The following is a 57671-nucleotide window of genomic DNA, read 5'->3' on the forward strand; positions in this document are numbered from 1 at the left end:
GCAACATCTTCAACGACGGCGCCTTCGAAGTCCTCAAGGACAGACAGCAGGCCGAGGAAGCCGTCATCCGCCTCGAACACGGCCGGCCCATCCGCCTCGGCACCGACGGCGCCCGCGGCGTGGTCCGCGACCAGCACACCGGCGACCTGAAGGTCGTCACCATCACACCCGAGAACGAGGCCGACATCCTGGTCCACGACGCCCACACCACGTCCCCGACCACCGCGTTCGCCCTCTCCCGGCTCGCCGACCCCGACACCCTGCACCACACACCCATCGGAGTCTTCCGCTCAATCGACCGGCCCGTCTACGACACCCAGATGGCCGACCAACTCGACACCGCCATCGAACAGAACGGCAAAGGCGACCTCGCCGCACTCCTCGCCGGCGGCGACACCTGGACCGTCGTCGGCTGACTCCGCGCACACGCGGTTTTCGGTCCGCACGCGGTTTGGGTCCGCACGCCGTTTCCGTCCGCACGCGGTTTTCGGTCCTCGGACAGTTCTCAGGAGGCCCGGGCCTTGAGCGCCCGGGCCTCGTCGTAGGCCCCCCGGGCCCGCTCGACGTCCGCCATGCGCTCATTGGTCCACAGCGCCAGCGACCGCACCTGCTCGGCGGCCTCGCGGCCCAGGTCGGTGAGGGAGTAGTCGACGCGCGGCGGGATGACCGGCTTGGCGTCACGATGGACGAGGCCGTCGCGTTCCAGCGTCTGCAGGGTCTGGGTGAGCATCTTCTCGCTGACCCCTTTCCCGACCCTGCCGATCGCCCGGCGCAGCTCGCTGAAGCGGTACGAACGCTCCAGGAGCTCGATCAGGACGAGGACGCCCCAGCGGCTGGTGACATGTTCCAGGACCAGGCGGTAGGGGCACATCGCCTCGCCGGCGTCGGCCCCGTCCGCTGCCTTGATACTTACGGCCATGCCAACACCTTAAATGAAGGTGGGTACCTTACTTCTAGGTTGGCACCTTACTTCAAGGTGGGTACTTTCCAACAGTTAGTGCAGCTCCTAGGGTGAGTGACATCCGCACCCCACAAGGAGATGTACGCCATGAGCATCGTCGTCACCGGAGCCACCGGACACCTCGGCCGTCACGTGGTCGAGCAGCTGCTGGAGAAGGTCCCCGCCGAGCGGATCACCGCCGTCGTGCGGGACGAGTCCAAGGCCGCCGACCTCGCGGCCCGCGGCGTTCGGCTCGCGGTCGCCGACTACAACACGCCTCAGACGTTCGACGGCCTGTTCGCGGCCGGTGACAAGGTGCTGCTGATCTCGGGCAACGAGTTCGACAAGGGCCGCGTCCAGCAGCACCGGGTCGTCATCGACGCGGCCAGGGCGGCCGGAGTCTCCCTGCTCGCCTACACCAGCGCTCCCGGCAGCCTGACGGCCGCTCTCGCCGACGACCACCGCGCCACCGAGGAGGTCCTGCTCGCCTCCGGACTGCCCTACACGCTGCTGCGCAACGGCTGGTACCACGAGAACTACACCGAGAACCTCGCCCCCGTGCTGGCACACGACGCCGTAGTCCAGGCCGCAGGCGAGGGCCGGATCGCCTCCGCCTCGCGCGCCGACTACGCGGCCGCCGCGGTCGCGGTGCTGACCGGCGAGGGGCACGAGAACAAGACGTACGAGCTGAGCGGCGACGAGGCGTGGAGCTTCGCCGAGTACGCCGCCGAGCTGAGCCGGCAGACCGGCAAGGAGATCGTCTACAACCCCGTCTCCCCCGAGGCATTCGCCGGCATCCTGACCGGGGCCGGGCTGCCCGAGGTCTTCGCCGGCATCCTCGCGGGCGTCGACGCCTCCATCGAGAAGGGCGAGCTGGCCGTCACCACCGGCGACCTGTCCCGCCTGGCCGGCCGGCCGACCACGCCGATCGCCGAGTCCGTCGCGGCGGCTCTGAAGGGCTGACGTCCCGGCAGGCGCCGGGCGGGGTGCCGGACACCCCCGCCTGTCATGACCGTATAGCGATACGGGCATGACAGGCGGGGGTGTCCGGCGCTACCTTCTTTCATGCTGCACGGAAGTTCCCCGACCGCACGGGAGCTCCGGAGCGCGGGGGGCGCGCCAGGCGTCCTCGATCGTGGGAGAAGGAGACGCCGGTGGCCGGGAAGCCGAGGGGCGAACACCGCACAGGTCTGCTGAACGGCTTCGCGGCGTACGGGATGTGGGGGCTCGTCCCCCTCTTCTGGCCGCTGCTGAAGCCCGCCGGAGCGGTCGAGATCCTCGCCCACCGGATGGTGTGGTCGCTGGGAGTGGTCGGGATCGTGCTGCTCGTGATGCGGCGCTGGGCCTGGGCGGGCGAGTTGCTGCGACAGCCGCGCAAACTGGGGCTGATCACGGTCGCGGCGGCGGTCATCACCGTCAACTGGGGCGTCTACATCTGGGCGGTCAACTCCGAGCACGTGGTCGAGGCCTCGCTCGGCTACTTCATAAACCCCCTGGTCACCATCGCGATGGGCGTGCTGCTCCTCAAGGAGCGGCTGCGGCCGGTGCAGTGGGCCGCCGTGGGCGTCGGCCTCACGGCCGTCCTCGTGCTCACGATCGGCTCCGGCCGTCCGCCGTGGATCTCCCTCTGCCTCGCCTTCTCCTTCGCCACGTACGGCCTGGTGAAGAAGAAGGTCAACCTCGGCGGCCTGGAGTCGCTCGCCGCCGAGACCGCGATCCAGTTCCTGCCGGCGCTGGCGTATCTCCTGTGGCTGAGCTCGCGCGGCGACGCGACGTTCGCCGCGCAGGGGCCGGGACACGCCGCGCTGCTCGCGGCGACCGGCGTGGTGACGGCTATCCCCCTGATCTGCTTCGGCGCCGCCGCGATCCGGGTGCCGCTGTCCACCCTCGGCCTGCTCCAGTACATGGCGCCCGTGTTCCAGTTCCTCCTCGGCATCTTCTACTTCCACGAGGCCATGCCGGCCGAGCGGTGGGCCGGGTTCGGGCTGGTGTGGCTCGCGCTGTCGCTCCTGACGTTCGACGCGCTGCGCGCCGCGCGGCGGGGTGTGCGGGCCATGAGGGAGTCGGCCCGCACGGCCGATTCCGCGACAGGGTCCACGGCCGGGTCCGCGACCACCGCTGAGGCCGTGGGCACCACCGCCGCGGTCGCGGGGGTCGCCGCCGAGGTCCCGGTGGCCGCCGCCATCGCCGCGGGTACCGCCGGGTCTGCCGGTTCGGCGGCCCGTCCGGCCGGCTCGCGCGCCACCTCGTGACCCGCGGACGGAAGTCACCCGGGTCGTAGCGGCAGGGCCGGCCTGCCCTCGTACGACACGAGGGCGGGTCCCGGCGATTCCGTTGCCCACCCGGTCGTGGAACGACTATGAGTGGCTGCATGACGCCGACTCCTGGGCCCACACCCGTCCCCGCACCGGTTCCCGCGCCCGTCCACTGGAAACTCGTCATCGACGCCGCCGATCCGCACGCGCAGGCCGACTTCTGGTCCGCCGCACTCGGTTACGCGGTCGAGGACAACAGCGCCTTCATCGAGCAGCTGCTGAGCCTCGGCGCCCTGCCGGCCGAGGCCACGGTCGACTTCCACGGCCGCCCGGCCTTCCGGGACCTGATCGCCGTACGGCATCCCGACGACCCGTACGACAAGGAACGCGGCACCGGCCTCGGGCGGCGCCTGCTCTTCCAACGGGTTCCCGAGCCCAAGACCGGCAAGAACCGGCTCCACCTCGACCTGCACCCCGGCGAGGGGCGGCGCGCCGAGGAGGTCGGCCGTCTGATCTCGCTGGGGGCGAGCGTGCTGCGGGAGATGAAGGAACCGGCGGGCGAGTGGGTCGTGATGACGGACCCCGAGGGAAACGAATTCTGCGTCCACTGACGCCCGGGCCGACGCTCGCCGACGCTCGCCCGGTTCCTCAGGTTCCGCTCGTCACTCGCCTTGGGCGCGGGGCGTCCAGGTATAAGGGTTGTCCAGCACGACATGGGCGCGTTCGGCGAGGCGGCCCATGCGAGTGCGGGCCGATTCGAGTTGTCCGAGGTCGTCGGCGGCGGGACCGTCGTCGGCCATGAGTTCGGTCCACACGCCGATCAGATCGCGCCCGAGGTGCAGGCCCTGGAGGGGGTCGCGAACGGCACGCCACGCGGTGGCCGCGCTCTGGACGTTGCCGTAGGCGGCCCGCGTGTCCCGGTGCCGTCGACGGACCCTCGCGAGATCCAGCGACAGGTGGAACGACCTGAGCGCGTCACCGGCCAGATAGGCGATGTAAGCGGTCAGCTCGCGCAGTCTCAGCACCTCGGGGTGTTCCTGGCCGAGCGAGTGCGCGGCCTCGGCGACGGCACGCTCCGCCATCCCCGCGGCCGCCTCGATACGGCCCGTCTTCACGGCCTCGTTGATCCGGGCGACGGGCTCCGCGAGGAACGCCGACGCGGCGTCCCGTTCCGGGGCCTGCTCCTGCGGACTCGGCGCGAGCACCGCCTCGGCGACGGCGTCGAAGCCGCGTACGGGAGCGGGCTTCGGCTCCGGTTCCGGCTCCGGAGGCAGCAGCGACAAGGCCTCCATCGCGGACGCCGGCTTCCGTTCGGAAGCGGCGGCCCTGTGCTCGGGGGCGGGCTGCGGCTCGGGGACGGGGACGGCCAGCGGGGCCGGCCCGAACTCCCCCGTCGGGGCGGGCGTCGCGGCGGCCGCCGACTCCGGCACCGCCCGCAGCACGTGCGTCGACGCGGCCCCGGGCAACGGCCTCGGTTCCGGTACCGCCCGCAGCACGAAGGTGGATGGCATGGGAGTACCGGGCACGGCGGGCTCAGCCATGGGCACCGGCTCCGGGCCGGAGGCGGGGGGCGCGGACTCGGGTGACGCTGCGGGCGGCGGGAACGCAGGTGCGGGCGCGGTCTCGGGTCTCGTCGCCGGGGTCGGCGGTGTCCCGCTCTCCGGTCCCGGAGTCGGCTGCGCATTCGGTTCCGTCACCGCCCGCAGGACGTAAGTCGACTTGTCACGGCGCGGAGCACCCGGTGTCTCCGCAGCCCGCGCCGACCCCTCGGCGGACACCGGGGCAGGCGGAAGCGGTGGAGCCGGCGGCTCCGGACGCCGCCGCTCCGGAGGCTGCGGGACCTCCCCGGCCGGGGGCTGGGGACGCTCCTGAACCGGGAAGTACGGGCGCTCCTCGACCCCGGAGCGCGGGTGCTCCTGAGCCGACCGCCTCGGGTCTTCCCCGCCCGGGTGCTGCGGGCGCTCCTGAACCGGGGGCTGCGGGCGGCGCTCCTGAGCCGGGGGCTCGGAGAAGTTGTGGGCCGGAGGCCGGAGGCGGTCCTCGGCCGGGGCGTGCCGGTGCTCCTGGGCCGGAAGGCGCGGGGGTCGGTCGGCTCGGTGCCCGTGCGGCTGCACGGGCGGCGCCACGTGTACCGGCTCCCCCGTGTAGCGGCTGGAGCCGTCGACGTGCACCTGGAGCGGTACGACGAAGCCGATGCGTTCGTCGTGGATGGTGGCGAGAACCGCGTGACCGGAGCCGAGGGCGAGGCGGTGGAGGTGGCTCAGGATCGCGCCCTGGACCGTCTCACCGGGCGCGGGCACGACCGGCACCCCGCCGACCGTGGCACCGCTCGGGGCCCCCGCGGCACCACGGACCGCAGGGCCAGCCGCGCCCGCCGACGCCGGTACGTGGACCTCGATCGGCGTCATCCCGGTGGTCGGCTGCCCCCCGGTACCGGCCGCCGAGCGCTGCCGCTTGAGTTCCCGCTTCTGTTCGCGGCTGAGTCGAGACATCGGTTCCCTCACGAAGGGGTGGTGGAGGACGGGGACGGGGACGAAGAGGGGGGCGGGGTCGAGGACATCAACCGAGCGCGGCACGGCATCGTGCGGACGGTAGTCGCACTTCGGGTCATGTCCGTACGCCACCTCCGCCCACACCTCCGATGCTTCCGTCCCGTCGAAGCCCGACGGGCTCGGCACCTGTGCGTCCGCGCCCAGCGGCCCCGCCCGACGGGAGGGGGTGCCTGGGTGCCTTCGGTGCCACGGGCGGCCCCGCGGAAGGAGACGAACTGCGCGCCCACCGCATCACGATGGTCCCGCAAGCCACGGCCCGTCAACGCCAGTACCCCGGTCACGGACACGACCGCCGACGCGGCGACCGCCCTGTCGCGCATTCCCACGAACTCCCGTGCGCATGCCCGTACAGACGCTCGTACGCGGCCCCGTACGAATTCCCGTACGGGCCTCCCGCCTGTTCCCGTACGCACCTCCGTGCCGGTACCCGTACCCGTCCGTGCCGTCCTCATCCTCTCCTCCCTCCTCACTTCAGTCCCGGCCAGGGTGCCGGGTCCACGTGCGTGCGGAGCGGCGTCACATTCCGGTCGTGTACACGTAGTCGAGTCTCTCGGCTCCCACCCGATTCCCGCGTCACCGCGGCGTCACAGGCTCGTCCCAGGAACCCACGTCCCGTTACCCGACCCGTCCCGGCGCCGGGAGGATCGGTGGACCGACGAGGGAAGAGAGCACCCAGCGACCCCGCTCGGTCTGCCCGACCCCGGCCCGCCCTCGGCGCCACCCTGGACGATTACATGCGCATGCATATACTGTTCACGTGTGTAATCGACGTCGTTCGTGGCGCGCATCCCAGGGGGAACCATGACCCGCCAATTCCTGTTCGTGCTCGGCAGCAGCCGCACCGGTGGCAACACCGAGCTGCTGGCCCGCAAGGCCGCCGAGCAGTTGCCCGCCGGTGTCGAGCAGCGCTGGCTGTCCCTGGCCGAGCATCCGCTCCCCGACTTCGTGGACCTGCGGCGGGACGGCGACCATGTACGTCCTCCCGCCACGGGCACCACCGCCATGCTGCTCGACGCCACGCTCGCGGCCACCGACATCGTGATCGCCTCGCCGCTGTACTGGTACTCGGTGTCCGGACCGACCAAGCGCTATCTGGACCACTGGTCGGGCTGGCTGCGCACGCCCGGTGTCGACTTCAAGGCCGCCCTGGCCGGGCGCACGCTCTGGGGCGTCACCGCGCTCGCGCACGAGGAGCCGGAGGTCGCCGACCCGCTGATCGGCACGCTGAACCACACGGCGGCGTACATGAAGATGCGCTTCGGCGGAGTCCTGCTCGGTAACGGCAGCGGGCGCGGCGATGTGCTGAACGACGCCGGTGCACTGACACGCGCGAAGACCTTCTTCGCGCAGGAACCACCGCTGGCCCGCTTCCCGTACGAGGTGTGAGGCGCTCGGCGTGCCGACGGTGATGTCACCGCCCGGGCGAACGCCTAGGCGGTGATGTCCTTCGCCGTGAACCGCGCCCAGGCCGCCGAGCCGAACACGGCGGCGTACAGCCCCTGGAGGCCGAGATCGCGGACCAGGTCGTCCCAGTAGACGGGGTCGCGCATGAGGTCGGCGAAGGACAGCCAGTAGTGGGAGAAGAAGTACGGCTGGAACGCGTGCAGCTGGGGGATCTGGTCGAGGATCTGGACGGTGATGACGAGGCCGACCGTGGTCGCCATGGCCGCGATGCCGCTGTTGGTGAGGGTGGAGACGAACAGGCCGAGCGCGGCGACACCGGTCAGTGAGGCGGCGACTACAAGCGCGATGAGCAGCGCACGGCCGAGCCCCTCGGCGAAACCGATGCGGGTCCCGGAGATGGTGGTCAACTCGCCCAGCGGGAACAGCAGGGCGCCCACCGCGAACGCCGAGACCGCCACCACCAGGGTTGCCACCAGGCAGAACGTCATCGTCGTCGCGTATTTGGTGAGCAGCAGCCGGGTGCGGCCGGCCGGCGCGACGAGGAGATAGCGCAGGGTGCCCGCGTTGGCCTCGCCGGCGATCGCGTCGCCCGCGATGACACCGATCGCCATCGGCAGGAAGAAGGGGAGCGTCACAGCCAGCGCGGTGAACACCAGGAACAGACCGTTGTTGGTGATCTGCGCGATGAACGCGGGTCCCTCACCCCCGCCACCGCCGGCGGTCGAGCCGCCTCTCGTCTCGACCCTGATGGCGATGCCGATGAGGATCGGCACGGCCGCGAGCACACCGAGCAGCGCGATCGTCCGCCAGCGCCGGAACGTGGTGACGAGTTCGTTGCGGAAGAGTCCGAGTGTCCACAGCGGGCTCGGCGTCCGTCCGGCCTTCGACTCCGCCGGCGCTCCCGCACGCGTCGTCGTCCGGCTCGGTCCTCGGTCTCCCGACCCCGCTGACGGTTTCGCGTTTGCCGCCGCCCCCGTCTCCGCCACCGTCCCGGTCTCCCCCTCCGTCTCGGTCGCGGTCCCTGTCTCCGTCTCCGCCACCGTCCCGGTCTCCCCCTCCGTCTCGGTCGCGGTCCCTGTCTCCGTCTCCGTCACCGTCTCGGTCCCTGTCGCCGTCGCCGTCTCCGACTTCGACGGACTCTCAGCCCGCGACATCGAAACCCTCCCCGGTCAGCGCCACGAAGGCGTCCTCCAGCGAGGCCCGTTCGACTCCGAAGCCGCGGACCCGGACGCCTGCCATGACCAACGCGGCGTTCAGTTCGGCGAGTTCGCGGTCCGGTTGCTCCGCCGTCACTCCCGTCTCGGTCACGGTGAGGTCGGCGACACCCTGCTCCTTGAGGATCCGCGCCGCGTCACCCGCGTCCGGGGTCGTCACCACCAGCCGACCCCGCGCTCCCGCCGCCAGGTCGGCCACCGGGCCCTGGGTGATGAGCCGCCCCTGGGCCATCACGGCCGCGTGTGTGCAGACCTGCTCGATCTCGTCGAGGAGGTGCGAGGAGAGGAAGACGGTCGTGCCGTCGGAGGCCAACTCCCTCACCAGCGAGCGGATCTCGCGCATGCCCTGAGGGTCGAGGCCGTTGGTCGGCTCGTCCAGGACGAGCAGCCGGCGGGGCTGGAGCAGCGCGGCCGCGAGTCCGAGCCGCTGCTTCATGCCCAGGGAGTACGCCTTCGCCTTCTTGCCCGCGGCGGCGGTCAGTCCGACCCGGTCGAGGGCGATCCCGACGCGTGTCCGCCGGGTGCGGGGATCGGCGGCCGGGTCGGCGGCGTCGTACCGGAGGAGGTTGTCCCGCCCGGAGAGGAAGCCGTAGAGAGCGGGGCCCTCGATCAGGGCCCCGACGTGCGGGAGCACGGCCCGCGTGGACCGGGGCATGCGCTGCCCCAGTACGCGTGCGGTGCCCGAGGTCGGCTCGATCAGGCCCATCAGCATGCGGATGGTGGTGGTCTTGCCCGAGCCGTTCGGACCGAGGAAGCCGAAGACGCTGCCCGCTGGGACGCTCAGGTCGAGGCCGTCGACGGCGAGCTGTCCGCCGCGGTACCGCTTGCTCAGCGCGCGGGTGGCGATCACCGCGTCCTCGACGGACACGGCATAGCCGCCGCCTCCCCGCGCGGACACGACACCGGTATCTCCCGGCTCCCCGGCGGGCGCCGTGCGGGCGCTCCCCGCCTGCTCGGCGGGGGCGCCCGCGGCCTGCGCCGGATCGGGCTCGACGGCGGACAGCTCCTCCATGGGCTCCCTCGGTTCGACTCGCCCGGGACCTACTGGGCCGCGTTGGCCGCCTTCATCAGAGCGGCCTTGGTGACGGCACCGGCGTACACCTTGCCGTCGTCGGTGATCAGCGCGTTGACCAGGCGGGTCGAGAAGACCGTGCCCGAGCCGAACTTGCCGGTGACGTGGTCGCCGAGGGAGTTCAGGAACCCGTCGACGTTGCTGTTGCCGGTCGAGCCCTTCGAGCCGGACGCGCCGGACGGCATGCCCTTGCCACCGGTGTTGAACACGACGATGGAGCTCCAGCCCTTGCCGATGGTCTTCGGACCGTCGAGACCCCGGGCCGTTCCCTCCTGACCCTTGGGCAGGGTCTTCTCCATGCGCTTCGGCTCGTCGCCCTTGGCGCCCTTCGACTCGTCGCCCTTCGCGCCCTTCCGTCCGTCGCCCTCGGTGACCTTCGCACCCTTGGGCGGGGTGAAGGCGAACGTCGACGCGGCCGGGCGGGAGAAGTCGACCTGGGTGAAGCCCGCGTCCACCACGGCGGCGCCACCGCTCGCCGGGGTCAGCGTGAACTTCAGCGGCAGCCCGGTCTTCGCGTCCACCGCGATGCTGATCGCGCCGACCGTGGAGCCGGACTGCCTGGGCTTGACGACCAGCTTGTAGGCGTCGCGGCCCGCCACCTGCGCGGTGCCGTCGACGGTCACGGAGGTCGTGTCGTCCACGGACTTGAGCGCCTCGTCGGCGAAGTCCTTGGGAGTGGCCGGGACATCCCGCGGCGCCTTCCCCTTGGCGCCCTCGTCGGCGCGCCCGGACTCGGCGGACGTCGTGTGGTAGACCTCGTTCGACTTGCTGTCGTACCCCCACACGTCCTTGCCGTTGTGGATGACGCTGTACTCGGCGGCGTTGTCCAGCAGGGAGACCTTGCCCTTGTCCGGGCCGTCGGCCGCGACGCGCAGCGTGTGCGTGCCCGAGGCCAGTTCGAGGAGCTTGGACTGCGGGTCGGCGGAGGAGCCGCCGTGGCCCCCGACGGCGCCGGACATGAGGCCGCTCTCCAGACCGCCCAGGTTGGGCAGTCCGAGATCGGTGCTGATCTTCACCGTGCCGGACAGCTGCTGGACGTCCGACTTGGCGATCTTCTCGATGAGTTGCTGTGCGGTGATCTTCGGCAGGTTGGGGTCCCCGGAGTCGGCGAGCGCCGGGACGAGCCCGATCGTCGCCGCCGCCACTCCCACCACCGCGACCGGAACGACGTACCGCGTGGCCTTGCGTCGTCCGGCGCGCAGGTCGTCGGCGTCGTCGGCCCCTGCGGCCCTCGCGCTGTCGTCGGATTCGTACGGTGCCATGTGTGCCTTACCTCCGTCGTCGGCGGCGGCCCTGCCCTCGTTCCGTGCTCCACCCCTAAGCCGCCATTCTCACCCGAACCGGTGAGGAGTGGTGTTCTCCATCTGACCAAATACACCGGATGGATGCGTCAACCCCCGGGCTCAACTCCGCGTAGTCCTGCGGTATGACGTGAGAGGGCGGCGCTTCCCCCGACCCGTAGGGGTCGTGCCGGGGAGGCACCGCCCTGGCCGCGCACCGGGCTGGATCCCTACCGCACCGGTCGCTCGTCTCAGCGCTGCACGAACACGTAGTCCGCCCGGTAGGGGACGCTCACGACCGCGCCCGGCGAGCAGGAACCGGCCGGGGCCACACCGCCCACGGTGTTCAGGCGCAGGATCTCCTGTGTGCCTGCGAGCAGGCCGTGATGCCTGCCGGACCGCGTGGCCCCGAGGTCGAGTTCGGGAATGTTCGTCGCGCCGTTCGGAGTCTTGGCGATCAGCGTGCCGGTGACCGCGCTGCGGTCGGGCGCGATCCACTGCGGGGTACCGGAGTCGGGCTTCACGAACGAGTGGGCGATGTGACCGCCGAGCAGGGCCGCGACGTCGCGCTGGGCGAAGGCGTAGCCACCGCCGTCGGTCGGCTTGCACTCGTAGATCTGCTCGCCCTTGACCACGGACGCCTGGAAGTTGTGCAGCGCGTTCCGGAAGTCGAAGGTGCCCGTGACCTTGTGGAGCTGACCGCGGACGGCCCCGCCCGGGAACTCGGTGGTGTGCAGGTTGGCGTAGAACGAACCGGGGTCGGTCTTCAGCGTGTCGAGCAGGGCGGCGTCATCGACCTCGACGGTCCCGACGACGCTGTGGCCCTTGATCCCGTCGAGCAGCCCGCCGAAGTCGATCTTGACGCCGCCGTTGGTGCCCTTGGCACCCTGGTGAATGTGGAGCGAGGTGGGCCTGCCGGTACCGCGCCAGGTCACGGCGACGGACACCTTGTTCCCCTTGACCTTGATGAACTCCAGCGCCGCACCGTCCTTGTCACCGACGGCGGGGCCGCCCTGGACAGGCACTTCACCGGCACCGCGCAGGCTCGCGGCGAGGATGGTGCCACCGCTGCCGCCCATGACTCCGTGCTGCGTGACGACGGTCCGGCCGTCGTGCCCGGAGTGGTCCGTGCCGGTGCTCCGGCTCGCGCCGGTGCTCCCACCGTGAGCGCCGCGGTCGGCGGCGACCGCCGGGATGACGGCGGCGGCGACACCGGCCGCGGCGGCCACCGCGACACCGGTCAGGATCAGGCTCTTGCGACGCGTCGTGAACGTGGCGTTCGATCCCATGATTCCGTTTTCTCCCCGTAACTCGGCCGACGCCCCCTGCGTCAGCTTCTGCGCAGGAGTACGGACCCGATCCGACCCTGGACTCATTCCAAGAGTGTGGCGCCGGTCACACAGCGCCATGTTGTCGGAACCGCTCAAATCCGGCGGAGATTCGAGTGAAAACCGGTGCGAATCCGTACTTACGGTTGGCAGCGATCGGGATCGCCCAGAACTCCAGGGCCAAAGGATCGAGGGATCACCATGCTCGCCATCAAGCACGTCACGGGATACGCCGCCACGGGCGCCGCCGTCCTGGCACTCACGCTCGCCGGATGCGGAGGGGGAGGCGGCGGAAGCGGCGGCGGGACCAGTTCGACACCGAGCGGCGGCTCCTCACAGAGCAGCGGCTCGGCTCAGAGCGGCACCACGGGATCGGCGACATCGACGCTGACCACCGCCAATGTCGCGAAACTGGGCACGGTCGTGACCGACGGCAAGGGATACGTCCTGTACCGCTTCGACGCGGACTCGGCCAATCCGACGAAGGTCAGCTGCTACAACACCTGCGCCACGGTCTGGCCGGCGGCCACGACCCAGGGGAGCGTGACCACGAAGGGCATCGACAAGAGCCTGGTCTCCACGGTGAAACGCACCGACGGCGGCACCCAGATCACTCTCGCCGGCTGGCCCCTCTACCGCTACTCCAAGGACGCCGAGCCGAAGGAGGCCTACGGCCAGGGCGTGGACGGAACGTGGTTCGCCGTGACGCCCAGCGGAGCGAAAATCACCACGCCCGCGTCGACAACTCCGACACCGACACCGACCTCCACGAACACGGGAGGAGGCGGAGGCTACTGACAGCCGCTTCGGCCGCACCGGTGCACCACCCGGCCGGTCCCAGACGGCCCGGCGCACCACCGACCGGTCTCAGACAACCGGGCGCACCACCGACCGGTCTCAGACGGCCGGGCGCACCACCGACCGTCTCAACCGGCCCGGTGCACCACGGCGTCCACGAGCTCGACCAGCGCCGCCTTCGCGTCGCACTCGCGCAGCGGGACCAGCGCGGCGCGCGCTTCCTCCGCGTAGCGAACGGTGTCCCGGCGCGCCTGCTCCAGCGCGGGGTGCTCCCGCAGCCGGGCCAGCGCCTCCGCGTGCCGCGCGTCGTCCGTCAGGTCGGAGTCCAGCAGCTCGCACAGCGCGATGTCCTCTGCGAGCCCCAGCCGCTCAGCGCGCTCACGCAGCCGCAGCACCGGCAGCGTGGCGATTCCCTCGCGCAGATCGGTGCCCGGCGTCTTTCCGGACTCGTGCGAGTCGGACGCGATGTCGAGGACGTCGTCCGCGAGCTGGAAGGCGACGCCCAGCCGCTCGCCGTACTGCGTCAGGACGTCCACGACCGTCTCGTCGGCCCCTGACATCATCGCGCCGAACCGGCACGCGACGGCGACCAGCGAACCGGTCTTGCCGCCGAGTACATCGAGGTAGTGATCGACCGGGTCGCGGCCGTCGCGCGGCCCCGCGGTCTCCAGGATCTGTCCGGTCACGAGCCGCTCGAACGCCTCGGCCTGGATCCGGACGGCCTCGGGCCCGAGGTCGGCCAGGATGTAGGAGGCGCGGGCGAAGAGGAAGTCGCCGGTGAGGACGGCCAGCGAGTTGCCCCAGCGGGCGTTGGCGCTGGCCACCCCGCGCCGGACCTCGGCCTCGTCCATCACGTCGTCGTGGTACAGCGTGGCCAGATGGGTCAGTTCGACGACGACGGCCGAGGGCACGACACCCGGCGCGTAGGGGTCACCGAACTGCGCGGCGAGCATCACGAGCAGCGGCCTGAACCGCTTCCCGCCGGCCCGCACGAGGTGCTGGGCGGCTTCGGTGATGAAGGGGACCTCGCTCTTGGTGGCTTCGAGCAAGCCCTCCTCGACAGCCGCCAATCCGGCCTGGACATCGGCTTCGAGAGCCTGGTCCCGCACGCTCAGCCCGAACGGCCCGACGACGGTCACGAGAGGTTCTCCTGTCTGCTGACGATCACATGGCGAACTCGGTCGATCATTCGGTCGATGACACGGTTTGTCGATGTGTCGCTGCCATCACTCAAGTCAGCGTATCCGGTCACGTTTCGATCACCACGAGCGCCCACCGTCCCCCGGCCGACTTCGCTCCGCCAGCAGGTATGCGGGAGTACACCCGGAAGGCACACGGGAAGCACCTGCGTGCCCCAATGGCGGGTACCCCGACTCACGGGCGCCACCCGATCACCGGCGCTATGTTCATGATCAGATGATGTGACCCTATATGTGCCGACGTGCGGCGAAACACCCGTCAGTAGTGACCTTGCCCCATAGTTCCGCCCGAGCCGCGCGCGTCCGGTTCCGCCCGACCCGCGTCCGTCCCGGACGTGCCGCTCCTTGACTCCCGGCCGCGCCGCACGACGCACACCGTCCACCGAGGTGACACTCATGCACATCCGTACGCCCTTCCCCTACGAGACCACTCATGAGGACGTCCTCGTCCCTCTCTCGGACGGCACCCGTCCGTACGCCCGGATCTGGCGTCCGCTGACCGAGGAGCCCGTCCCGGCGCTCCTGGAGTACCTCCCCTACCGCCTGACCGACTGGACCGCCCCGCGCGACCGGCAGCGCCATCCCTGGTACTCCGGCCACGGCTACGCCTCCGTCCGCGTGGACGTGCGCGGCCACGGCAACTCGGAGGGCACCCCGGGGGACGAGCACTCCGGGACCGAGCCGGCCGACGGGGTGGAGGTGGTCTCCTGGCTGGCTGGCCGCCCAGCCCTGGTGCACCGGCCGCGTCGGCATGTTCGGGATCTCGTGGGGCGGCTTCAGCTCCCTCCGCATCGCGGCCCGCGCGCCCGAGCCGCTCAAGGCGATCGTCACGGTCTGCTCGACCGACGACCGCTATGACAACGACGTGCACTACGCGGGAGGTTCCGTTCTCGCCGTCGACATGCACGCCTGGGCGGCCACCACGCTCGCCTTCGCCGCCCGCCCACCGGACCCGGTGCATGTGGGCGAGGTGATGTGGCGCGACATGTGGGTGAAGCGACTGGAGGCGGTCGCCCCCTCCGTACACACCTGGCTGACGCACCAGAACCGGGACGCGTACTGGCGCGACGACAGCGTCCGCGAGGACCACGGCGCCGTCCGCGCGGCGGTGCTCGCGGTCGGCGGCTGGCACGACCCGTACCGCGACACGGTGCTGCGCCTGGTGGAGAACCTGCCACCGGATCGCGTACGAGGTCCCATCGGTCCCTGGTCGCACCAGTACCCGGACCGGGGCCGGCCGCCCGGCCCGGCGATCGGCTTCCTCCAGGAGACGCTGCGCTGGTGGAACCACTGGCTCCGGGACGAGGAGACGGACGCGCTCTCCGTCCCCCTTCTGCGCTCGTACGTGATGGACGCGCACCCTCCGGCGACCGTCTACGGGGAGATTCCCGGCCGCTGGGTGGGCGACCCGGCCTGGCCCTCCCCCTCGGTGACCCCGGTCGCGTACGCGCTCCAGGGCGCCCCGGTGCCGGTACGGTCCCCGCAGCACACGGGGGTCGACGCGGGCCGCTTCTTCCCCTTCGGCAACGACGCCGACCTGCCGCCGGACCAGCGGGAGGAGGACGCCCGGTCGGCGTGCTTCGAGTTCGAGGTGGCGGAGGAGACCTGGGTGCTGGGCCGCCCTCGGGTCAATCTGCGGCTGACGTCCGCGTCACCCAGGGGCCAGGTGATCGCCCGGCTCTGCGACGTGGCCCCGGACGGAGCGTCCACGCTCGTCACCCGAGGTGTCCTGAACCTGTCGGCACGCCACGGCCGCGACCAGGCCGTTCCCTGGAAACCGGGCACTACGGAGAACGTGGTGTTCGACCTGAACAGCATCGGGTACGCGTTCCCCGCGGGCCACCGCCTCCGCCTGGGCGTCTCCTCCGCGTGCTGGCCCTGGGTCTGGCCCCAGCCGTGTTCCGAGGCGGGCTTCACCCTGGACCCCATCGGCAGCACCCTGGAACTCCCCGTACGGGCAAGGGAGTCGGACCCCTCGATCACCTTCGGGGAGCCGGAGGAGTCCGAACCCCTCGGCGTGACCGTCTCCGCGACCCTGGACGAGCCACCCCGCCCGGAACGCCTGGTCCTGCGTGACGTGGCGGCGGGCACCTGGCGCCTGGAGGTGGACCCTGGCCACGGCGGCACCCGTGTGTATCCCGACGGCCTCGAATGCACGGAGGACGGGCGGGAGACGTACACGATCGACGAGTCGGACCCACTGTCCGCCCGCACCCGCTCCACCTGGTCGATCCGCCCGCACCGCCCGGACCTGCCGTGGGACGCCCGCGTCGAGACGGTCTCCGCCATCAGCTGCGACGCGCGGGACTTCATCACGACCGACGAGGTCGTCTGCAAGGACGGCGACGAGGTCGTCTTCCACCGGACCTGGGAGAAGAGAATCCCGCGCACAGCCGGCTGACCGGACTGACCGGGCTCAAGGGGCTAACCGGACTGACCGGACTCACGGGGTTAACCGAACCGACCGGACCGGCGGGGCCGGCGGGGCTGGCGGGTTTGGCCGACAGGGGCTGCGGGGGCGGGAGTTCACCCCCGCACGGGCCCTCTGGGCACCGCGTGCCCCGGCGCCGATCCGCCCGGCGCCCGACACCGGCATATCGCCTGAGCGCCGAACACCGCTGCCACAGAAGGCACTTCACCCTGCCCACCCGGACTCGATCCGCACCCCGGACTCGGCCCCGCACCCGCCGCAGCTCGCCCCGATCACCCGGCCCGGCCCGCGTCCGGCCGGCGCCCCCGGCAGACACTCCAGCCTCCGACGGGCCGCGCCCCCGCCCTCGACGCGCCGCGCGCCCTGCCCCGGACGGGCCACGCGCCCCACGTGTCCCGCGCCACACATCTCGCCGCGCAAGGGGCCGCTCGGCGGCCGCCGAGGCTCGGCAACCCCCCTGCCACCGGAAGCGCAATGCCCGAATTACCCGTCATGCCGCCTTGATGACCCTTGGTCTCGTGAATTGAGTCACCAGCGAGCCGGTGTGCCGCCTCGCGTCGCCACCCGACCAACCCCTTCGCCAAAGGCAAGTTGAGGATCGAATTCCGGCACAATCGGACTTTTCCCCCTCGCCCTAACCAGGCTAAATCGATCTTCGCAGCCAAATCTGGCCTTGTTCCGGACATGTGCTCTCGCATACGTTCTCGTCGATCCCGGGCGGATTCGCCGAATCCTGCCGCCGCCCGGAAACCCACCCACCCACGCACGGCAGGAGCGGGGGAACCACAGGTAAGCCGCCGATCCGGACACACCGGACCGGCTAGGGGTGAAGCCGCGCTCACGACGCGGCCGGGCATCTCCCGCCCGAACCCGACAGCTCACCTCGCAGGCGTCGGAGAGGACATTTCGTCATGCCCGTAGGCAAGCACCGCCGTACGAAGACCAACGTCATCACTCGCGGCATGATCGCCGCCGGAACCGGTGGCATCGCCCTCGCCCTCCCGCTCGTGAGCGCGACCGGCGCCCAGGCCGCGACCCCGGCCCAGGCTCCCCAGCTCGCGAAGGCCGCCCACACCGCGGTGATCCCCAACGTGCAGCTCATCACCTACAAGGTGATCGCGGGCGACACCCTGTCCAAGGTGGCGCAGAAGCACCCCGAGAGCGGCGGCTGGAAGAAGCTGTACACGGCGAACCGCGCGGTCATCGGCGGCAACCCCGCCGTGATCCGTCCGGGCCTGAAGCTGACCGTGGGCACGAAGAAGCTCAAGTCGACGGTCGTGAGCACCACGGCGAAGGCGACCCCGGCCGTCGCCAAGTCCACGGTGGCCACCGCCACCCAGGCCTCCCTCACGACGTACGCCAACAACCTCGACGGCTGGATCAAGCAGTCCCTGGACGTCATGGGCAAGGCGGGCATTCCGGGCAGCTACAACGGCATCTACCGCAACGTGATGCGCGAGTCCTCCGGCAACCCCAACGCCATCAACAACTGGGACTCCAACGCCGCCGCGGGCATCCCCTCCAAGGGTCTGCTCCAGGTCATCGACCCCACGTTCCGGGCCTTCCACGTCCCCGGCACCTCGATGAACATCTACGACCCGGTCGCGAACATCACCGCTGCCTGCAACTACGCGGCCAAGACCTACGGCTCCATCGACAACGTCAACGGCGCCTACTGATCACACCCCGGTCCTCTCGGCTTCGCCCGCACCCGCCGGCGGCACCTTCTCGGTGCCGCCGGCGGGTGCGTCGCCGCTCCTAGAAGCCGAAGAGGCGCTCCAGGACCACCGCGATTCCGTCGTCCTCGTTCGACAGGGTGACCTCGTCGGCCACCGCCTTCAGTTCCGGGTGGGCGTTGGCCATCGCCACACCGCGCGCGGCCCAGTCGAACATCGGGATGTCGTTGGGCATGTCACCGAAGGCGAGAGTCGTGGCCGCGGTGAGTCCGAGGTGCGCGGCCGCGAGAGCGAGTCCAGTCGCCTTGGTCACCCCGCATGGCTGGAGTTCGACGGTGCCGGGCCCGGACATGGTGACCGTCGCCAGCGAACCGACCACTCCGCGTGCCGCACATGCCAACTCGTCGTCGGACAACGACGGGTGACGGAGCAGCACCTTGCTGATCGGCTCCGTCCAGAGGTCGTCCCGGCGTGGCACCCGCACCGCCGGCAGGGTCGGATGCGGCATCACATACCCCGGCTCGATGAGCGTCAGCCCGTCCACGCCGTCCTGGTCGACCGCCGCGTACAGCAGCCCGACCTCCGCCTCGATCTTGCCGAGCGCCGTCTCCGCCAGTTCCCTGTCCAGGGTCACCGACCACAGCATGCGGTCCGCCCCGGCGTCGTACAGCTGCGCCCCCTGCCCGCACACCGCCAGTCCCTCACCGCCGAGTTCATCGAGGAGCGGTCGCACGCGCGGTGCGGGGCGGCCCGTCACCACGAGATGCCGCGCACCTGCCTGGATCACCTTCGCCAACGCGGCGCGTGACCTGTCGGAGAGTGTGTCGTCGCCGCGCAGCAGCGTTCCGTCCAGGTCAGTGGCGATGAGTGAATATGCAGTCGGAGCGGCCATGATCCGAAGAATACGGATCGAACGACTCATCGGCCCGGCGTGAACCGGACGACGTCCGGTATCCCGTCAGCAACGCCGTTCACCGTACGGTGGTAAGCGCGTTACGACCGCTTCGGATCACGCAAGGTCAGCTTCCGCCCACACCGACTTTCCCGCACACGACCGACCACAACACCCCAACACAGCCTGGCGACAAGCCAACTCGGTGACGGACCAACTCGGTGACAGGCCGCCCCGATGGCAGGCCGGCCCACCGGCCGACTCGGTGACGGCACACACCGCTGCGGGAATCACCGAGGAGCATCGACAAGTCCGAGGAGAGACATGCCTGTTGAGTCCGCGGCCCGGCTTCCCGGCCCATCCGGCGCGGTGACCCCGTTCCGGCAACATCTGCGCACCGCCGCCGAAGCCGTGATCCGGCGCTTCCCCGACTCCCTGCGGTCCGAGATCTACGCCCTCTCCTTCCGGATCTGGCGGATCGACGGCGACGAGCGCCACCCGTACGTGGCCATCGGCTACAACACCGAAACCCAGTACGGGCAGGAGACCTATCCGGAGGACCCGGGCGAGGCCCGTTGGAACTACGCCCTGTGGCTGCTGGACGGTTTCGAGATGCTGGGCAACATCCCCGAAGACCCCGTCGGCAGCCCGTTGTACGTGGACGAGGTCAGCGAGCTGGGGATCTGGTTCGACGGCGACTACGGCTTCCTCGCGATGGATCTGCCGGAGGAACTGGAGGACGAACTGGACGCAAAGTCCGACCTTCTCCGGCTCCACTTCCACGACGCCGCCATCGACCTCGCCCGCCGCCTCCACGCGGATGGCGTCCTCACGGAGATCTTCGGACGCGCTCTCCCCGTCGTCGTCTTCGACATGGACGACCCCGGGTGGGAGATCGAGGCCACCGAAGCCGCCAACCCACCCGGGATCATCGCGGACTTCATGGCCTGGCAGCGGGGCGCCATCGACGAAAGCGAACCGACGGCCGGGGAGTTCTTCGCGGAGAAACCCTGAGGCCCGTAACGCCCGTCCTGGCGGCGGGACGGGCGCCCCGAGCCGTTCCCGCCCCGGCGGCCAGGCCCGAACCGCCCCCACCTCGACGGTCAGGCCCCGAACCCGACGCCCGAAGGCAACCAGCCCTCCGAGGGCCGGACCGCCCCGCCCACACCCATGCCCCACGCCGACGCCTATGCCCCATACCGACGCCTATGCCCCATGTCCATGCCGCACGGGGAGGGCCAAGCCGGAATTGCCGCGCCCGACGAGGTCAATTCGGACATTGCAAACTCTTTAGGCCCTGCCACAGCAGGTCACTGCCCCGTAACGTGTGCCCTGACCACATGAAACGCGTGGAACGCATGGATCACATGGCGAGTACGAATCCGAAAGCGAGGCACCAACCGATGCCCCCCTTCGATGTCCCCGAGGGCGATCCCTTCGGCCCGCACAACCTTCCGTACGGCGTGTTCTCCCTGGTGGGCGCGACCGGTGCCGCCGAGCGGCGCGTCGGCGTACGGCTCGGGGACCACGTCCTCGACGCGGGCGCCGCGGCCCGCGCGCTCGGCTCCCCGTACGCCGGGCTGCTCGCGCAGCCGACCCTCGACCCGCTGCTCGCCGCGGGCCGCACCGCCTGGTCCGATGTCCGGCGCGCGCTGACGGCCTGGGTGACCGTCCCGGCCCACCGGGAGACCCTCGCTCCCCATTTCCACCCGCTCTCCGACGTGACGCTGCACCTCCCGTTCACCGTCGCGGACTACGTCGACTTCTACGCCTCCGAGAACCACGCCCGGAACGTCGGCCAGATCTTCCGCCCCGACGCGGCCGACTCCCTCACGCCCAACTGGAAGCACCTGCCGATCGGCTATCACGGCCGCTCCGGCACGGTCGTGGTCTCCGGCACGGACGTCGTACGCCCGTCGGGCCAGCGCAAGGCCCCGGCGGACGCCGCCCCCGTCTTCGGCCCCTCGATCCGCCTGGACATCGAGGCGGAGGTCGGCTTCGTGGTCGGCACCCCTTCGGAACAGGGCCGGCCGGTGCGGCTTGGCGACTACCGAGACCACGTCTTCGGCGTCTGCCTCCTCAACGACTGGTCGGCGCGGGACATCCAGGCCTGGGAGTACGTTCCCCTGGGCCCCTTCCTCGGCAAGTCCTTCGCCACATCCGTGTCGGCGTGGATCACCCCGCTCGACGCCCTCGACGAGGCCCGCGTCGCTCCTCCCGCCCGCACGCACCCCCTTCTCCCGTATCTCGACGACGCCTCCGAGGACCCGGGCGGCTACGACCTCCGGATCTCCGTCGCCATCAACGGCCACGTCGTCTCCGAACCGCCCTTCTCCACCATGTACTGGACGGCCGCGCAGCAACTGGCCCACATGACGGTCAACGGCGCCTCCCTGCGCACCGGTGACCTCTACGGCTCCGGAACCGTCAGCGGCCCCTCCGAGGGCGAACGCGGCTCCCTGCTCGAACTCACCTGGAACGGGCGCGACGCGCTCGAACTCCCCGACGGCAAGCGCACGTTCCTGGAGGACGGCGACGAGGTCACTCTGACGGCCTGGGCCCCCGGGCCGGGCGGGACCCGGGTGGGCCTCGGCGAGGTCCGGGGCCGCATCACGCAGGCCGTCCCCCAGTAGTGATCCCCGGCAGGGGGCACCAGCGGTAACGAGGTCCGTGTCACGGTGGCCAGGTTCCTGGCCACCGTGCCCCCGGTGAGCGGAGCGGGGAGACCCCGACGGCTCGACCGCCTGGCGCCCTTGCCCGAACCGATCGGCCGGTGGCGGTACCGCCACTGCCGATCAGCCGCCCGCCGTCCCGCCCGGTACGAATCGGCCGCCCGCCGTCCCGCCCGGTACGAATCGGCCGCCCGCCGTCCCGCCCGGTACGAATCGGCCGCCCGCCGTCCGACCCGGTGCCGCTACATCCAGTCCTCGGGTTCCGGCTCCTGGTCCAGCTCGGGCCAGTCCGGGTCCGGTCCCGCGGCGACCGCCGGAACCGGTGCGGCCACGGGTCTGCCGACGGCCGGCGGCGCCGTGGGTGTGCCTGCGGCCGGCTGGGCCGCCGGTGTACCGCCGCCCAGCGAGGCGAGCACCCCGATGACCCCCTCCCCGTACGTCGCCAGCTTCTTCTCGCCCACCCCGCTGATGCCGCCGAGGTCCTTCACCGAGGTGGGCCACACCGTGGCGATCTCCCGCAGCGTGGCGTCGTGGAAGATCACGTACGCCGGGACGCCCTGCTCACGCGCCTGCTCGCCCCGCCAGGAACGCAACGCTTCGAACGCGGGGACGAGCTCGGCGGGCAGTTCGGCGGCCGCGGCCTTGGCCTTGCGTTCGCCCTTGGGTGCCGACGACCGGGACGCGGCCGGCTTCGGCGCCTCCTTGCGCATCGGCACATCTCGCTCCCGCCGCAGCACCGTTCCACTGGCGTCGGTCAGCACCAGGGTGCCGTATTCGCCCTCGACCGCGATCAGCCCCTGGGCCAGCATCTGCCGTACGACACCCCGCCATTCGGCCTCCGCCAGCTCCTCGCCGATACCGAAGACGGACAGCTGGTCGTGGTCGAACTGGATCACCTTGGCGGTCTTGCGCCCCAGCAGGATGTCGACGATCTGGCCCGCGCCGAACTTCTGCCCCCGCTCGCGCTGGAGCCGTACCACCGTGGACAGCAGCTTCTGTGCCGCGACCGTGCCGTCCCAGGTCTCCGGGGGTGTCAGACAGGTGTCGCAGTTGCCGCAGGCCGGGGTGTTCGGGTCCTGGCCGAAGTAGGCAAGGAGCTGGGAGCGCCGGCACTGGGCCGTCTCGCACAGGGCGAGCATCGAGTCCAGATGGGCGGCGGCCCGGCGTCTGAACGCCTCGTCGCCCTCCGAGCCCTGGATCATCTTGCGCTGCTGGACCACGTCCTGAAGGCCGTATGCCATCCAGGCCGTGGACGGGAGCCCGTCACGGCCGGCGCGACCCGTCTCCTGGTAGTAGCCCTCGACCGACTTCGGCAGGTCGAGGTGGGCGACGAACCGTACGTCCGGCTTGTCGATGCCCATGCCGAAGGCGATCGTGGCGACCACCACCAGGCCCTCCTCCCGCAGGAAGCGGGACTGGTGCGCGGCACGGGTGCCCGAGTCCAGGCCCGCGTGGTACGGCACCGCCTCGACGCCGTTGCGGGAGAGGAACTCGGCCGTCTTCTCCACCGAGTTGCGCGAGAGGCAGTACACGATGCCCGCGTCGCCCGCGTGCTCCTCGCGCAGGAAGGACAGCAGCTGCTTCTTCGGCTCGGCCTTGGGGACGATCCGGTACTGGATGTTGGGGCGGTCGAAGCTCGCCTCGAAGTGGCGGGCCGTGGGCATGCCCAGGCGCTGGGTGATCTCCTTGTGCGTAGCACGCGTGGCCGTGGCCGTCAGCGCGAGGCGCGGGACGTCCGGCCAGCGCTCGCCGAGCAGCGAGAGCGCCAGATAGTCGGGACGGAAGTCGTGACCCCACTGGGCCACGCAGTGCGCCTCGTCGATCGCGAAGACCGAGATCTTCCCACGGGACAGCAGGTCGAGCGTGCTGTCCAGACGCAGCCGCTCCGGGGCCAGATAGAGCAGGTCCAGCTCTCCGGCCAGGAACTCCGCCTCGGTCACGCGCCGCTCGTCGAAGTCCTGAGTGGAGTTCATGAACCCGGCGCGCACGCCCAGCGCCCGCAGCGCGTCGACCTGGTCCTGCATGAGCGCGATGAGCGGGGAGACCACGATGCCCGTACCCGGTCTGACCAGGGAGGGAATCTGGTAGCACAGGGATTTTCCGCCACCGGTCGGCATCAGGACGACGGCGTCACCGCCCGCCACCACGTGCTCGATGATCGCTTCCTGCTCACCGCGGAATGCGTCGTACCCGAAGACCCGGTGGAGGGTGGCCAGTGCCTCACTCTCGCCCAGCGTCTCCGTCGCGTCCGCTTCGGTCATCACACCCGTCCCGCCCATCGTTCCGTCCCCCGTACGTCGCGCCTCGACCACTGCGTCCACGATAGGGGTCCGCACCGACAGTCCGAGAGTTGTCCACAGGCTGCGAGGGACCGGCTTCCCTACGTACCGGGGTGCGGCGCGCGTCTCACTCCCCTGCACGGCGCGCCCCGCGCGTTTTCAACCCGTTGGCCCCGCCCGCATGGCGGCGCTCGGTGGCCGAGGGCCATGCTGCTCGGGCGGGAGGAGGGGGCCCGCAGCCGACGGACCCGCGCCGTCCGTACGCCTCTCTCGCGTCTCTAGGAGCCTTCGCATGTCCCAGCGCCCTCTCAGGACCGCCATCACCCTCATGACAGCCGCTGCCGCCTCGCTCGCCCTGTCCGCCGTGCCCGCCCCGGCCTCGGACGGCCCGGCCGGCCGGAAGGAAATCCGGGACCTGGTCACGGCGTACATGGCCAGCGTCAAGTACCGCGACGAGAAGGTCGCCCTCGCCGACGGATACGTCCCCCATCAGTGCTCCACGGATCCCGCGGGACACGGCAGCATGGGCTACCACTACTTCAACGAGTCCCGCTACGGCTCGCTCGACCCGGCGAAGCCCGCGGCCCTCCTCTTCGAGGACGGGAAGGACGGGAAGCGCAAACTGGCGGGGGTGGAGTGGATCGTGCTGGACTCGGACCAGAACATGAAGACCACCAAGGACCGGCCCTCGATGTTCGGCGGTCAGAAGTTCGATGGTCCGATGCCGGGTCACTACCCCGGTATGCCTGTCCACTACGACCTGCACGTCTGGCTCTGGAAGCACAACCCCAGCGGCCTGTTCAACCGCTGGAACCCCAGGGTGAAGTGCCCGGCCGCCCCGGCGCAGTCCCACTCGTCCGGCACAACCCACTCCGAATCGTCGGGCAAGGCCCCATCCGCGGCGCAGGGCAAGGCTCCCTCCGCGGCGCCGGGCAAGGCTCCTTCTGGGGCGTCGGGCAAGGCTCCCTCCGGCTCGTCGGCCGCCGCCCACACCGCCCACTGAGAACGGCTCGGGCCCGCTCCCTTCGAAGGGAGCGGGCCCGAGCCGCGCAAGGTCCCGCTCAGCGCACGAAGACCCCGGCCTGGCTCGCCAGGTTCAGGAAGTACTGCGGCGCCACACCCAGCACCAGCGTGACCGCCACGCCCACCGCGATGGCCGTCGTGGTCAGCGGCGACGGCACGGCGACCGTCGGCCCCTCGGGCTTCGGCTCGCTGAAGAACATCAGCACGATCACGCGGATGTAGAAGAACGCCGCGATCGCCGACGAGATCACACCGACGACGACCAGTGCGCCCGCGCCGCCCTCGGCCGCCGCCTTGAACACGGCGAACTTTCCGGCGAAGCCCGAGGTGAGCGGGATACCAGCGAAGGCCAGCAGGAAGACCGCGAACACCGCGGCCACCAGGGGTGACCTGCGTCCGAGACCCGCCCACTTGGACAGGTGCGTGGCCTCGCCGCCCGCGTCCCGCACGAGCGTGACGACGGCGAAGGCGCCGATCGTGACGAACGAGTACGCGCCCAGGTAGAAGAGGACCGACGAGACACCGTCCGGCGAGGTCGCGATGACACCCGCGAGGATGAATCCGGCGTGCGCGATCGACGAGTACGCCAGGAGCCGCTTGATGTCCGTCTGGGTGATCGCCACGATCGCACCGCCCAGCATGGTGACGATGGCCACGGCCCACATGACCGGCCGCCAGTCCCAGCGCAGGCCCGGCAGGACGACGTACAGCAGGCGCAGCAGCGCGCCGAACGCGGCCACCTTCGTCGCCGCCGCCATGAAGCCGGTGACCGGGGTCGGCGCACCCTGGTAGACGTCCGGTGTCCACATGTGGAAGGGCACCGCGCCGACCTTGAAGAGCAGGCCCATGACGACCAGGGCCATACCGATGAGCAGCAGTACGTCGTTGCCCATGGTGCCGGCGAGCGCCGGGTCGACGTTCGTGACCGTGCCGTCGACGACGTGCGCGATCGTCGCGTACGACACCGAGCCCGCGTAGCCGTACAGCAGGGCGATGCCGAAGAGCGTGAACGCGGAGGCGAAGGCACCGAGCAGGAAGTACTTGACCGCCGCCTCCTGCGACATGAGCCGCTTGCGGCGGGCCACGGCGCACAGGAGGTACAGCGGGAGGGAGAAGACCTCCAGCGCGATGAACAGGGTCAGCAGGTCGTTGGCCGACGGGAAGACCAGCATGCCGCTGATCGCGAAGAGCAGCAGCGGGAACACCTCGGTGGTGGTGAACCCGGCCTTCACGGCGGCCTTCTCGCTGTCGCTGCCGGGCACGGACGCGGCCTGTGCGGCGAAGGAGTCGACCCGGTTCCCGTGCGCCTCGGGGTCGAGGCGCCGCTCGGCGAAGGTGAAGACGCCGAGGATGCCGGCCAGCAGGATCGTGCCCTGGAGGAACAGGGACGGTCCGTCGACCGCGATCGCGCCCATCGCCGCGATGTGCGCCTTTGTCGTGCCGTATCCGCCCGCCGCGAGCGCGACGACCGCGGCGAAAGCCGCGGCCAGTGCCACGACGGCGACGAACACCTGCGTGTAGTAACGCGACTTGCGCGGCACGAAGGCCTCGACCAGAACTCCGATGACCGCCGCGCCGATGACGATCAAGGTGGGCGACAATTGCCCATATTCGATCTTCGGCGCGTTGATCTTGGAGATCGGCTCGGCCGCGGTTGCCGCCGTTGTCCACAGACTGTGGACGGCTGATGCGCTCACTTGGCCGCCTCCACCGCGGGCTGGGGGTCCGTCTTGTGTACATCTGACATGGTCTGCTTGACCGCCGGGTTGACGATGTCGGTGACCGGCTTCGGGAAGACGCCCAGGAAGATCAGAAGAGCGATCAACGGAGCGACCACCAGGAGCTCGCGCACCCTGAGGTCCGGCATCTCGGCCACCTCGGCCTTGACCGGGCCCGTCATCGTCCGCTGGTAGAGGACGAGGGTGTAGAGCGCGGCGAGGACGATGCCGAAGGTGGCGACGATGCCGACGGCCGGGTAGCGCTCGAACGCGCCCACCAGGACCAGGAATTCACTCACGAAGGGCGCGAGGCCGGGAAGCGACAGCGTCGCGAGGCCGCCGATGAGGAAGGTGCCCGCGAGCACCGGGGCGACCTTCTGCACCCCTCCGTAGTCGGCGATCAGACGCGAGCCGCGCCGCGAGATCAGGAAGCCCGCCACCAGCATCAGGGCGGCGGTCGAGATCCCGTGGTTGACCATGTAGAGCGTGGCGCCCGACTGGCCCTGACTGGTCATCGCGAAGATGCCCAGGATGATGAACCCGAAGTGCGAGATCGACGCGTAGGCGACCAGTCGCTTGATGTCCCGCTGTCCGACCGCGAGCAGCGCCCCGTAGATGATGCTGATCAGTGCCAGGACGAGGATCACGGGCGTCGCCCACTTGCTCGCCTCCGGGAAGAGCTGGAGGCAGAAGCGGAGCATCGCGAAGGTGCCGACCTTGTCGACGACCGCCGTGATCAGCACGGCGACCGGCGCGGTGGCCTCACCCATCGCGTTGGGCAGCCAGGTGTGCAGCGGCCACAGGGGCGCCTTCACCGCGAAGGCGAAGAAGAAGCCGAGGAAGAGCCACCGCTCGGTGCTGGTCGCCATGTGCAGCGACCCGTTGGCCCGGGCCTGGACGATCTCCTGCAGGGAGAAGCTTCCGGCCACCACGTAGAGGCCGATGACGGCGGCCAGCATGATCAGGCCGCCGACCAGGTTGTAGAGGAGGAACTTCACCGCGGCGTACGAGCGCTGGGTCGCCGCCACCTCGTCCCCGTGCTCGTGGGCACGGTCCCCGAAGCCGCCGATCAGGAAGTACATCGGGATCAGCATGGCTTCGAAGAAGATGTAGAAGAGGAAGACGTCCGTGGCCTCGAAGGAGATGATCACCATCGCCTCGACGGCCAGGATCAGGGCGAAGAAACCCTGGGTCGGACGCCAGCGCCTGCTTCCGGTCTCGTGCGGGTCGGCGTCGTGCCAGCCCGCCAGGATCACGAACGGCATCAGCAGAGCGGTGAGCGCGACGAGCACCACCCCGATCCCGTCCACGCCCAGTTGGTAACTCACCCCGAAGTCCGGGATCCAGGCGTGGGATTCGGTGAGCTGGTAACGGTCGCCGCCGGGGTCGAAACGCACCAGGGTGACCGCGGCGAGCACCAGGGTACCGAGGGAGACCAGCAGCGCCAGCCACTTGGCGGCGACGCGCCGCGCGGCCGGCACGGCGGCCGTGGCGATCGCCCCGAGGGCCGGGAGCGCCGCCGTCGCTGTCAGCAGAGGAAAGGACATCGGTATCAGACCGCCCTCATCAGCAGGGTCGCGGCGACGATGATCGCCGCACCGCCGAACATCGAGACCGCGTAACTGCGCGCATAGCCGTTCTGCAGCTTGCGCAGCCGCCCGGAGAGGCCGCCCACCGAGGCGGCCGTCCCGTTGACGACTCCGTCGACCAAGGTGTGGTCGACGTACACCAGGGAGCGGGTGAGGTGCTCACCGCCGCGCACCAGCACGACATGGTTGAAGTCGTCCTGGTACAGGTCGCGTCGGGCCGCCCGGGTGAGCAGGGAGCCGCGCGGGGCGACAACCGGTACGGAGCTGCGGCCGTACTGGAGGTAGGCGATGCCGGCGCCGACGACCAGCAGAACCATGGTCGCCAGGGTGACCGTGAGCGCGCTCACGGGCGAGTCGCCCTCCGAGTGCCCGGTGACCGGCTCCAGCCAGTTCAGGAAGCGGTCGCCGATGCTGAAGTAGGCGCCCGCGAACACCGACCCGAAGGCCAGCACGATCATCGGGATCGTCATGGACCGGGGCGACTCGTGCGGGTGCGGCTCATGGCCGTCCGCGTCGGGCTGCCAGCGCTTCTCCCCGAAGAAGGTCATGATCATCACGCGTGTCATGTAGTACGCGGTGATCGCCGCGCCCAGCAGGGTCACGCTGCCGAGGATCCAGCCCTCGGTGCCGCCCTTGGCGAAGGCAGCTTCGATGATCTTGTCCTTGGAGAAGAAGCCGGACAGGCCCGGGAATCCGATGATCGCGAGATAGCCGAGACCGAAGGTCACGAACGTGATCGGCATGTACTTCCTGAGGCCGCCGAACTTCCTCATGTCGACCTCGTCGTTCATGCCGTGCATGACCGAACCGGCGCCGAGGAAGAGACCGGCCTTGAAGAAGCCGTGCGTCACCAGGTGCATGATCGCCCAGACGTAGCCGATGGGGCCGAGGCCCGCCGCCAGCACCATGTAGCCGATCTGCGACATGGTCGAGCCGGCCAGCGCCTTCTTGATGTCGTCCTTCGCGCAACCGACGATCGCACCGAACAGGAGCGTGACCCCGCCCACGACGGTGACGACGAGCTGGGCGTCCGGCGCCGCGTTGAAGACGGCGGCCGAGCGCACGATCAGGTACACACCCGCGGTCACCATGGTGGCGGCGTGGATGAGGGCCGAGACCGGGGTCGGGCCCTCCATCGCGTCCCCGAGCCAGGACTGCAGCGGCACCTGGGCGGATTTGCCGCAGGCCGCGAGCAGCAGCATCAGGGCGATGGCCGTGAGCTTGCCCTGGGTGGCGTCCCCGGCCACTCCGGGGTGCCCTTCGGAGCCGAGCAGGGGGCCGAAGGCGAAGGTCCCGAACGTCGTGAACATCAGCATGATGGCGATGGACAGACCCATGTCGCCGACGCGGTTGACCAGGAAGGCCTTCTTGGCGGCGGTGGCCGCGCTGGGCTTGTGCTGCCAGAAGCCGATCAGCAGGTACGAGGCGAGACCGACGCCCTCCCAGCCGACGTACAGCAGAAGGTAGTTGTCGGCGAGGACGAGCAGCAGCATCGCCGCCAGGAACAGGTTCAGATAGCCGAAGAAGCGGCGGCGGCGCTCGTCGTGCTCCATGTACCCGATCGAGTACAGGTGGATCAGCGAGCCGACGCCGGTGATCAGCAGGACGAACGTCATCGACAGCTGGTCGAGCTGGAAGCCGACGTCCGCCCGGAAGTCTCCGACGGCGATCCAGCTGTACAGATGCTGCGTGAAGGTCCGGTCCTCAGGACCCTTCCCCAGCATGTCGGCGAAGAGCACGGCGGCGATCACGAAGGAGGCGGCCGCGAACGCGGTGCCGATCCACTGTCCGACGGCGTCGAGCCGCCGTCCGCCGCACAGCAGGACGACCGCTCCGAGCAGAGGCGCCGCTACCAGCAGCGCAATCAGGTTCTCCACGATTCAGCGACCCCTTACAGCTTCATCAGGCTGGCGTCGTCGACCGAGGCCGAGTGGCGGGAACGGAACAGCGACACGATGATCGCGAGCCCGACCACGACCTCCGCGGCGGCGACGACCATCGTGAAGAAGGCGATGATCTGGCCGTCGAGATTGCCGTGCATCCGGGAGAAGGCCACGAAGGTGAGGTTGCAGGCGTTGAGCATCAGCTCGATGCACATGAACACCACGATCGCGTTCCTTCTGATCAGCACACCGGTGGCGCCGATCGTGAACAACAGGGCGGCGAGATAGAGGTAGTTGACCGGATTCACTTGGACGCCTCCTCCGGCTTCGTGCGCTCCAGGCGCTCCTCGGCGCGCTGCTCCAGCGCCTTGAGATCGTTCAGCGCCTGGGCCGACACGTCACGGATCTGCCCGCGGTCGCGCAGCGTCTTGCTGACGGTCAGCTCGGACGGAGTGCCGTCCGGAAGCAGGCCCGCGATGTCCACCGCGTTGTGCCGGGCGTAGACACCCGGTGCCGGCAGCGGTGGTACGTGCTTGCCCTCGCGTACGCGCTGCTCGGACAGCTCGCGCTGGGTCTTGGGCCGCTCGGTGCGCTCGCGGTGCGTCAGCACCATGGCGCCGACGGCGGCCGTGATGAGCAGGGCGCCGGTGATCTCGAAGGCGAACACGTACTTCGTGAAGATGAGGGCGGCGAGGCCCTCCACGTTGCCGTTCGCGTTCGCCTTGGCCAGGCCGTCGAAGTCCTTGATCGACGCGTTGCCGATTCCGGCGAACAGCAGGACTCCGAAGCCGACTCCGCAGACCAGGGCCAGCCAGCGCTGCCCCTTGATGGTCTCCTTCAGCGAGTCCGCCGCGGTGACACCGACGAGCATGACGACGAAGAGGAAGAGCATCATGATCGCGCCGGTGTAGACGACGATCTGGACGATGCCCAGGAAGTACGCGCCGTTGGCGAGGTAGAACACCGCCAGGATGATCATGGTCCCGGCGAGGCACAGCGCGCTGTGCACGGCCTTCCGCATGAAGACGGTGCACAGGGCGCCGATCACCGCGACGGTACCGAGGACCCAGAACTGGAATGCCTCTCCGGTGGAGGTGGAGTACGCGGCCAGGTCGGTCATGCCTTCTCCCCCTCTCCGGCCGCCGCGCCCGACGGACTCGCCGAGGGGCGCGACTCACCCTTGGAGACGGCCACCTGGCGCTCGGTGCCGGGCGCCGCCTCGGTCACCAGGCCCAGGTAGTAGTCCTGCTCGTCCGTGCCCGGGAAGATCGAGTGCGGTGTCTCGACCATTCCTTCCTCGAGTCCGGCGAGCAGCTGCTCCTTGGTGTAGATCAGGTTGGCGCGGCTGCTGTCGGCGAGCTCGAACTCGTTCGTCATCGTCAGCGCGCGCGTGGGGCACGCCTCGATGCACAGGCCGCACAGGATGCAGCGGGCGTAGTTGATCTGGTAGACGCGGCCGTAGCGCTCGCCCGGGGAGTAGCGCTCCTCCTCGGTGTTGTCCGCGCCTTCCACATAGATGGCGTCCGCGGGGCAGGCCCAGGCGCACAGCTCGCAGCCGACGCACTTCTCCAGGCCGTCGGGATGGCGGTTGAGCTGGTGCCGGCCGTGGAACCGCGGCGCGGTGGTCTTCTGCTGCTCCGGGTACTGCTCGGTCAGCCGCTTCTTGAACATGGCCTTGAAGGTCACGCCGAAACCGGCGACGGGGTTCTGGAAACCCGGTTTGGTCTCCTTCGGCTCCTCAGCCATCGGACCCCTCCTTTCCGTCACGAGATCCGGTAACCGGTCCATCACTCGCAGTATCGGACCCGCCACTGACAACCAGCTCCCGCTCGTGGCGCGGACGGCGCCGCGGTACTGGCGGCAGCTCCTGGCCGGGCAGCGGGGGCACGGGGAATCCACCGGCCATCGGGTCGAAGGCGGCGGGCTCGGCGGGTGTCTCCTGAGCCCCCTGCTTGTCGCGGAAGATGTCCGCCACGAACGACAGCAACAGGAGGACGAGGACGCCTCCGCCGACGTACAGGGCGATGTTCGCGAAGGCGACGTGCTCGTTGCGCAGCGTCCGTACCGTCGCGACGAGCATCAGCCAGACCACGGAAACCGGGATGAGTACCTTCCAGCCGAGCTTCATCAGCTGGTCGTAGCGGACGCGCGGCAGCGTGCCGCGCAGCCAGATGAAGAAGAACAGCAGAAGCTGCACCTTCACCACGAACCAGAGCATCGGCCACCAGCCGTGGTTGGCGCCCTCCCAGAAGCTGCTGATCGGCCACGGGGCCCGCCAGCCGCCCAGGAAGAGCGTCGTCGCCACGGCCGAGACCGTCACCATGTTCACGTACTCGGCGAGCATGAACAGCGCGAACTTGATCGACGAGTACTCGGTGTTGAAGCCGCCGACGAGGTCGCCCTCGGACTCCGGCATGTCGAAGGGGGCCCGGTTGGTCTCGCCGATCATCGTCACGATGTAGATGAGGAACGAGACCGGCAGCAGGACGATGTACCAGCGGTCGTGCTGCTGCTCGACGATCGTCGAGGTCGACATCGACCCGGAGTAGAGGAACACCGAGGCGAACGCGGCACCCATGGCGATCTCGTACGAGATCATCTGCGCGCAGGACCGCAGACCGCCCAGCAGCGGATAGGTGGATCCGGAACTCCAGCCGGCGAGCACGATCCCGTAGATGCCCACCGAGGCCACCGCGAGGATGTAGAGCATCGCGATCGGCAGGTCGGTGAGCTGCATGGTGGTGCGCTGGCCGAAGATCGAGACCTCGTCGTCCGCGGGCCCGAAGGGGATCACCGCGATCGCCATGAAGGCCGGGATTGCCGCGACGATCGGCGCGAGGACGTAGACCACCTTGTCCGCGCGCTTGACGATGAGGTCTTCCTTGAGCATCAGCTTCACGCCGTCGGCGAGCGACTGGAGCATTCCCCAGGGCCCGTGCCGGTTGGGGCCGATGCGCAACTGCATCCAGGCGACGACCTTGCGCTCCCACACGATGGAGAAGAGCACGGTCACCATCAGGAAGGCGAAGCAGAACACCGCCTTGACGACGACCAGCCACCAGGGGTCATGGCCGAACATCGAGAGGTCTTCAGCTGAGAGGTACGGCGTCATGCCTCCACCTCCTTGGGGGCCTCGGCGGCGATCGTCGCCGGGCCGATGCGGACGAGTGCGCCGGGCAGCGCCCCGGTGTCGGAGGCGACGCCCCCACCGGTCGAGTTCAGCGGGAGCCAGACCACGCGGTCGGGCATCTCGGTGATCAGCAGCGGGAGTTCGGCCACTCCGGCGGGACCCGTCACGGCGAGGGCGTCGCCGTCCTTGACCCCGGCCTCGGCGGCCGTGGCGGCCGACACGCGCGCGTGCGCGGCGTGCCGGGTCCCCGCGAGCGCTTCGTCGCCCTCCTGGAGACGCCCCCGGTCGAGCAGCAGCCGGTGCCCGGCCAACACGGCCTCGCCGGCGGCCGGACGGGGCAACTGCACCCCGGTCTCCAGGGGTTCGGTGGCCCGCGGACCGTCCCAGGCGCCGAGCCGGTCGAGTTCCGCGCGCGTGGTGCGCAGATCCGGCAGCCCCAGGTGTACGTCCATCGCGTCGGCCAGCATCTGCAGGACGCGCGCGTCGGTGGGTGCCAGGCGCCGGGTCATCTGGTCGGGCTTGAGGGCCGCCTCGAAGGAGCGGACCCGGCCTTCCCAGTTGAGGAAGCTTCCGGCCTTCTCGGCGACCGCGGCGACCGGCAGGACGACGTCCGCGTGCTCGGTGACCTCACTGGGCCGCAGTTCGAGCGACACCAGGAAGCCCACCTCGGACAGTGCCGCACGCGCGCGTGCGGGGTCGGGAAGGTCGGCGACCTCCACGCCCGCGACCACCAGGGCCCGCAGTTCGCCGCCGGCGGCCGCCTCCACGATCTGGCCGGTGTCCCGGCCGTAGCGGTGCGGGAGTTCGGAGACGCCCCAGGCGACCGCGACCTCGTCCCGCGCGCGCGGGTCGGTGGCCGGGCGTCCGCCGGGCAGCAGCGAGGGAAGCGCGCCCGCCTCGATCGCGCCGCGCTCCCCGGCCCGGCGCGGGATCCACACCAGCCGGGCGCCGGTGGCGGTGGCGGCCCGCACGGCGGCGGTCAGCCCGCCCGCCACGGCGGCCAGCCGCTCACCGACGGCGATCACCGCGCCCTCGGCGCGCAGCGCCTCGGCCGCCTTGGCCCCGTCGCCCTCCAGGCCGACGCCGCTCGCGAGCGCGTCCAGCCATTCGGTCTCGGTACCGGGCGCGGCCGGAAGCAGTGTGCCGCCCGCCTTCTCCAGGCCGCGTGTGGCGTGTGTGGCGAGGGAGAAGGTCTTCTGCCCGTGCCCGCGCCATGCCTTGCGCAGCCGCAGGAAGACGCCGGGCGCCTCCTCCTCCGACTCGAAGCCCGCCAGCAGAACCGCGGGCGCCTTCTCCAGAGAGGTGTACGTGACGCCCGTACTGTCGAGGTCCCGGCCGCGTCCGGCGACCCGGGCGGCCAGGAAGTCGGCCTCCTCGGAGCTGTGCACGCGCGCGCGGAAGTCGATGTCGTTCGTGTCGAGGGCCACGCGCGCGAACTTGCTGTACGCGTAGGCGTCCTCGACCGTGAGCCGGCCGCCGGTGAGGACTCCGGCCCTGCCGCGGGCCGCCGTCAGTCCCTGAGCGGCGGCCTCCAGGGCCTCCGGCCAGGAAGCGGGCTCGAGGACGCCCTCCGCGTTGCGCACCAGGGGCGTGTCGAGGCGGTCGCGCTGCTGCGCGTACCGGAACCCGAACCGCCCCTTGTCACAGAGCCATTCCTCGTTGACCTCGGGGTCCGGAGCCGCGAGGCGCCGCATCACCTTGCCGCGCCGGTGGTCGGTGCGCGTCGCGCAGCCGCCGGAGCAGTGTTCGCACACGGAGTGCGAGGAGATGAGGTCGAAGGGGCGCGAGCGGAAGCGATACGCCGCCGACGTGAGCGCGCCCACCGGGCAGATCTGGATCGTGTTCCCGGAGAAGTACGACTCGAACTTGTCGCCGTCACCGGTGCCGACCTGCTGGAGCGCGCCCCGCTCGATCAGCTCGATCATGGGGTCGCCCGCGATCTGGTTGGAGAAGCGGGTGCAGCGGGCGCACAGGACGCACCGCTCGCGGTCCAGCAGCACCTGTGTGGAGATGGGGACGGGCTTCTCGTACGTCCGCTTCTTGCCCTCGAACCGGGAATCGGCCTGGCCGTGCGACATCGCCTGGTTCTGCAGGGGGCACTCGCCGCCCTTGTCGCAGACCGGGCAGTCCAGCGGGTGGTTGATGAGCAACAGCTCCATCACACCGTGCTGTGCCTTCTCGGCGACCGGCGAGGTGAGTTGAGTCTTGACGACCATCCCGTCCGTACAGGTGATCGTGCAGGACGCCATGGGCTTGCGCTGGCCCTCGACCTCGACGATGCACTGGCGGCAGGCGCCGGCCGGGTCGAGGAGCGGGTGGTCGCAGAACCGGGGGATCTCGATGCCGAGTTGTTCGGCGGCCCGGATGACGAGGGTGCCCTTGGGCACGCTCATCTCGATGCCGTCGATCGTCAGCGAGACGAGATCCTCCGGCGGGACCGCCGCTTCCCCGCCTCCGGAGGGAGCGCTGGTGGTCACTGTCATGCGTTCACCTCCGTGTGCTTGTCCGCCCAGGCCGTGGACCTGGCCGGGTCGAAGGGGCAGCCGCGGCCCGTGATGTGCTGCTCGTACTCCTCGCGGAAGTACTTGAGCGAGGAGAAGATCGGCGAGGCGGCACCGTCGCCGAGGGCGCAGAAGGACTTGCCGTTGATGTTGTCTGCGATGTCGTTGAGCTTGTCGAGGTCGGACATTGCGCCCTTGCCGGCCTCGATGTCCCGCAGCAACTGCACGAGCCAGTACGTCCCCTCACGGCAGGGCGTGCACTTGCCGCAGGACTCGTGGGCGTAGAACTCGGTCCAGCGGGTGACGGCGCGGACGACACAGGTCGTCTCGTCGAAGCACTGGAGTGCTTTCGTGCCGAGCATGGAACCCGCGGCGCCCACTCCTTCGTAATCAAGGGGGACGTCGAGATGCTCGTCGGTGAACATCGGGGTCGAGGAGCCGCCCGGCGTCCAGAACTTCAGCCGGTGACCGGGACGCATCCCGCCGCTCATGCCGAGGAGTTGACGCAGCGTGATGCCGAGCGGTGCCTCGTACTGGCCGGGACTGGCGACATGGCCGCTGAGTGAGTAGAGCGTGAAGCCCGGAGACTTCTCGCTTCCCATCGACCTGAACCATTCCTTGCCATTTTGGAGAATTGCGGGAACTGACGCGATCGACTCGACGTTATTTACAACAGTTGGACACGCATAGAGGCCCGCGACAGCGGGGAAAGGGGGACGGAGCCGCGGTTGACCACGGCGGCCTTCGAGCGAGTCGAGCAGCGCGGTCTCCTCACCGCAGATGTACGCGCCGGCGCCCGCGTGCACGGTGAGCTGGAGGTCGAGTCCGCTGCCCAGGATGTTCTCGCCGAGGTAGCCCGCCGCGTAGGCCTCACGTACGGCCTCGTGCAACCGCCGCAGTACGGGGACCACTTCACCGCGGAGATAGATGAAGGCATGCGAAGACCGGATGGCATAGCACGCGATCACAATGCCCTCGATGAGGCTGTGCGGGTTCGCGAAGAGGAGCGGGATGTCCTTGCAGGTTCCCGGTTCCGATTCGTCGGCGTTGACAACTAGATAGTGAGGTTTGCCATCTCCCTGCGGAATGAACTGCCATTTCATTCCGGTCGGGAAGCCGGCACCGCCACGGCCACGCAGTCCGGAGTCCTTGACGTAGGCGATCAGGTCGTCCGGCGACATGGCGAGTGCCTTGCGCAGGCCCTCGTACCCCTCGTGCCTTCGGTAGACGTCCAGCGACCAGGACCTGTCCTCGTCCCAGAAGGCCGACAGCACGGGTGCGAGCAGCTTTTCGGGACTTGTCTCGTTGATCTCGGCTGCCAAGGTCATCACTCCCCCTCCTCTGCCACGGGACCCGCCGGGTGGGACGGGTCGGAGGCCGACGTGTCCTGCGGCGCGTCGTGCGAGCTCGGGTGCTCGGCGGGCCGCTGGTTCTGAGGTGCCCCTCCGCCTCGCGGGTGCACCACGCGCGCGGGGGCGCTCTCCCCCTTGGCCAGGCGCAGTCCCACCAGTGAGGCGTGGCCCGCGCTCCCGCCGGCTTCCACCGCGCCCTCGCGCTCGTCGGGGAAGCCCGCGAGGATCCGGGCGGTGTCCTTGAAGGTGCACAGCCGGGCACCTCGGGTCGGGTCGACGTCCTCTCCCGCGCGCAGGTCGTCGACGAGACGCTTGGCCGAGTCCACGGTCTGGTTGTCGAAGAACTCCCAGTTGACCATCACGACCGGCGCGAAGTCGCAGGCCGCGTTGCACTCGATGTGCTCCAGGGTGACCTTGCCGTCACCGGTGGTCTCTCCGTTGCCGACCCCCAGGTGATCCTGGAGGGCCTCGAAGATGGCGTCGCCGCCCATGACGGCACACAGGGTGTTGGTGCAGACACCCACCTGATAGTCACCGCTCGGCTTGCGCCGGTACATCGAGTAGAAGGTCGCGACCGCGGTGACCTCGGCCGTCGTCAGACCCAGTACCTCCGCGCAGAACCGCTGTCCCGTGCGCGTGACGTGGCCCTCCTGCGACTGCACGAGATGCAGCAACGGAAGGAGCGCCGAGCGGGAGTCGGGGTAGCGGGCGATGATCTCGCGCGCGTCCGCCTCCAGCCGGGCCCGGACATCGGCCGGGTAGTCGGGCGCGGGCAGTTGGGGCATGCCCAGGCTGACGCCCTCGGGGGTGGTGGTCACCGGTCGACGCCTCCCATCACGGGGTCGATGGACGCGACAGCGACGATGACGTCGGCGACCTGGCCGCCTTCGCACATCGCCGCCATGGCCTGCAGGTTGGTGAAGGACGGGTCCCGGAAGTGGACCCGGTAGGGACGGGTGCCTCCGTCGGAGACGACGTGCACCCCTAGCTCGCCCTTGGGCGACTCGACCGCCGCGTACGCCTGTCCCGGCGGCACGCGGAAGCCCTCGGTCACCAGCTTGAAGTGGTGGATCAAGGCCTCCATGGAGGTGCCCATGATCTTCTTGATGTGGTCGAGCGAGTTGCCGAGACCGTCGGGGCCGAGCGCGAGCTGGGCGGGCCAGGCGATCTTCTTGTCGGCGACCATGACCGGCCCGGGCTGCAGCCGGTCCAGACACTGCTCGATGATCCGCAGCGACTGGCGCATCTCCTCCAGGCGGATCAGGAAGCGCCCGTAGGAGTCGCAGGTGTCGGCGGTCGGGACCTCGAAGTCATAGGTCTCGTAGCCGCAGTACGGCTGCGTCTTGCGCAGGTCGTGCGGCAGGCCCGCCGAGCGCAGGACCGGGCCGGTGGCACCGAGCGCCATGCAGCCGGCCAGGTCGAGGTAGCCGACGTCCTGCATACGGGCCTTGAAGATGGGGTTCCCGGTGGCGAGCTTGTCGTACTCGGGAAGGTTCTTCGTCATCTTCTTCACGAACTCGCGGATCTGGTCCACGGCGCCCGGGGGCAGGTCCTGGGCGAGTCCGCCGGGGCGGATGTACGCGTGGTTCATCCGCAGGCCGGTGATCAGCTCGTAGATGTCGAGGATGAGCTCACGGTCACGGAAGCCGTAGATCATGATCGTGGTGGCGCCCAGCTCCATGCCTCCGGTGGCGATGCACACCAGATGGGAGGAGAGTCGGTTCAGCTCCATGAGGAGCACGCGGATGATCGTGGCGCGGTCCGTGATCTCGTCCGTGATGCCGAGGAGCTTCTCGACGGCGAGGCAGTACGCGGTCTCGTTGAAGAACGGCGTCAGGTAGTCCATGCGCGTCACGAACGTGGTGCCCTGGGTCCACGTGCGGAACTCGAGGTTCTTCTCGATACCGGTGTGGAGGTAGCCGATACCGCAGCGGGCCTCGGTGACCGTCTCGCCGTCGATCTCCAGGATGAGCCGGAGCACGCCGTGGGTGGACGGGTGCTGAGGACCCATGTTGACGATGATGCGCTCGTCGTCGGACTTGGCCGCCGACTGGGCGATCTCGTCCCAGTCGCCGCCGGTGACCGTATATACGGTGCCCTCGGTCGTCTCGCGGGCCGAGGCGGCTGACGCCCCGGAAGGGGTCTGCGTGCTCATGAGTACGACCTCCGCTGGTCCGGAGCCGGGATCTGGGCGCCCTTGTACTCGACGGGGATGCCGCCGAGGGGGTAGTCCTTGCGCTGCGGGTGGCCCTGCCAGTCGTCCGGCATCATGATCCGCGTCAGTGCCGGGTGACCGTCGAAGATCAGCCCGAAGAAGTCGTACGTCTCGCGCTCGTGCCAGTCGTTCGTCGGATAGACGGAGACGAGCGAGGGGACGTGCGGGTCCGCGTCGGGGGCGCTGACCTCCAGGCGGATCAGCCGGTTGTGGGTGATCGAGCGCAGGTGGTAGACGGCGTGCAGCTCGCGGCCCTTGTCGTGCGGGTAGTGGACGCCGGAGACGCCCGTGCACAGCTCGAACCGTAGGGCCGGGTCGTCACGCAGGGTCTGGGCGACGACGAGCAGGTACTCGCGTTCGACGTGGAACGTGATCTCGTCACGGTCGACGACCGTCTTGTCGATCACGTTCTCCGGGACGAGTCCCTGCTCCTCCAGGGCGCCCTCCAGTTCGTCGGCCACCTCGTCGAACCAGCCGCCGTAGGGGCGGGCGGCCGCGCCGGGGAGCCGGATCGAGCGGACCAGGCCGCCGTAGCCGGAGGTGTCGCCGCCGTTCTCGGCGCCGAACATGCCGCGCTGGACGCGGATCTCCTCGCCCTTGTCGCCCCGCTGACCGGGAAGGTTGGAGGCGCCGAGGTCCTTCTCGGGGTTGACCCCGTTGCCGTTCGCGTCGCTCACCGCAGCAGGCCCTTCATCTCGATGATGGGAAGCGCCTTGAGCGCCGCTTCCTCCGCCTCGCGGGCCGCGTCCTCGGCGTTCACGCCGAGCTTGGAGCTCTGGATCTTCTGGTGGAGCTTGAGAATCGCGTCCATCAGCATCTCGGGCCGCGGCGGACATCCGGGCAAATAGATGTCGACCGGGACGATGTGGTCGACGCCCTGCACAATGGCGTAGTTGTTGAACATTCCGCCCGATGACGCACAAACCCCCATGGAGATCACCCACTTGGGATTGGGCATCTGGTCGTAGACCTGTCGAAGCACCGGCGCCATCTTCTGGCTCACCCGGCCGGCCACGATCATCAGGTCGGCCTGGCGGGGCGACCCGCGGAAGACCTCCATACCGAAGCGCGCCAGGTCGTAACGCCCGGCGCCGGTCGTCATCATCTCGATGGCACAGCAGGCGAGTCCGAACGTCGCGGGGAAGACGGACGCCTTGCGCACCCAGCCCGCGGCCTGCTCGACGGTGGTCAGCAGGAATCCGCTCGGCAGCTTTTCTTCGAGTCCCATGTCTTAAAGGCCCCTCAGTCCCATTCCAGGCCGCCGCGCCGCCATACGTACGCGTACGCCACGAAGACGGTGAGCACGAAGAGCAGCATCTCCACGAGCCCGAAAACACCCAGGGCGTCGAAGGTGACGGCCCAGGGGTAGAGGAAGACGATCTCGATGTCGAAGACGATGAAGAGCATCGCCGTCAGGTAGTACTTGATGGGAAAACGCCCGCCGCCGACCGGCGTGGGGGTCGGCTCGATGCCGCACTCGTACGCGTCGAGCTTGGCGCGGTTGTACCGCTTCGGACCGATCAGCGTGGCCATGACCACGGAGAAGATCGCAAAGCCTGCCCCGAGGGCTCCCAGTACGAGGATCGGCGCATACGCGTTCACGCTCCTCGCTCCTCTCAGTCGGCACTGACTGGTGGCGGTTTCGGCGAGCCTGCACCCCTGCCTCGCCAGCACCGCGAACCCCGCCCGTCCCGGCGAAGATCACGGACATGTGAAGCAGGTCACAAGCCCAACTGCCTCGCATCTTATGCCCGCCGGTCTGTGATCTGCGACACGGGGTATTGCACAAGCTTTGTGATCTCCACCACCTGACGAACGATCATGAAGTCGGATGAGCAGTGATCTTCACACGCGAAGCGTCAGGTCGATCACCAGATGTGACATTTTCGCTCATCACCGCAGGCCCGGAGGGGCGTCTCAATATCAAGAGACTTCCGTTGCATGCAAATTGGTGTTGGACACGCCCCCTTGATAGAGGACCGCGTTCACACTTCAGAGGGGATCCACGGACGGATGTGGACACGTGCACGCGTTCACGAGCGAGAGCGACCGGGAGCCGGCCGGGGTTCACGCGCGGGACGCGACCGCCCGAGTGACCGTTCCGTGACCTGCGCCACATCTACCTACGGGTCAGATAAACCGGGCTTGGCCATCGGCTTCAACCGGTGGTAGGTGGCGGGCAATTCGGACGTAATGCTGAAAGGCCATGATCACGGGCTTGGTGGACGGTGTCCGCAATGCCCGTTACGGCGTCAATAAAGAGTGACGCGCGACGAATTCGGCCGCCGATTGAACAACTGTGGCGCACCACACGTTTCTTGAAGGTATGAGGGAGCCCCTGGTACCGCTAGTACCCATGTCCCACACCGCACACATACGAAGCCACCGGAAGCCCCGCCGCAACGCCCCGTCGCTCGCGATGCGCGCCGGAGTTGCCGGTGGCGTCCTCAGCACCCTGGCAGTGGCCGGGGCAGCGGGTTCGGCGAACGCCGCCGAGCCCGTGACGCAGACCCTGGAACTGCCGACCCTGACGGCCGATCTGGCCACCCAGGTCGCGCAGTCCGCGGACGCCACCCAGCAGGCCGCGGCCAACTACGAGCTGCAGGCGGAGCGCGACGCGGCCGCCGCCAAGGCCGCCAAGCAGGCCAAGGCCGACCTGGTCGACGCCAAGAAGAAGGCGGAGACCAAGCAGAAGGCCGAAGCCGCGCGCAAGGCCGCGGCGGCCGAGGCCGTCTCGCGTTCCTCGGCGCGGACCGTCCTGTCCGCAGGCGCCTCCACGTCCACGAACGTCGCGGCCCCGGCCAGCGGCAGCGTCGCGACCGTGATCGCGTTCCTCAAGGCGCAGGTCGGCGACGCGTACGTCATGGGCGGCACCGGACCCAACGCGTGGGACTGTTCCGGCCTGGTGCAGGCGGCGTTCAAGCAGGTCGGCGTCGACCTGCCGCGCGTCTCGCAGGACCAGTCGGTGTCCGGTACGCCGGTTTCGCTGTCCAATGTCCAGGTCGGCGACATCCTGTACTGGGGTTCGGCGGGTTCGGCGTACCACGTCGGTGTGTACATCGGTAACGGGCAGTACCTGGACGCGGCCAACCCCGGCAAGGGTGTCGTGATCCAGGACCTTTCGGGCTACCCGGCGACGGGCGCGGTGCGCGTGCTCTGAGCCACGGGTGTCTTCCGGAGGGCCGCTTCCTGTGCGGGGAGCGGTCCTTCGGGCTGTCCGGGAGCCGGCTCTCCGGCGGCCGGCCCGAAGGCGGTGCTACGGGCAGTTGCGGCAGGCCGTGCGACGGCGTGCCGGAGGGCGAACCCCCTCGCCTTCGAGGGGACGGGGTACTTCGCGCGCTGTCTGGAGCACGAGAGCGACCGTCTCGACGGACAGGTCCACCTGGACCTGCTCTCCCGGCGGGGTCGCGAGGACGCCCTGCGGCAGGTGGCCGAGCGGCGCGAGCGGGTGGTGGCCCGTCGCGCCGCCAAGGAGTCGGAGCTGTCCCGGTGACCGCTCGGGCGGCCCGTACGGTCAGGCCTTCGGGGCCACCTTCGAGAGGCCGTTGATGATGCGGTCCATCGCGTCGCCGCCCGTCGGATCGGTGAGGTTCGCGAGCATCTTCAGCGTGAACTTCATCAGCATCGGGTGGCTCAGGCCGCGCTGGGTGGCGATCTTCATGACCTTCGGGTTGCCGATGAGCTTCACGAAGGCGCGGCCGAGGGTGTAGTAGCCGCCGTAGGTGTCCTTGAGGACGCGCGGGTATCGCTGGAGGGCCAGTTCGCGCTGGCCCGGGGTGGCGCGCGCGTGGGCCTGGACGATGACGTCGGCGGCGATCTGCCCGGACTCCATGGCGTAGGCGATGCCCTCGCCGTTGAAGGGGTTCACCAGGCCGCCGGCGTCACCCACCAGCAGCAGGCCCTTGGTGTAGTGCGGCTGACGGTTGAAGGCCATCGGGAGGGCCGCGCCGCGGATCGGGCCGGTCATGTTCTCGGGGGTGTAGCCCCAGTCCTCCGGCATCGAGGCGCACCAGGCCTTCAGGACCTCGCGCCAGTCCAGCTCCTTGAAGGAGTCGGAGGTGTTGAGGACACCGAGGCCGACGTTCGAGGTGCCGTCGCCCATGCCGAAGATCCACCCGTAGCCGGGCAGCAGACGGTCCTCGGCACCCCGGCGGTCCCACAGCTCCAGCCACGACTCCAGGTAGTCGTCCTCGTGACGCGGCGAGGTGAAGTACGTACGGACCGCGACGCCCATCGGGCGGTCCTCGCGGCGGTGCAGGCCCATCGCGAGGGAGAGGCGGGTGGAGTTGCCGTCGGCCGCCACCACCAGGGGGGCATGGAAGGTCACCTCCCGCTTCTCCTTGGAGTCGGCGTCGCCCAGTTTCGCGTGCACGCCGGTGATACGGCCGGTGCGGTCGTCGACGATCGGGGCGCCGACGTTGCAGCGCTCGTACAGCCGCGCGCCCGCCTTCTGCGCCTGCCGCGCCAGCTGCTCGTCGAAGTCGTCCCGCTTGCGCACGAGTCCGTAGTCGGGGAAGGAGGCGAGATCCGGCCAGTCGAGCTGGAGGCGTACGCCGCCGCCGATGATGCGCAGGCCCTTGTTCCGGAGCCAGCCGGCCTCCTCGGAGATGTCGATGCCCATGGACACCAACTGCTTGGTGGCGCGCGGGGTCAGGCCGTCACCGCAGACCTTCTCGCGCGGGAAGGCCGTCTTCTCCAGGAGCAGGACGTCGAGTCCCGCCTTCGCCAGGTAGTACGCGGTGGTGGAACCGGCTGGCCCGGCCCCGACGACGATGACGTCGGCGGTGTTTTCGGAGAGGGGTTGGGGCTCGGTCACGGCGGGGTCTCCCCAAGACTCGAAATCAACGTGCCGACGGGCACTGGACATGGGCAGTCTATGCAGCGGTACTGATCACCAGGCTGAAGGGCTGCCCCGTGAACCGAGCTCTCCCCGAAGTACGACTGCGCGTCCCCACCGACGAGGACGCTCTCGCCTGGCACAGGGTCTTCGACGACCCGGAGGTCATGGAGTTCCTCGGGGGCCGCGCGGCCGAGCGGTCCGCGTACGAGGAACTCACGGCGCGCCAGCGGCGGCACGACGCGGAGCACGGGTTCTGCCTGTGGACGGTGGTCGGCCCCGGGGACGAGGTACTGGGCTTCACGGGCGCGCAGCCGTGGCCGCACGCCTGGGGTCCGGCCGGGCAGATCGAGATCGGCTGGCGGCTGGGGCGGGCGCACTGGGGCAAGGGATACGTCACGGCGGCCGCGCGGACCGCCCTGGCGCGGGTCCGCGCCGCGGGCGTCACGGACGTCGTCGCGGTGGTCAACGCGGGCAACGCCCGTTCCATCGCGGTGACGAAGCGGCTCGGCATGGAGCTCGCGGAGCGGTTCACGCTGCCCTCGTCGGCGCAGGAGGGCCACAGCTACCGGCTGGCCCTCTGACGGCGTCCCGCAGGTCTCCTCACGGCTTCCGGAAGGGCACGGGCGAGGCTTACCCTTCCGGTACCGCTGGGGGTGACGTCCGTGCGCAAAACACCCAAGACACCCGAAGTGCGCGTACCGCGGCTCGTCGGTCTGATGGCCGTGGACGCGCGTGAGACGGCAGAGGCGCGAGGTGTGCTGCTCGCCGCGCCCGACCGGCCCGACTTCCATCGGACGGTCGTCGACTACGTCGTACGGCAATTTCCGCAGCCCGGGGCCGAAGTGCCGCGCGGAGCCGTCGTCACCGTGTGGTTCGACCTCGGGGACGCGGAGGGCGGCGCCGGAGTGCGTGAACCCCGGCCGCCCCGGCCGCCGTCGGGCGGGCTGCGCCGTGAACTCGACCGGCCAGGCGACGCGTTCGAGGTCCTCGGGTAGCCGGTAGGGCGCTCTTCCCGGCATTTGGGCGGGCCGGGCGGTCAGGCCTGCTTGTAGCCCCGGTGGAGGGCCACGATGCCGCCCGTCAGGTTGCGCCAGGCCACCTTCGACCAGCCGGCCTTCCGCAGCCGCTCGGCCAGTTCCGGCTGGGTCGGCCAGGCGCGGATGGACTCGGCGAGATAGACGTACGCGTCGGGGTTGGACGAGGCGGCACGGGCGACCGGGGGCAGCGCGCGCATCAGGTACTCGGTGTAGACCGTGCGGAACGGCGCCCAGGTCGGGTGCGAGAACTCGCAGATCACGACACGCCCTCCGGGCTTCGTCACGCGGTACAGCTCGCGGAGCGCGGTGTCGGTGTCCTGGACGTTGCGCAGCCCGAAGGAGATCGTGACGGCGTCGAACGTGTCGTCCTTGAAGGGCAGCCTGGTCGCGTCACCGGCCGTCAGCGGCAGCCAGGGGTGATTCCGCTTGCCTACGCGGAGCATCCCGAGGGAGAAGTCGCAGGGGACGACGTAGGCGCCGGTGCGGGCGAAGGGGAGCGACGAGGTCGCGGTTCCGGCCGCCAGGTCGAGAATCTTCTGTGCGGGGCGCGCGTCGACCGCCTTCGCGACCTCCTTGCGCCATACCCGGTCCTGTCCGAGCGACAGCAGGTCGTTCGTCAGGTCGTACCGTTCCGCCACGTCGTCGAACATCGAGGCGACTTCGTGCGGCTGCTTGTCCAGGGATGCGCGGGTCACGGTCCCATTGTGGCAGTACGGGCCGGGCGACTCTCCGGCGCCCGGCCGCGGATTCGGGCGCGGTCGCGGGCACCCGCCCGGGGTCCGGTTCCTCGCGCAGGTCAAAGGCCGCCTTCCGCGTACGAGGAAGAGCGCCGCACCCCTCCGCGTGAACCGTCGGCAGGGCGCGGCGCCGTCCGGCGGCCCGGGTGTCCGCCCCGGCCGACGGCCCGGGTGTCCGCCCCCGGCCGCGTGGGCGAGGCTCTCCCCCGGCCGCGTGGGCGAGGCTCTCCCCCGGCCGCGTGGGCGAGGCTCTCCCCCCGCACTCGGGGCCGACGTCACGGCAGGAGCCTGGGCTTCTTTCTGGCGGCCACGTCCTCGACCCAGCCGAACAGGGGGATCGCGGTCCAGATCAGCGCCCAGCCGATCGCGAACATGAACCACTGGCTCTCCAGGGGCAGCCATTTCTCGAAGGCCGGCACCTTCCAGAACTGGTCGATCAGCGGGACGGCCAGGATCAGCGCGATCTCGTGCCAGAGATAGATCGTCACCGCACGCCCGTTGAAGATCGTCACCGTGCGGTCGAGCCGCCTGAAGCGGGCGAGCCAGGCGAAGTCGACGTCGTAGTACGCCTTGAAGTACATCAGCGGCGTCACGAAGCCGGCCGACCAGAAGGCCTGTGCGAGGGGGACCTCGTCGAGGTCGTAGGTGCCGAACTCCGCCTGGTGCGCGAGGGCGTACCAGGCGCCGTACGCGAGGGCCCCCAGCGAGGCGAGGACCACCGCGGCCGGCTTCAGGCGCTGGAGCACCCCCTCGCGGTGCGCGAAGCCGACGAGCCAGCAGAAGAGATAGGTGGCGAGGTCGGTGAGGGCGCTGCCGGGGCGGCCGTCCGGCGGCTGCCACCCGTACTGGAAGACCACGACCGGGACGAGCGAGAGCAGCAGGACCGGAATCGGGGCCTTGCGGAAGATCTTCAGGAGCAGGGGGGAGAGCAGTACGAACCAGAGGTACGTCCGCAGGTACCAGAGGATCTCCCAGGCCTGCACGCCCCACTGGTTGCCCGGCGGGTCGCCGACCGGGACGATCCAGAACACGATCTGCCAGCCCGGCATCCAGCCGTGGATCATCATCGCCATCACGACGAACAGGCCCCAGAACCAGAACGGCGGCAGCAGTCGTCGCATCCGGCTTCTGACCACCTTGAGCGCCGGGCGTTCCAGGGACCTGGCCATCAGCGTCCCGGCGAGCGCGAACATCACTCCCATCGAGGGGAAGACCAGGCCGGCCCAGGCCCATCCGAAGGTGTGGTAGGTGACGACGCGGACCAGGGCGACGGCGCGGAGGGCGTCGAAGTAGCGGTCTCGGCCCCCTGCCCTCACCTTCGACGGCGACTCCTCCGAGGGCTCCTCGGGAGAGTCCTCAGGAAGGTTCGCGGGCAGGGACTCGGGACAGTCACCAGCAGGGTTTCCGGGACCGTACCGCCATTGCTCCTCGTAGGGCACCGGCTCGGCGTACCGGACCGACTCCTCCTGCCGGAGGACCGGCTCCTGGTGCAGGACCGGTTGCCGGTACGGCACCGGCTGCTCGGACTGCTGTCCGTACGGCACCGGCTGCTCGGGCTGCTGTCCGTACGGCATCTGCTGCTCGTAGGGCGGTCCGTACGGCACCGGTTGCCCGGGCTGCTGCCCGTACCCGTACGCGGGGCCGTACCCGTACCCGTACCCGGGGTCGTGTCCGTCGTCGTACACCCGCTGTCCCGGTTGTTCCGCGCCCCAGGTCATCTAGCTCACTCCTGCCGGGGTTCCGACCTCGCCCGTGCGTTTGAGCTTCTGCCAGCGGAGGCGGCCGCCGGTCAGGGCCGTGACGCAGGAGTGGATCAGGACCAGGTACATCATCTGGCGGTAGGCGAGTTGCTGCAGCGGCAGCATCGCGAGGTAGCGGTACTTCTCCCGGTCGAGCCGGAACGCGTAGGCCGCGCAGATCAGTTGGACCGCGAGGACGGCCAGCCAGGCGAGGAGCGCGGCCCGGAAGTCCACGAAGAGCATCGAGTAGACGGTGAACACGTCGATGAGCGGCGCGAACACCGGCGTGACGATCTGGAAGAGAACCACCAGCGGCATGCCCACGCGGCCGAAGCGACCAGAAGGACCCTTGTCCGTCAGGGACTTGCGGTGCTTCCACAGCGCCTGCATGGTGCCGTAGCTCCAGCGGTAGCGCTGCGACCACAGCTGTTTGAACGAACCGGGCGCCTCCGTCCAGGCCTTGGCGTGCTCCTGATAGACGACCCGCCGACCCGCGCGGTGCATGGCGATGGTGATGTCGGTGTCCTCGGCGAGCGTGTCCTCGCTCATGCCTCCGACCTCCAGCACCGCTTGCCGGCGGAACGCGCCGATCGCGCCGGGGATGGTGGGCATGCAGCGCAGCAGGTCGTACATGCGCCGGTCGAGGTTGAAGCCCATCACGTACTCGATGTGCTGCCAGGCGCCGATCATGGTGTCGCGGTTGCCGACCTTGGCGTTGCCCGCGACCGCCCCGATCTCCGGGTCGGCGAAGGGCTGCACGAGCTGGTGCACGGCGTCGGGCTCGAAGACGGTGTCGCCGTCCATCATCACGACGATGTCGTGACGGGCGTTACGGACACCGTTGTTGAGCGCGGCGGGCTTGCCCGCATTCTCCTGCCGGATGACGCGGACGTTCGGCATGCCGAGCGACTCGGCGATCTCGGACGTGTTGTCCTCGGAACCGTCGTCGACCACGATGATCTCGATCGGATGCGTGCTCCTCGCCAGCGACCTCAGCGTGTTGGCGATGCATTCCTTCTCGTTGTACGCGGGCACGATCACGGTCACCGGCCGGGTGACCGTCGGCCCCCAGCTGAACTTGCCGCCCCGGCCGCGTCCGCGGTTGCGCTGCCGGTGGTGGCGGCGGGCGAGGACCAGCATCATGGCGAACCGGCCCATGACGGCGACGCCGACGACCACGAGGAACCAGGACAGCGCCGGTACGACCCACTCCGCGACCGCCACGGCGTAGACGAGCGCCTTGCCCTCGTAGAGGGTCGCGCCGGTTGCCTTGCGCTGGGCGGCCTGGGCGGCGCCGACGGCGGTACCGCCCGCCACCGAACGGGAGCCCGACTGCCGCCCGTTCAGCTGCCCACCGCTCGCCTGACTGCCGCTCGCCTGCTGACCGAGAGGACGGTTCGAACCGGTGGCCGTTCCGGTGCCGCCCCGGATCGCGGCCCGGTCCAGTTCGGCTTGGGCACCGCTGACGGTGGTGAAGGTATAGCCCTTCGCCTTCATCTTCTTGATGTACGAGCCGAGTGCCGCGACCGTCTGCGAGCGGTCGCCGCCCGCGTCGTGCATGAGGACGATGGCGCCCTGGTCCTTCTTCGGAGTCGCCCATTGGACGATCTTCGAGACGCCCGGCTTCTTCCAGTCGTCGCTGTCGGTGTCGACGAAGACGCTGGTGTAGCCGAGGCTGCCGAGCTCCTTGTAGACGGGCCAGCTGTAGTTGTCGACGGCGCTGATCTCCGACGAGTACGGGGCGCGGAACAGCGTGGTGGTGACCCCGGCCGCGCCGGCGAGGGCCAACTGCGTCTGCTTCAGCTCGCGTTGGAGGCGTGCTGCGCTCTGGTAGGAGAGGTCGACATGGGTGAAGGTGTGGATGCCGACCTCGTTGCCCTGGTCCACCAGGGTCTTCACCACGTCCGGGTAGCGGGAGATCATCGAGCCGACCATGAAGAAGGTGGCCTGGACGTCGTTCTCCTTGAGGACCTTGAGGACTTCGGGCGTCCAGTTCGCTGTCGGCCCGTCGTCGAAGGTCAGCACGATGGTCTTCTTCGGCACGGACTGCGTCTTCGCGGCGCCGGCGGCGAAGGTCAGGATGGGCCCGCCGTCGAGGATCTTCTCAGGGACCTTGTCGTAGGCCGCGCCGTCGCGGACCCGGGCGTCATTGCCGATCTCGGAGCGCAGATAGCCGTCGAGCAGCATCACGCTGACGAGTGCCAACAGGAGCAGCAGGGCGAGGATGACACGGGGTTTCTGCAGCGCCGCGGCCTTCCCGGCGGCCCGCTCCATCCTGGAGGGGGCGCGCCGACGGCCGCGGGCGGGCGTCGTCGTGGTCATGGGAGTGGGTGCGCCCCCGTCAGTTGGCGCCGGTGGACGCGGACGCCCCGGCGGTTGTCGTGGAAGCGGAGGAGGGCGCGGTCCCGGTTGGCGGACCGGACGGCGGGGTGCCGGTGGGCGCTCCGCTCGGGGCGCCGCCGGGTGCGCCGCTGGGGCCTGGGCCGCCCTGCCGGATGCCGTAGCCGCCGCCGGGCGCGGAGCCGGCCCGGCCGCCGTCGAAATGGAGCAGCGAGGACGGCGTCAGCGAGGTGCCCCAGCCCATGAAGGCCATGCCGAGCACGACGGCGTAGCCGAGGCAGACGACGCCGACGAGCATGCCGATTCTGCTCAGCAGACGGGCGCGGCGCCCGGAGTTGTCAACGAACACGGGGCCGTCCACGGCCCCGCTGCCGCGTTTGCGGCGGCGGCCACGCGTCTGGACACGGTTTTCGATGGCGGACTCGGATTGCATTCCGCAGACGGTAGGACGGGTTTATGTGTCAAGAACTCTGCTTACCTTGTGAGCGGCCCATGAGGGGCGCCTCAGGCTGTATTTTCTCTATGAGAATCAAAGAATGTCAGCGCAGCCCAGAACTGATGGATATGGACGTTATGAACTATTTCAAAGTCCAAACCGCCCCGTATGTCGGCATTTTCTCTTCCCGCTCCCATGCCTGATCTTCATTCGGCATTCCGGTCCGGGTGTGACACATTTCCAGTCGGGGAACGACTGTTTGTTTCCGCCCTGAGACAGAAATCACGAGAAACCATGAGAGCGGGTGCGTGCACAATGCGGGGTTTCCTGAGGCCGGCCGCGGGTGTCGTCTGTCTGGTGGCACTGGGCTGCGCCGGGTGCTCCTCGGGCGGCGACGCCTCGCGCACGACGTCCGCGCGGCCCGGCGGGACGACGGCCGCCGCGGCGTCCCCGAACGCGGGCGCGGCCAAGTCGTCGGACACCTCGTACGCCCCGTACGTGAGCGCCACGACCGCCGCCGAGACCGACTCGGCGGGCTCGCCGAGCACCTACAACCTGGCCTTCGTGATCTCCGACGGCAACGGCTGCACGCCGAAGTGGGACGGGGGGTACGCGATCGGCGACCCTGCCGTGAAGTCCCGGATATCGGCGCTCAAGAAGTCCGGCGCGAGTGTGCGGGTGTCGTTCGGCGGCGCGTCCGGCAAGGAGCTGGCGTCGATGTGCGACAGCGCGAGCGCCCTCGCTGCGGCCTACGGCACGGCACTGGACACCGCAGGCTCCACGCAGGCGGACTTCGACATCGAGGGCGCCCAGTTGAGCGACTCCGGCTCGGTCGCGCGGCGCTCCGAGGCCATCGCGCTGCTCCAGAAGAAGCGCCCCGGCCTGACCGTCGCCTTCACCCTGCCCGTGATGCCCTCCGGCATCGACGCCGACGGCCTGGCTCTCCTGGAGTCCGCCAACGACCACTCCGTGGACGTCTCCACCGTCAACATCATGACCATGAACTACGGCAGTTCGTACGCCGACGACATGGGCGACTACGCGATCACGTCCGCGGAGGCGGCCCACGGTCAGCTGAAGAAGGTGTTCGGGCTGTCGGACTCCGACGCCTGGCAGGGGCTCGCGCTCACCTCGATGATCGGCGTCAACGACGTGGCCGACGAGACGTTCGGCCTCTCGGACGCGGCGCAGGTACGGGCGTTCGCCGAGAAGAAGGGCGTCGCCTGGGTGTCGATGTGGTCGACGTTCCGGGACCGTCAGTGCGAGAAGGGCAGCGCGACGGCGGGCGACGCGTCGACCGACTGCAGTGGTGTGAAGCAGAGTTCGGGGGCGTTCGCGAAGGTGTTCGCCGGCTGAGCCGACGACACGTGCCCACGTGCCGTGATCAGCGGCTCCGGTACACCAGCCGCCCGCCGATCACGGTCGCCACGCACGTTCCCGCACCGCGCCGGACCAGTTCGGCGTGGTCCTCGACGTCGAACACGGCGAACCGGGCGGGACCGCCGGGTACGAGTCCCGGCAGCAGGATCAGCGGGGTCGGGGACAGCGCCGCCGGACCCGCGAGCCGGTCCGGCCGCCGCCCCACCGCGAGACCGACTCTGCGCACCGCGTCGACCACGACTCGCGACCGCAACTCCCCGGCCACCGCCACCGTGCCGTGCGCCAGCATCCGCTGGATCCCGCGCCGAGCGCTCGCGCCGACGCGCGCCGGATCGGCGCGGAAGATCCGCTTGGCCCGTTCCCCGCCGATGGGCTCGGTGCCGAAGCCGTCGGCCTCGCGCGGGTCCGGGTGGTACACGGCTTCCAGGAGTTCCGGACCGTACGGGTTGAGCAGCCCCGGCGTCAGGATGCCGGGCCAGCGCCGCACCTTCGCGTCCGGACGGTCGGCGGCCAGTTCCTCGTAGGGGCCGACGGCGGCGACGGCTGCCCCGTCGACCAGGACCGAGATCCCGGTCGACTGCTCGGCTACGTGAAGTGTCAGCACGGCGCGACTAGTTCGAGGCCAGCAGCTTCAGCTCGGGGTGCGCCGTGCCGCCCTCGATCGCCGTCGAGGAGATGTGCGACATGACGCGCTCGTCCACCGGGTCGTTCGCCGGGTCGTCGTGGACGACGATGTGCTCGTACGTCGTGGTCCGCTGGGCGGGGACGCGGCCCGCCTTGCGGATCAGGTCGATGATCTCCATGCGGTTGGAGCGGTGCTTGGCGCCGGCGGAGGAGACGACGTTCTCCTCCAGCATGATCGAGCCGAGGTCGTCCGCGCCGTAGTGCAGGGAGAGCTGGCCGACCTCCTTGCCGGTGGTCAGCCAGGAGCCCTGGATGTGGGCGACGTTGTCGAGGAAGAGGCGGGCGATCGCGATCATCCGCAGGTACTCGAAGAGCGTCGCCTGCGTACGGCCCTTCAGGTGGTTGTTCTCGGGCTGGTAGGTGTACGGGATGAAGGCGCGGAAGCCGCCCGTCCGGTCCTGTACGTCACGGATCATCCGCAGGTGCTCGATGCGCTCGGCGTTGGTCTCGCCGGTGCCCATCAGCATGGTGGACGTCGACTCGACGCCCAGCCCGTGCGCGATCTCCATGATCTCCAGCCAGCGCTCGCCGCTCTCCTTGAGCGGGGCGATCGCCTTGCGCGGGCGCGCGGGGAGCAGCTCGGCGCCGGCTCCGGCGAACGAGTCGAGACCGGCACCGTGGATCCGCCGGATGGCCTCCTCGACGCTCACGTCGGAGATCCGGGCCATGTGCTCGATCTCGGAGGCGCCGAGGGAGTGGATGACCAGCTCGGGGTACGCGCCCTTGATCGCGGCGAAGTGCTTCTCGTAGTACTCGACGCCGTAGTCCGGGTGGTGCCCGCCCTGGAACATGATCTGCGTCCCGCCGAGCTCGACGGTCTCCGCGCAGCGGCGCAGGATGTCGTCGAGGTCGCGCGTCCAGCCCTTGGCGGTGTCCTTGGGTGCGGCGTAGAAGGCGCAGAACTTGCACGCCGTGACGCACACGTTCGTGTAGTTGATGTTGCGCTCGATGATGTACGTCGCGATGTGCTCGGTACCCGCGTACCTGCGGCGGCGTACTGCGTCGGCGGCGGCGCCGAGCGCGTGCAGCGGGGCGTCGCGGTAGAGGTCGAGCGCCTCTTCCGGGGTGATCCGCCCACCCTCGGCGGCACGGTCGAGGACGGACTGAAGGTCGGCCTTCTCGGTCACCGGGAGCGTCCCTTTCGTAAGGGTTGTGGACAGACTCAACCACCCTACGCCAGCCCACCGGGCCACCCGACGTCAGGCCGCGTAAGCCCGCCGAGCCGGCCCACGTCAGGCCGCGTAGGCCCCGATCAGAAGCCCCACGTACGCGCCCGCGATCAGGAACGGGCCGAACGGGATCGACGTCTTGCGCCCCGCGCGCCGCGCGACCACCAGCACCGCCCCGTAGAACCCGCCGAACAGGAACCCGGCGAAGGTCCCCAGGATCACCACGCTCCACCCGTACCAGCCGAGCACCGCGCCCAGCCCGAGGGCCAGTTTCACATCGCCGAAGCCCATGCCGTTCGGGTTGACGAGGAAGAGCACGAAGTACCCGCCCCCGAGCGCGAGCGCCCCGAAGAGCGCCGTCAGCCATTCACCCGCGTGCTCGGGCAGGGCGGCGGCCACCCCGAGCAGCGCGAGCGCCGCCGCCGCGAGCGGCAGGGTGAGCGCGTCCGGCAGCCGCTGCACCCGGAAGTCGACCACGGCGAGCAGGACGCCGAGCGGCGCGAGCAGCAGCCAGACGCCCAGCTCCGGGCGCGTACCGGTCGCGAGGGCGAGCCCGGCGCAGAGCAGGGCGGTGACCGGCGATACGAGGAGAACGCCGGGGCCGTACCGGGTTCCGCCCGGTGAACGAGCGAGCCCCAGCCACCCGCGCGCGGCCCCGGTGATCGGCTGCCCTTCGGGACAGCGGTCCCGCCACGGCTCGTCGGGCTCGACGGCGAAGCGGTACGCGGGCCGGGGCACCAGAAGCCCCGCCGCCGCGCCCCAGAGCACGGCGACGACGGTGAGCCAGAGGTCGAGATCCACGCGTTCCCCCCAGGAACATCCGTTACGCCGGGCGTCATCCCACCGAGGCCGCACCGCTTCGCCAGGTCGGCAGCAGTTCGTCGAGCAGCGCCTCCGTCCGGGGCGGCAGCCCGCGCGCCCCGCTGCGGGCGACCAGATCGGCGGCGAGCCGCTTCAACAGGTCGCTGTCCCCCGTCGCGTGCGTCGCGCGCAGCAGCTCGTTCCAGAGCCGCTCGTCCGCCGGCGCCGAGTTCATCGCCGCGTTCAGCGCCTCGATCGCCTTCTGCGCCCGGTCCTTCTCCAGATGGAACGCGGAGAGAGCGAGGCCGATGTCAGCTACGAGCAGGGGCAGTTGGGCGTCGATGATCTCGTGGGTGAGCCAGCCGTAGCGCCCTTGCGGGCGGTCTGCGAGCAGCGGACCGCGGACGAGGACGAGCGCGTCGGTGAGCAACCGCCCGCGCACCACACGGCTGTTGACACCCTTGCCCTGCGTCGCCTCGTGGTAGAGGGAGCGCAGCACGTCCAGGTCGGAGACGACGGACTTGGCGAGCGTGAGCCGCCCGGTCGCGTCCGCGCCGAGCCGCGGAGTGCCGTCGGGGTCGTTGCCGAGCCAGCCGCGCAACCGTTCGACGAGCGCGTCGCGCACGTCCTCGGTGACGCCGCGCGGCCACAGCGCGGAGGACAGCACGCGCGGGTGCACCCCTTCGCGGTGCAGCAGGAGCAGCGCCAGCGCCTCGTGCAGCAGCGCGCTGCGTTCGCCGTCGGGCGTCTCCAGGCCGATGATCTCGTACGGGCCCACGAGCCGCGCGTACACGGCGGGCCGCCCCTGTTCACTGACGTCGACGAGGAACGGCGGCGAGTCCGTCGGCCCGTCGGGACCGCCCTCGGGGTCGGCCTCGACGAAGAGTTCCACGACCGCCCGCTGCTGCGCGACGGGCAGCAGCTGCGCGTCGAGTTCGAGGCCGAGCAGCGGCGCGAGCAGCTTGCCCTCGCGGGTGATCTCCATCTCCCAGGCGGCGCCGGGCAGTTCGCCGGACTCGGTGCCGACGAGATAGCCGATCCCCAACCGACCGGCGTCGGCGGCCAGTTCGGCGAGTTTGAGTGCGTCCTCGGTGGACGGTTCGGTGGCCAGGAGCACGAGATGCGGGGCCCAACGGGTGTGCTGGGCGGGCCCGGTGCGGCCGGTGAGCACCGAGTCGTGTCCGGCGGCACCCAGCGCGCCGCGGCGCTGCCGTGTCTCCGCCTCCATGGCCTCGACGAGCGCTTCGACGTCGTCGAGGTGGCGCAGCCGGCTGGGCGCGAGCGGCGTCAGGTCCTCGCCGAAGCCGACGAGCGTGATCGTCATACGGTCCGACCAGCCGTTGGTGGCCAGCTCGGCGGCCACGGAGGCGAAGACGCCCGCACGGTCGCTCGCGCTTCCGCTCAGCGAGACGATGCCGGGCACGGACTCCAGATTGAGCAGCAGCCGCGAGTCGTCCATGGTGCCGAGGCTGACGAGGCCCGGATAGGGGGCCGCGGTGTCGACCTCCTCGTACCGCTCGGCGTCCGCCCGTGCCAGCATCCAGAACGTCTGGTCCTGGCCGAGCCGCCACGGCGCGGGCGGCTTTCCGGCGGGCTGGGCGAGCTGGAGGTGCAGATCGCCGTTGCCCCCGAGCCAGGCCGCGTAGACGGTCGGCAGCGGGCGGGACTCCGCGGCGAGGGTGGCCGCGAGTCCGCGCAGGGACAGATCGAGGAGGCGTACGCCCTCGGGGTCGGCGCCGACGAGCAGCGCGTCCTGGGCGTCCGCGGCGGACCCGGTCGGAACCGGCGGCTCCATGCCGCGCCGCCCGCCGACCGCGCCGAGCGCCGACTGCCACAGGGCCTGGCGGCGGCGTCGGCCGAGGGCACCGAGGAGGCCCGCGGCGAGCAGGGGCGCGCCGACGAGGGCCTCGGGCAGCCCGAACCCGCTCTCCGCGGAGACCCGCGAACTCTGCCCGTCGCCCTGGTGCCGCTGGTTCTGTTCGCCCTGGTTCTGTTCGCCCTGGTTCTGTTCGCCCTGTGCGTCGCGCGCGTCCGACGCGGCTTCGGAGGAGGCGGGTTCCCGCTGCCGGCTGTCGTCGCCGCCGCGGTCGTCGCCGACCCGCTGCTGGGGCACGTGAATGTGCGCGGTGTCCCGGTCACCCTGGTCGTTCTGCCGGTTGGCGCCGCCGGCCTGCTTGCCGCCGGCCTGCCGGTGATCGCCGGTCCCGGAGTAGTCGTGGATCTGCTGCTGGACCTGCTGCGGGATCCCGGGCGCCGCGTCCGGCATCTCGACGAGCTCGCCGCCGTGGGCGTCGCCGGGCATCTCCATGATCCAGCCGGGCCGGATGAGGCTGGCCTCGGACAGCCTGGACCCGTCGGGTTGCGTACGGTCCTTGTTGAGCTGGTAGATCTCCTTGTACCGGCGCCCGTCACCGAGGTGCCGCTGCGCGATCTCCCAGAGCGAGTCGTGGTGCCGGCCCTCGGGGGGCTGGATCCGGTAGTACTTCGTGTCCCCGTGCTGGGCGGACGCGCCGCCGTCCGCCTGGGACGCCGCTTGGCTCGCGGCGTTGGCGGCCTGTTCCGCGACCGCTGCGGCGACGCCCGCCGCGGCCTGCTCCCGCTGCTGCCCGAACAGCCCGCCGGGGGTCTGCTGCGCGGCGGCGACGGGACCGCGCTGGTTGCCCTCCAGGCTCTGGCCGAGCTGCGAGAGGCCCGGCGTGAGGCTCGCGGCGGCGGCGCCGACGAGCAGGAGCGCCGCGACGAGCTGACGGGCCAGCAACTGGCTCGGACCGGCGCCCGGTACGCGGTTCGGCAGCCCGACGCCCGACAGCGCGGCCTTCATCTCGACCAGCACGCAGGCGGTGAACTGCGCCCACGCGAACCACACGATGACCGTCAGCACGTGGATGAACGTGCCGACGGTGATCTCCTGCTGGAGCCAGTCCCACGAGGGGACTCCGTGCGGCAGCGGCCACCCCACGGCGACGACCAGCGCGCCCGGCACGCCGACGAGCAGTACCAGCAGGGCGACGAACGCTCCGAACGCCTTCACGAAGTCCCCGAACGTCCGACGACGCCGGGGCAGGGGCTGCGGCGTCCGATTCCTCGGACCCGGCGAGCCGCCCG

At 70.1% G+C, this 57671-nt stretch carries 46 protein-coding genes, 2 pseudogenes and 1 riboswitch (1 of these 49 running past the window's edge); of the genes and pseudogenes, 16 read left to right on the forward strand and 32 right to left on the reverse strand.

The window, feature by feature from the left end; translation table 11 throughout:
* Nucleotides 1–416 (forward strand): annotated as a pseudogene (locus tag ACFYW8_RS28930) (2-oxoacid:ferredoxin oxidoreductase subunit beta); the annotation flags it as partial.
* A gap of 89 nt (nt 417–505) precedes the next feature.
* Here the strand turns inward: ACFYW8_RS28930 and ACFYW8_RS28935 are convergent.
* The gene (locus ACFYW8_RS28935; RefSeq protein WP_365878020.1) at nt 506–919 is read right to left on the reverse strand and encodes a helix-turn-helix domain-containing protein; all 414 of its coding nucleotides are present in this window, start codon (nt 917–919) and stop codon (nt 506–508) included.
* Nucleotides 920–1048: 129 nt separating this feature from the next.
* On the opposite strand from ACFYW8_RS28935, the gene ACFYW8_RS28940 reads away from it, so the two are divergent.
* The 3 genes from ACFYW8_RS28940 to ACFYW8_RS28950 all read left to right on the forward strand — a co-directional run bounded on the left by ACFYW8_RS28940 (nt 1049) and on the right by ACFYW8_RS28950 (nt 3806).
* Nucleotides 1049–1903, forward strand: a complete 855-nt coding sequence (locus tag ACFYW8_RS28940) for an SDR family oxidoreductase (protein ID WP_389082763.1) — start codon at nt 1049–1051, stop codon at nt 1901–1903.
* A gap of 191 nt (nt 1904–2094) precedes the next feature.
* Entirely contained in the window at nt 2095–3192 is a 1098-nt protein-coding gene (gene rarD / locus ACFYW8_RS28945; protein ID WP_389082768.1) for an EamA family transporter RarD, read from the forward strand.
* A gap of 119 nt (nt 3193–3311) precedes the next feature.
* Complete coding sequence (locus ACFYW8_RS28950; protein WP_389082771.1) at nt 3312–3806, forward strand: VOC family protein; 495 nt, start codon at nt 3312–3314, stop codon at nt 3804–3806.
* Between the two features lie 51 nt (nt 3807–3857).
* On the opposite strand, the gene ACFYW8_RS28955 is transcribed toward ACFYW8_RS28950, so the two are convergent.
* On the reverse strand, nt 3858–5687 hold the full coding sequence (locus ACFYW8_RS28955) for a hypothetical protein (RefSeq protein ID WP_389082776.1): 1830 nt from the start codon (nt 5685–5687) through the stop codon (nt 3858–3860).
* Between the two features lie 861 nt (nt 5688–6548).
* On the opposite strand from ACFYW8_RS28955, the gene ACFYW8_RS28960 reads away from it, so the two are divergent.
* Nucleotides 6549–7133 (forward strand): flavodoxin family protein, encoded by a 585-nt coding sequence (locus ACFYW8_RS28960; RefSeq protein ID WP_389082781.1) that lies wholly within the window; start codon nt 6549–6551, stop codon nt 7131–7133.
* Nucleotides 7134–7177: 44 nt separating this feature from the next.
* Here the strand turns inward: ACFYW8_RS28960 and ACFYW8_RS28965 are convergent, their stop codons facing one another.
* From ACFYW8_RS28965 to ACFYW8_RS28980, 4 genes are all read right to left on the reverse strand, one after another.
* Nucleotides 7178–8137: an ABC transporter permease gene (locus tag ACFYW8_RS28965; protein WP_389083378.1), complete on the reverse strand. Its 960-nt coding sequence runs from the start codon at nt 8135–8137 to the stop codon at nt 7178–7180.
* Between the two features lie 154 nt (nt 8138–8291).
* The gene (locus tag ACFYW8_RS28970) at nt 8292–9377 is read right to left on the reverse strand and encodes an ABC transporter ATP-binding protein (protein WP_389082787.1); all 1086 of its coding nucleotides are present in this window, start codon (nt 9375–9377) and stop codon (nt 8292–8294) included.
* Nucleotides 9378–9406: 29 nt separating this feature from the next.
* On the reverse strand, nt 9407–10699 hold the full coding sequence (locus ACFYW8_RS28975) for an outer membrane lipoprotein carrier protein LolA (RefSeq protein ID WP_389082791.1): 1293 nt from the start codon (nt 10697–10699) through the stop codon (nt 9407–9409).
* Nucleotides 10700–10968: 269 nt separating this feature from the next.
* The gene (locus ACFYW8_RS28980) at nt 10969–12006 is read right to left on the reverse strand and encodes a CHRD domain-containing protein (protein WP_389082796.1); all 1038 of its coding nucleotides are present in this window, start codon (nt 12004–12006) and stop codon (nt 10969–10971) included.
* 240 nt (nt 12007–12246) lie between these two features.
* Between ACFYW8_RS28980 and ACFYW8_RS28985 the strand changes: the two genes are divergently transcribed.
* On the forward strand, nt 12247–12843 hold the full coding sequence (locus tag ACFYW8_RS28985; RefSeq protein WP_389082801.1) for a hypothetical protein: 597 nt from the start codon (nt 12247–12249) through the stop codon (nt 12841–12843).
* A 128-nt stretch (nt 12844–12971) separates the two neighbouring features.
* Here ACFYW8_RS28985 and ACFYW8_RS28990 read toward each other — a convergent pair whose 3' ends face one another.
* Complete coding sequence (locus tag ACFYW8_RS28990) at nt 12972–13982, reverse strand: polyprenyl synthetase family protein (protein ID WP_389082806.1); 1011 nt, start codon at nt 13980–13982, stop codon at nt 12972–12974.
* A 456-nt stretch (nt 13983–14438) separates the two neighbouring features.
* Between ACFYW8_RS28990 and ACFYW8_RS28995 the strand changes: the two are divergent.
* Both ACFYW8_RS28995 and ACFYW8_RS29000 read left to right on the forward strand, forming a co-directional pair.
* Nucleotides 14439–16443, forward strand: a pseudogene (locus tag ACFYW8_RS28995) (CocE/NonD family hydrolase).
* A gap of 776 nt (nt 16444–17219) precedes the next feature.
* Nucleotides 17220–17380, forward strand: a riboswitch (cyclic di-AMP (ydaO/yuaA leader).
* A 4-nt stretch (nt 17381–17384) separates the two neighbouring features.
* Nucleotides 17385–18152: a LysM peptidoglycan-binding domain-containing protein gene (locus ACFYW8_RS29000; protein WP_365878042.1), complete on the forward strand. Its 768-nt coding sequence runs from the start codon at nt 17385–17387 to the stop codon at nt 18150–18152.
* A 79-nt stretch (nt 18153–18231) separates the two neighbouring features.
* Here ACFYW8_RS29000 and ACFYW8_RS29005 read toward each other — a convergent pair whose 3' ends face one another.
* Nucleotides 18232–19041, reverse strand: a complete 810-nt coding sequence (locus tag ACFYW8_RS29005; protein ID WP_365878044.1) for an HAD family hydrolase — start codon at nt 19039–19041, stop codon at nt 18232–18234.
* 324 nt (nt 19042–19365) lie between these two features.
* On the opposite strand from ACFYW8_RS29005, the gene ACFYW8_RS29010 reads away from it, so the two are divergent.
* Entirely contained in the window at nt 19366–20055 is a 690-nt protein-coding gene (locus tag ACFYW8_RS29010) for a hypothetical protein (RefSeq protein WP_389082815.1), read from the forward strand.
* Between the two features lie 389 nt (nt 20056–20444).
* Nucleotides 20445–21674, forward strand: coding sequence for a fumarylacetoacetase (fahA, locus tag ACFYW8_RS29015; RefSeq protein ID WP_389082820.1), 1230 nt, complete (start codon nt 20445–20447; stop codon nt 21672–21674).
* Nucleotides 21675–21955: 281 nt separating this feature from the next.
* Here fahA and recQ read toward each other — a convergent pair whose 3' ends face one another.
* A complete protein-coding gene (gene recQ / locus ACFYW8_RS29020) occupies nt 21956–23992 on the reverse strand; it encodes a DNA helicase RecQ (RefSeq protein ID WP_389083382.1) in 2037 nt (678 codons plus the stop codon).
* A gap of 292 nt (nt 23993–24284) precedes the next feature.
* On the opposite strand from recQ, the gene ACFYW8_RS29025 reads away from it, so the two are divergent.
* Nucleotides 24285–24995 (forward strand): hypothetical protein, encoded by a 711-nt coding sequence (locus ACFYW8_RS29025; protein ID WP_389082825.1) that lies wholly within the window; start codon nt 24285–24287, stop codon nt 24993–24995.
* A gap of 58 nt (nt 24996–25053) precedes the next feature.
* On the opposite strand, the gene nuoN is transcribed toward ACFYW8_RS29025, so the two are convergent.
* The 14 genes from nuoN to ACFYW8_RS29095 are packed head-to-tail and all read right to left on the reverse strand — an operon-like array spanning nt 25054 to nt 41005.
* A complete protein-coding gene (gene nuoN, locus ACFYW8_RS29030) occupies nt 25054–26712 on the reverse strand; it encodes an NADH-quinone oxidoreductase subunit NuoN (RefSeq protein WP_389082829.1) in 1659 nt (552 codons plus the stop codon).
* The gene (locus tag ACFYW8_RS29035; protein WP_365878054.1) at nt 26709–28280 is read right to left on the reverse strand and encodes an NADH-quinone oxidoreductase subunit M; all 1572 of its coding nucleotides are present in this window, start codon (nt 28278–28280) and stop codon (nt 26709–26711) included. The genes nuoN and ACFYW8_RS29035 overlap by 4 nt, the downstream gene beginning before the upstream one ends.
* Nucleotides 28281–28285: 5 nt before the next feature.
* On the reverse strand, nt 28286–30199 hold the full coding sequence (gene nuoL, locus ACFYW8_RS29040; protein WP_365878056.1) for an NADH-quinone oxidoreductase subunit L: 1914 nt from the start codon (nt 30197–30199) through the stop codon (nt 28286–28288).
* A 14-nt stretch (nt 30200–30213) separates the two neighbouring features.
* Nucleotides 30214–30513 (reverse strand): NADH-quinone oxidoreductase subunit NuoK, encoded by a 300-nt coding sequence (nuoK, locus tag ACFYW8_RS29045; RefSeq protein WP_261704931.1) that lies wholly within the window; start codon nt 30511–30513, stop codon nt 30214–30216.
* Complete coding sequence (locus ACFYW8_RS29050) at nt 30510–31325, reverse strand: NADH-quinone oxidoreductase subunit J (RefSeq protein WP_365878058.1); 816 nt, start codon at nt 31323–31325, stop codon at nt 30510–30512. Before ACFYW8_RS29050 ends, nuoK begins: the two co-directional genes overlap by 4 nt.
* Nucleotides 31322–31951 (reverse strand): NADH-quinone oxidoreductase subunit NuoI, encoded by a 630-nt coding sequence (gene nuoI, locus ACFYW8_RS29055; protein WP_365878060.1) that lies wholly within the window; start codon nt 31949–31951, stop codon nt 31322–31324. Before nuoI ends, ACFYW8_RS29050 begins: the two co-directional genes overlap by 4 nt.
* Nucleotides 31944–33317 carry an NADH-quinone oxidoreductase subunit NuoH gene (gene nuoH / locus ACFYW8_RS29060; protein ID WP_389082843.1) on the reverse strand — a complete coding sequence of 458 codons (1374 nt, stop codon included), beginning with the start codon at nt 33315–33317 and terminating at the stop codon, nt 31944–31946. The genes nuoI and nuoH overlap by 8 nt, the downstream gene beginning before the upstream one ends.
* The gene (locus ACFYW8_RS29065; RefSeq protein WP_389082849.1) at nt 33314–35818 is read right to left on the reverse strand and encodes an NADH-quinone oxidoreductase subunit G; all 2505 of its coding nucleotides are present in this window, start codon (nt 35816–35818) and stop codon (nt 33314–33316) included. The genes nuoH and ACFYW8_RS29065 overlap by 4 nt, the downstream gene beginning before the upstream one ends.
* The gene (gene nuoF, locus ACFYW8_RS29070; RefSeq protein ID WP_389082853.1) at nt 35815–37167 is read right to left on the reverse strand and encodes an NADH-quinone oxidoreductase subunit NuoF; all 1353 of its coding nucleotides are present in this window, start codon (nt 37165–37167) and stop codon (nt 35815–35817) included. The genes ACFYW8_RS29065 and nuoF overlap by 4 nt, the downstream gene beginning before the upstream one ends.
* Nucleotides 37164–37973 carry an NADH-quinone oxidoreductase subunit NuoE gene (gene nuoE / locus ACFYW8_RS29075; protein WP_365878261.1) on the reverse strand — a complete coding sequence of 270 codons (810 nt, stop codon included), beginning with the start codon at nt 37971–37973 and terminating at the stop codon, nt 37164–37166. The genes nuoF and nuoE overlap by 4 nt, the downstream gene beginning before the upstream one ends.
* A 29-nt stretch (nt 37974–38002) precedes the next feature.
* Entirely contained in the window at nt 38003–39343 is a 1341-nt protein-coding gene (locus tag ACFYW8_RS29080; protein ID WP_365878068.1) for an NADH-quinone oxidoreductase subunit D, read from the reverse strand.
* The gene (locus tag ACFYW8_RS29085) at nt 39340–40080 is read right to left on the reverse strand and encodes an NADH-quinone oxidoreductase subunit C (RefSeq protein WP_389082862.1); all 741 of its coding nucleotides are present in this window, start codon (nt 40078–40080) and stop codon (nt 39340–39342) included. Before ACFYW8_RS29085 ends, ACFYW8_RS29080 begins: the two co-directional genes overlap by 4 nt.
* Nucleotides 40077–40631 carry an NADH-quinone oxidoreductase subunit B family protein gene (locus ACFYW8_RS29090; protein WP_369480592.1) on the reverse strand — a complete coding sequence of 185 codons (555 nt, stop codon included), beginning with the start codon at nt 40629–40631 and terminating at the stop codon, nt 40077–40079. Before ACFYW8_RS29090 ends, ACFYW8_RS29085 begins: the two co-directional genes overlap by 4 nt.
* 14 nt (nt 40632–40645) lie before the next feature.
* Nucleotides 40646–41005, reverse strand: coding sequence for an NADH-quinone oxidoreductase subunit A (locus tag ACFYW8_RS29095; protein ID WP_037627175.1), 360 nt, complete (start codon nt 41003–41005; stop codon nt 40646–40648).
* Between the two features lie 724 nt (nt 41006–41729).
* On the opposite strand from ACFYW8_RS29095, the gene ACFYW8_RS29100 reads away from it, so the two are divergent.
* Nucleotides 41730–42563: an NlpC/P60 family protein gene (locus tag ACFYW8_RS29100; protein WP_365878073.1), complete on the forward strand. Its 834-nt coding sequence runs from the start codon at nt 41730–41732 to the stop codon at nt 42561–42563.
* A 93-nt stretch (nt 42564–42656) separates the two neighbouring features.
* Entirely contained in the window at nt 42657–42896 is a 240-nt protein-coding gene (locus ACFYW8_RS29105; protein WP_389082875.1) for a hypothetical protein, read from the forward strand.
* Nucleotides 42897–42917: 21 nt separating this feature from the next.
* On the opposite strand, the gene ACFYW8_RS29110 is transcribed toward ACFYW8_RS29105, so the two are convergent.
* A complete protein-coding gene (locus ACFYW8_RS29110; RefSeq protein ID WP_365878075.1) occupies nt 42918–44219 on the reverse strand; it encodes a geranylgeranyl reductase family protein in 1302 nt (433 codons plus the stop codon).
* Nucleotides 44220–44317: 98 nt separating this feature from the next.
* Between ACFYW8_RS29110 and ACFYW8_RS29115 the strand changes: the two genes are divergently transcribed.
* Together ACFYW8_RS29115 and ACFYW8_RS29120 are read left to right on the forward strand one after the other, a co-directional pair.
* Nucleotides 44318–44824, forward strand: coding sequence for a GNAT family N-acetyltransferase (locus ACFYW8_RS29115; RefSeq protein ID WP_389082883.1), 507 nt, complete (start codon nt 44318–44320; stop codon nt 44822–44824).
* An 81-nt stretch (nt 44825–44905) separates the two neighbouring features.
* Nucleotides 44906–45238 carry a PASTA domain-containing protein gene (locus ACFYW8_RS29120; protein WP_389082886.1) on the forward strand — a complete coding sequence of 111 codons (333 nt, stop codon included), beginning with the start codon at nt 44906–44908 and terminating at the stop codon, nt 45236–45238.
* Between the two features lie 41 nt (nt 45239–45279).
* Here ACFYW8_RS29120 and ACFYW8_RS29125 read toward each other — a convergent pair whose 3' ends face one another.
* From ACFYW8_RS29125 to ACFYW8_RS29140, 4 genes are all read right to left on the reverse strand, one after another.
* Nucleotides 45280–45975 (reverse strand): demethylmenaquinone methyltransferase, encoded by a 696-nt coding sequence (locus ACFYW8_RS29125; RefSeq protein ID WP_365878081.1) that lies wholly within the window; start codon nt 45973–45975, stop codon nt 45280–45282.
* A 317-nt stretch (nt 45976–46292) separates the two neighbouring features.
* Complete coding sequence (locus ACFYW8_RS29130; RefSeq protein WP_389082895.1) at nt 46293–47735, reverse strand: acyltransferase family protein; 1443 nt, start codon at nt 47733–47735, stop codon at nt 46293–46295.
* The gene (locus ACFYW8_RS29135) at nt 47736–50078 is read right to left on the reverse strand and encodes a bifunctional polysaccharide deacetylase/glycosyltransferase family 2 protein (protein WP_389082900.1); all 2343 of its coding nucleotides are present in this window, start codon (nt 50076–50078) and stop codon (nt 47736–47738) included.
* A 19-nt stretch (nt 50079–50097) separates the two neighbouring features.
* Nucleotides 50098–50529 (reverse strand): hypothetical protein, encoded by a 432-nt coding sequence (locus ACFYW8_RS29140; protein WP_389082904.1) that lies wholly within the window; start codon nt 50527–50529, stop codon nt 50098–50100.
* Nucleotides 50530–50847: 318 nt separating this feature from the next.
* Here ACFYW8_RS29140 and ACFYW8_RS29145 point away from each other — a divergent pair, with 318 nt between their 5' ends.
* Nucleotides 50848–51888, forward strand: a complete 1041-nt coding sequence (locus tag ACFYW8_RS29145) for a chitinase (RefSeq protein ID WP_389082909.1) — start codon at nt 50848–50850, stop codon at nt 51886–51888.
* A 28-nt stretch (nt 51889–51916) separates the two neighbouring features.
* Here the strand turns inward: ACFYW8_RS29145 and ACFYW8_RS29150 are convergent, their stop codons facing one another.
* From ACFYW8_RS29150 to ACFYW8_RS29165, 4 genes are all read right to left on the reverse strand, one after another.
* Nucleotides 51917–52516, reverse strand: a complete 600-nt coding sequence (locus tag ACFYW8_RS29150) for a hypothetical protein (RefSeq protein WP_365878092.1) — start codon at nt 52514–52516, stop codon at nt 51917–51919.
* 7 nt (nt 52517–52523) lie between these two features.
* Nucleotides 52524–53723 (reverse strand): cyclic dehypoxanthinyl futalosine synthase, encoded by a 1200-nt coding sequence (mqnC, locus tag ACFYW8_RS29155; protein ID WP_365878094.1) that lies wholly within the window; start codon nt 53721–53723, stop codon nt 52524–52526.
* A gap of 105 nt (nt 53724–53828) precedes the next feature.
* The gene (locus tag ACFYW8_RS29160; protein WP_389082920.1) at nt 53829–54566 is read right to left on the reverse strand and encodes a prepilin peptidase; all 738 of its coding nucleotides are present in this window, start codon (nt 54564–54566) and stop codon (nt 53829–53831) included.
* A 34-nt stretch (nt 54567–54600) separates the two neighbouring features.
* Nucleotides 54601–57671 carry the 3' portion of a BTAD domain-containing putative transcriptional regulator gene (locus tag ACFYW8_RS29165; protein ID WP_389082925.1) on the reverse strand. The gene runs 28 nt beyond the window's last position, so the window shows 3071 of its 3099 coding nt (coding positions 29–3099); its start codon lies off the right edge, out of view; it ends in the stop codon at nt 54601–54603.

The organism is Streptomyces sp. NPDC002742, from assembly GCF_042888885.1.
In the GTDB taxonomy this organism is placed as follows: domain Bacteria; phylum Actinomycetota; class Actinomycetes; order Streptomycetales; family Streptomycetaceae; genus Streptomyces.

Excerpts from the sequence above, each read along its gene's own strand:
- ACFYW8_RS29100 (WP_365878073.1), top strand. The coding sequence starts at position 41,730 with ATGAGGGAGCCCCTGGTACCGCTAGTACCCATGTCCCACACCGCACAC.
- ACFYW8_RS28985 (WP_389082801.1), top strand. The coding sequence starts at position 12,247 with ATGCTCGCCATCAAGCACGTCACGGGATACGCCGCCACGGGCGCCGCC.
- ACFYW8_RS29000 (WP_365878042.1), top strand. The coding sequence starts at position 17,385 with ATGCCCGTAGGCAAGCACCGCCGTACGAAGACCAACGTCATCACTCGC.
- ACFYW8_RS28940 (WP_389082763.1), top strand. The coding sequence starts at position 1,049 with ATGAGCATCGTCGTCACCGGAGCCACCGGACACCTCGGCCGTCACGTG.
- ACFYW8_RS29140 (WP_389082904.1), bottom strand. The coding sequence starts at position 50,529 with ATGCAATCCGAGTCCGCCATCGAAAACCGTGTCCAGACGCGTGGCCGC.
- recQ (WP_389083382.1), bottom strand. The coding sequence starts at position 23,992 with ATGGGCGGGACGGGTGTGATGACCGAAGCGGACGCGACGGAGACGCTG.
- ACFYW8_RS29065 (WP_389082849.1), bottom strand. The coding sequence starts at position 35,818 with ATGACAGTGACCACCAGCGCTCCCTCCGGAGGCGGGGAAGCGGCGGTC.
- ACFYW8_RS28970 (WP_389082787.1), bottom strand. The coding sequence starts at position 9,377 with ATGGAGGAGCTGTCCGCCGTCGAGCCCGATCCGGCGCAGGCCGCGGGC.
- ACFYW8_RS29080 (WP_365878068.1), bottom strand. The coding sequence starts at position 39,343 with ATGAGCACGCAGACCCCTTCCGGGGCGTCAGCCGCCTCGGCCCGCGAG.
- ACFYW8_RS28955 (WP_389082776.1), bottom strand. The coding sequence starts at position 5,687 with ATGTCTCGACTCAGCCGCGAACAGAAGCGGGAACTCAAGCGGCAGCGC.
- ACFYW8_RS29135 (WP_389082900.1), bottom strand. The coding sequence starts at position 50,078 with ATGACCACGACGACGCCCGCCCGCGGCCGTCGGCGCGCCCCCTCCAGG.
- ACFYW8_RS28960 (WP_389082781.1), top strand. The coding sequence starts at position 6,549 with ATGACCCGCCAATTCCTGTTCGTGCTCGGCAGCAGCCGCACCGGTGGC.
- ACFYW8_RS29035 (WP_365878054.1), bottom strand. The coding sequence starts at position 28,280 with ATGTCCTTTCCTCTGCTGACAGCGACGGCGGCGCTCCCGGCCCTCGGG.
- ACFYW8_RS29145 (WP_389082909.1), top strand. The coding sequence starts at position 50,848 with ATGCGGGGTTTCCTGAGGCCGGCCGCGGGTGTCGTCTGTCTGGTGGCA.
- ACFYW8_RS29090 (WP_369480592.1), bottom strand. The coding sequence starts at position 40,631 with ATGGGACTCGAAGAAAAGCTGCCGAGCGGATTCCTGCTGACCACCGTC.
- ACFYW8_RS28980 (WP_389082796.1), bottom strand. The coding sequence starts at position 12,006 with ATGGGATCGAACGCCACGTTCACGACGCGTCGCAAGAGCCTGATCCTG.
- ACFYW8_RS29005 (WP_365878044.1), bottom strand. The coding sequence starts at position 19,041 with ATGGCCGCTCCGACTGCATATTCACTCATCGCCACTGACCTGGACGGA.
- fahA (WP_389082820.1), top strand. The coding sequence starts at position 20,445 with ATGCCCCCCTTCGATGTCCCCGAGGGCGATCCCTTCGGCCCGCACAAC.
- ACFYW8_RS29050 (WP_365878058.1), bottom strand. The coding sequence starts at position 31,325 with ATGACCGACCTGGCCGCGTACTCCACCTCCACCGGAGAGGCATTCCAG.
- ACFYW8_RS28975 (WP_389082791.1), bottom strand. The coding sequence starts at position 10,699 with ATGGCACCGTACGAATCCGACGACAGCGCGAGGGCCGCAGGGGCCGAC.
- ACFYW8_RS28950 (WP_389082771.1), top strand. The coding sequence starts at position 3,312 with ATGACGCCGACTCCTGGGCCCACACCCGTCCCCGCACCGGTTCCCGCG.
- ACFYW8_RS29130 (WP_389082895.1), bottom strand. The coding sequence starts at position 47,735 with ATGACCTGGGGCGCGGAACAACCGGGACAGCGGGTGTACGACGACGGA.
- nuoH (WP_389082843.1), bottom strand. The coding sequence starts at position 33,317 with ATGACGCCGTACCTCTCAGCTGAAGACCTCTCGATGTTCGGCCATGAC.
- ACFYW8_RS28935 (WP_365878020.1), bottom strand. The coding sequence starts at position 919 with ATGGCCGTAAGTATCAAGGCAGCGGACGGGGCCGACGCCGGCGAGGCG.
- ACFYW8_RS29025 (WP_389082825.1), top strand. The coding sequence starts at position 24,285 with ATGTCCCAGCGCCCTCTCAGGACCGCCATCACCCTCATGACAGCCGCT.
- nuoI (WP_365878060.1), bottom strand. The coding sequence starts at position 31,951 with ATGGCTGAGGAGCCGAAGGAGACCAAACCGGGTTTCCAGAACCCCGTC.
- ACFYW8_RS29010 (WP_389082815.1), top strand. The coding sequence starts at position 19,366 with ATGCCTGTTGAGTCCGCGGCCCGGCTTCCCGGCCCATCCGGCGCGGTG.
- nuoE (WP_365878261.1), bottom strand. The coding sequence starts at position 37,973 with ATGCCCCAACTGCCCGCGCCCGACTACCCGGCCGATGTCCGGGCCCGG.